General features: G+C 68.7%; 43 protein-coding genes, 1 tRNA gene and 1 riboswitch (1 of these 45 running past the window's edge). Of the genes, 30 read left to right on the plus strand and 14 right to left on the minus strand.

All coding sequences use genetic code 11. The features are described from left to right. Positions 1–282: 282 nt before the first annotated feature. The 7 genes from WAT24_RS03110 (at position 283) to WAT24_RS03140 (ending at position 9,067) form a co-directional block, all read left to right on the plus strand. A complete protein-coding gene (locus tag WAT24_RS03110) occupies positions 283–1,500 on the plus strand; it encodes a polysaccharide pyruvyl transferase family protein (protein ID WP_336806375.1) in 1,218 nt (405 codons plus the stop codon). Positions 1,501–1,601: 101 nt separating this feature from the next. Beyond that, the gene (locus WAT24_RS03115; RefSeq protein WP_336806376.1) at positions 1,602–2,426 is read left to right on the plus strand and encodes a glycosyltransferase family 2 protein; all 825 of its coding nucleotides are present in this window, start codon (positions 1,602–1,604) and stop codon (positions 2,424–2,426) included. A 2-nt stretch (positions 2,427–2,428) separates the two neighbouring features. Further along, on the plus strand, positions 2,429–3,475 hold the full coding sequence (locus WAT24_RS03120; protein WP_336806377.1) for an EpsG family protein: 1,047 nt from the start codon (positions 2,429–2,431) through the stop codon (positions 3,473–3,475). 100 nt (positions 3,476–3,575) lie between these two features. Then, positions 3,576–5,069, plus strand: a complete 1,494-nt coding sequence (locus WAT24_RS03125; protein WP_336806378.1) for an asparagine synthase-related protein — start codon at positions 3,576–3,578, stop codon at positions 5,067–5,069. Positions 5,070–5,178: 109 nt separating this feature from the next. Beyond that, the gene (locus WAT24_RS03130; protein ID WP_336806379.1) at positions 5,179–6,723 is read left to right on the plus strand and encodes an asparagine synthase-related protein; all 1,545 of its coding nucleotides are present in this window, start codon (positions 5,179–5,181) and stop codon (positions 6,721–6,723) included. Then, positions 6,720–7,856 (plus strand): right-handed parallel beta-helix repeat-containing protein, encoded by a 1,137-nt coding sequence (locus tag WAT24_RS03135; RefSeq protein WP_336806380.1) that lies wholly within the window; start codon positions 6,720–6,722, stop codon positions 7,854–7,856. The genes WAT24_RS03130 and WAT24_RS03135 overlap by 4 nt, the downstream gene beginning before the upstream one ends. A gap of 41 nt (positions 7,857–7,897) precedes the next feature. Beyond that, on the plus strand, positions 7,898–9,067 hold the full coding sequence (locus WAT24_RS03140; RefSeq protein WP_336806381.1) for a glycosyltransferase family 4 protein: 1,170 nt from the start codon (positions 7,898–7,900) through the stop codon (positions 9,065–9,067). 87 nt (positions 9,068–9,154) lie between these two features. On the opposite strand, the gene WAT24_RS03145 is transcribed toward WAT24_RS03140, so the two are convergent. After that, positions 9,155–10,231 carry a right-handed parallel beta-helix repeat-containing protein gene (locus tag WAT24_RS03145; protein ID WP_336806382.1) on the minus strand — a complete coding sequence of 359 codons (1,077 nt, stop codon included), beginning with the start codon at positions 10,229–10,231 and terminating at the stop codon, positions 9,155–9,157. 641 nt (positions 10,232–10,872) lie between these two features. On the opposite strand from WAT24_RS03145, the gene WAT24_RS03150 reads away from it, so the two are divergent. Together WAT24_RS03150 and WAT24_RS03155 are read left to right on the plus strand one after the other, a co-directional pair. Next, complete coding sequence (locus WAT24_RS03150; RefSeq protein ID WP_336806383.1) at positions 10,873–11,985, plus strand: right-handed parallel beta-helix repeat-containing protein; 1,113 nt, start codon at positions 10,873–10,875, stop codon at positions 11,983–11,985. Positions 11,986–12,192: 207 nt separating this feature from the next. Beyond that, entirely contained in the window at positions 12,193–13,185 is a 993-nt protein-coding gene (locus WAT24_RS03155) for a glycosyltransferase family 2 protein (RefSeq protein ID WP_336806384.1), read from the plus strand. 6 nt (positions 13,186–13,191) lie between these two features. On the opposite strand, the gene WAT24_RS03160 is transcribed toward WAT24_RS03155, so the two are convergent. Beyond that, positions 13,192–13,857 (minus strand): acyltransferase, encoded by a 666-nt coding sequence (locus tag WAT24_RS03160; RefSeq protein WP_336806385.1) that lies wholly within the window; start codon positions 13,855–13,857, stop codon positions 13,192–13,194. A gap of 350 nt (positions 13,858–14,207) precedes the next feature. On the opposite strand from WAT24_RS03160, the gene WAT24_RS03165 reads away from it, so the two are divergent. The 7 genes from WAT24_RS03165 (at position 14,208) to cysN (ending at position 22,653) form a co-directional block, all read left to right on the plus strand. Beyond that, complete coding sequence (locus WAT24_RS03165; protein ID WP_336806386.1) at positions 14,208–15,815, plus strand: lipopolysaccharide biosynthesis protein; 1,608 nt, start codon at positions 14,208–14,210, stop codon at positions 15,813–15,815. Positions 15,816–15,846: 31 nt separating this feature from the next. After that, complete coding sequence (locus tag WAT24_RS03170) at positions 15,847–16,554, plus strand: hypothetical protein (RefSeq protein WP_336806387.1); 708 nt, start codon at positions 15,847–15,849, stop codon at positions 16,552–16,554. A gap of 132 nt (positions 16,555–16,686) precedes the next feature. Further along, on the plus strand, positions 16,687–17,457 hold the full coding sequence (locus WAT24_RS03175; RefSeq protein ID WP_336806388.1) for a sulfotransferase family 2 domain-containing protein: 771 nt from the start codon (positions 16,687–16,689) through the stop codon (positions 17,455–17,457). Between the two features lie 134 nt (positions 17,458–17,591). After that, complete coding sequence (locus tag WAT24_RS03180) at positions 17,592–18,539, plus strand: sulfotransferase family protein (protein ID WP_336806389.1); 948 nt, start codon at positions 17,592–17,594, stop codon at positions 18,537–18,539. 28 nt (positions 18,540–18,567) lie between these two features. Continuing rightward, entirely contained in the window at positions 18,568–19,626 is a 1,059-nt protein-coding gene (locus tag WAT24_RS03185) for a sulfotransferase family protein (protein ID WP_336806390.1), read from the plus strand. Positions 19,627–19,765: 139 nt separating this feature from the next. After that, a complete protein-coding gene (cysD, locus tag WAT24_RS03190) occupies positions 19,766–20,749 on the plus strand; it encodes a sulfate adenylyltransferase subunit CysD (protein WP_336806391.1) in 984 nt (327 codons plus the stop codon). Next, a complete protein-coding gene (gene cysN / locus WAT24_RS03195; RefSeq protein ID WP_336806392.1) occupies positions 20,749–22,653 on the plus strand; it encodes a sulfate adenylyltransferase subunit CysN in 1,905 nt (634 codons plus the stop codon). Before cysD ends, cysN begins: the two co-directional genes overlap by 1 nt. Before the next feature lie 106 nt (positions 22,654–22,759). Here cysN and WAT24_RS03200 read toward each other — a convergent pair whose 3' ends face one another. The 7 genes from WAT24_RS03200 to WAT24_RS03230 form a co-directional block, all read right to left on the minus strand. Further along, positions 22,760–24,109 (minus strand): glycosyltransferase, encoded by a 1,350-nt coding sequence (locus tag WAT24_RS03200; protein ID WP_336806393.1) that lies wholly within the window; start codon positions 24,107–24,109, stop codon positions 22,760–22,762. A gap of 39 nt (positions 24,110–24,148) precedes the next feature. Continuing rightward, positions 24,149–25,105 (minus strand): ATP-grasp fold amidoligase family protein, encoded by a 957-nt coding sequence (locus WAT24_RS03205; RefSeq protein WP_336806394.1) that lies wholly within the window; start codon positions 25,103–25,105, stop codon positions 24,149–24,151. Further along, a complete protein-coding gene (locus WAT24_RS03210; protein WP_336806395.1) occupies positions 25,102–26,484 on the minus strand; it encodes a lipopolysaccharide biosynthesis protein in 1,383 nt (460 codons plus the stop codon). The genes WAT24_RS03205 and WAT24_RS03210 overlap by 4 nt, the downstream gene beginning before the upstream one ends. 192 nt (positions 26,485–26,676) lie before the next feature. Then, positions 26,677–27,870 (minus strand): undecaprenyl/decaprenyl-phosphate alpha-N-acetylglucosaminyl 1-phosphate transferase, encoded by a 1,194-nt coding sequence (locus tag WAT24_RS03215; RefSeq protein ID WP_336806396.1) that lies wholly within the window; start codon positions 27,868–27,870, stop codon positions 26,677–26,679. A gap of 218 nt (positions 27,871–28,088) precedes the next feature. Continuing rightward, positions 28,089–29,906 (minus strand): SLC13 family permease, encoded by a 1,818-nt coding sequence (locus WAT24_RS03220; protein ID WP_336806862.1) that lies wholly within the window; start codon positions 29,904–29,906, stop codon positions 28,089–28,091. Positions 29,907–30,241: 335 nt separating this feature from the next. Then, positions 30,242–30,871, minus strand: a complete 630-nt coding sequence (gene trmB / locus WAT24_RS03225; RefSeq protein ID WP_336806863.1) for a tRNA (guanosine(46)-N7)-methyltransferase TrmB — start codon at positions 30,869–30,871, stop codon at positions 30,242–30,244. 183 nt (positions 30,872–31,054) lie between these two features. Beyond that, positions 31,055–33,220: a DUF6600 domain-containing protein gene (locus tag WAT24_RS03230; RefSeq protein WP_336806397.1), complete on the minus strand. Its 2,166-nt coding sequence runs from the start codon at positions 33,218–33,220 to the stop codon at positions 31,055–31,057. Between the two features lie 241 nt (positions 33,221–33,461). Here WAT24_RS03230 and WAT24_RS03235 point away from each other — a divergent pair. The 5 genes from WAT24_RS03235 to WAT24_RS03255 all read left to right on the plus strand — a co-directional run bounded on the left by WAT24_RS03235 (position 33,462) and on the right by WAT24_RS03255 (position 37,229). Then, positions 33,462–33,535: transfer RNA gene (locus WAT24_RS03235), tRNA-Gly, on the plus strand. A gap of 70 nt (positions 33,536–33,605) precedes the next feature. Continuing rightward, complete coding sequence (locus WAT24_RS03240; RefSeq protein WP_336806398.1) at positions 33,606–34,067, plus strand: ATP-dependent zinc protease family protein; 462 nt, start codon at positions 33,606–33,608, stop codon at positions 34,065–34,067. Positions 34,068–34,083: 16 nt separating this feature from the next. Beyond that, complete coding sequence (rimK, locus tag WAT24_RS03245) at positions 34,084–34,962, plus strand: 30S ribosomal protein S6--L-glutamate ligase (protein WP_336806399.1); 879 nt, start codon at positions 34,084–34,086, stop codon at positions 34,960–34,962. A 304-nt stretch (positions 34,963–35,266) separates the two neighbouring features. After that, on the plus strand, positions 35,267–35,953 hold the full coding sequence (locus tag WAT24_RS03250; protein ID WP_336806400.1) for a response regulator transcription factor: 687 nt from the start codon (positions 35,267–35,269) through the stop codon (positions 35,951–35,953). Continuing rightward, a complete protein-coding gene (locus WAT24_RS03255) occupies positions 35,937–37,229 on the plus strand; it encodes a sensor histidine kinase (RefSeq protein WP_336806401.1) in 1,293 nt (430 codons plus the stop codon). Before WAT24_RS03250 ends, WAT24_RS03255 begins: the two co-directional genes overlap by 17 nt. A 130-nt stretch (positions 37,230–37,359) precedes the next feature. On the opposite strand, the gene WAT24_RS03260 is transcribed toward WAT24_RS03255, so the two are convergent. From WAT24_RS03260 to ahcY, 4 genes are all read right to left on the minus strand, one after another. Further along, positions 37,360–38,277, minus strand: a complete 918-nt coding sequence (locus tag WAT24_RS03260; protein ID WP_336806402.1) for a branched-chain amino acid transaminase — start codon at positions 38,275–38,277, stop codon at positions 37,360–37,362. A gap of 61 nt (positions 38,278–38,338) precedes the next feature. Beyond that, complete coding sequence (locus tag WAT24_RS03265; protein ID WP_336806403.1) at positions 38,339–38,863, minus strand: DUF4124 domain-containing protein; 525 nt, start codon at positions 38,861–38,863, stop codon at positions 38,339–38,341. A 31-nt stretch (positions 38,864–38,894) separates the two neighbouring features. Further along, positions 38,895–39,719, minus strand: coding sequence for a methylenetetrahydrofolate reductase [NAD(P)H] (metF, locus tag WAT24_RS03270; protein WP_336806404.1), 825 nt, complete (start codon positions 39,717–39,719; stop codon positions 38,895–38,897). Positions 39,720–39,978: 259 nt separating this feature from the next. After that, positions 39,979–41,418: an adenosylhomocysteinase gene (gene ahcY / locus WAT24_RS03275; RefSeq protein WP_336806405.1), complete on the minus strand. Its 1,440-nt coding sequence runs from the start codon at positions 41,416–41,418 to the stop codon at positions 39,979–39,981. A 37-nt stretch (positions 41,419–41,455) separates the two neighbouring features. After that, positions 41,456–41,571: riboswitch (S-adenosyl-L-homocysteine riboswitch) on the minus strand. Positions 41,572–41,650: 79 nt separating this feature from the next. On the opposite strand from ahcY, the gene ppc reads away from it, so the two are divergent. The 7 genes from ppc (at position 41,651) to WAT24_RS03310 (ending at position 54,522) form a co-directional block, all read left to right on the plus strand. Then, the gene (ppc, locus tag WAT24_RS03280) at positions 41,651–44,416 is read left to right on the plus strand and encodes a phosphoenolpyruvate carboxylase (protein ID WP_336806406.1); all 2,766 of its coding nucleotides are present in this window, start codon (positions 41,651–41,653) and stop codon (positions 44,414–44,416) included. A gap of 135 nt (positions 44,417–44,551) precedes the next feature. Then, positions 44,552–45,805 (plus strand): efflux RND transporter periplasmic adaptor subunit, encoded by a 1,254-nt coding sequence (locus WAT24_RS03285; RefSeq protein WP_336806407.1) that lies wholly within the window; start codon positions 44,552–44,554, stop codon positions 45,803–45,805. A 123-nt stretch (positions 45,806–45,928) separates the two neighbouring features. Beyond that, entirely contained in the window at positions 45,929–46,693 is a 765-nt protein-coding gene (locus tag WAT24_RS03290; RefSeq protein ID WP_336806408.1) for an ABC transporter ATP-binding protein, read from the plus strand. Beyond that, positions 46,690–49,131, plus strand: a complete 2,442-nt coding sequence (locus WAT24_RS03295; protein ID WP_336806409.1) for an ABC transporter permease — start codon at positions 46,690–46,692, stop codon at positions 49,129–49,131. Before WAT24_RS03290 ends, WAT24_RS03295 begins: the two co-directional genes overlap by 4 nt. Positions 49,132–49,189: 58 nt before the next feature. Beyond that, entirely contained in the window at positions 49,190–51,619 is a 2,430-nt protein-coding gene (locus WAT24_RS03300) for an ADOP family duplicated permease (RefSeq protein WP_336806410.1), read from the plus strand. A 154-nt stretch (positions 51,620–51,773) separates the two neighbouring features. Continuing rightward, positions 51,774–53,168: a sigma-54-dependent transcriptional regulator gene (locus tag WAT24_RS03305; RefSeq protein WP_336806411.1), complete on the plus strand. Its 1,395-nt coding sequence runs from the start codon at positions 51,774–51,776 to the stop codon at positions 53,166–53,168. Further along, entirely contained in the window at positions 53,152–54,522 is a 1,371-nt protein-coding gene (locus tag WAT24_RS03310) for a sensor histidine kinase (protein WP_336806412.1), read from the plus strand. Before WAT24_RS03305 ends, WAT24_RS03310 begins: the two co-directional genes overlap by 17 nt. A gap of 55 nt (positions 54,523–54,577) precedes the next feature. Here the strand turns inward: WAT24_RS03310 and WAT24_RS03315 are convergent, their stop codons facing one another. After that, positions 54,578–56,449, minus strand: a complete 1,872-nt coding sequence (locus WAT24_RS03315) for an ATP-binding cassette domain-containing protein (RefSeq protein ID WP_336806413.1) — start codon at positions 56,447–56,449, stop codon at positions 54,578–54,580. Between the two features lie 84 nt (positions 56,450–56,533). On the opposite strand from WAT24_RS03315, the gene WAT24_RS03320 reads away from it, so the two are divergent. Together WAT24_RS03320 and WAT24_RS03325 are read left to right on the plus strand one after the other, a co-directional pair. Next, positions 56,534–57,607, plus strand: a complete 1,074-nt coding sequence (locus WAT24_RS03320; RefSeq protein WP_336806414.1) for a glycosyltransferase family 4 protein — start codon at positions 56,534–56,536, stop codon at positions 57,605–57,607. After that, positions 57,607–57,671: the 5' portion of an amylo-alpha-1,6-glucosidase gene (locus WAT24_RS03325; protein ID WP_336806415.1), read on the plus strand. The gene runs 2,068 nt beyond the window's last position; the window shows 65 of its 2,133 coding nt (coding positions 1–65); its start codon is at positions 57,607–57,609; its stop codon lies off the right edge, out of view. Before WAT24_RS03320 ends, WAT24_RS03325 begins: the two co-directional genes overlap by 1 nt.

A 57,671-nucleotide genomic window follows, 5' to 3' on the forward strand; every position in this document is an offset into this window, starting at 1 on the left:
AAGGAGCCGGCGATCTTCGACGGGCGCAACCTGTACGACCCGGCGCAGGTGGAGGACGCCGGCCTGGCCTATTACGGCATCGGACGGGGGCGGTCGCTGGCGCACGCGCAGGTGGCGTCTGGAGAGAACCGGCGCACCGTCGCGATCGCTTGATCGAACGAATCGCGGGCCGTGCGTTCGCATGGCCCGCGGCAAGGGTAAATGCATGCGGCAATCCGATGCCGCCGTCGTCCCGTCCCCGGGACGGTGTCGCCATCCGCCAATCTATGCCAGGACGCACTCGTGAAACGCTTTTACCTCTCCGGCCAGCGCACGTTCCGCAATCGGGGTTGCGAAGCCATCGTGCGCAGTACCGTCGCCCTGCTGAAGGAACAATTCGGCGACATTGAAGTGTTGGTTCCCTCGGTAAACATCGCTCGCGATAGTGCGCAGTGGCCGGACGCTGCGGAACATGGCGTGCGCTTCGTCCGTGCCTACCTGCCGCCCCCCGCACGCTACTGGGTGCAGTTGCAGAGTCTGCCCCTGCCGTTGATCAAGCGCGCCGGCTGGCCGTTCCCCATGCCGCGCTGGCTACGTCGCCAGCTGGAGTCCGTGGATGCCGTGCTCGCGGTTGGCGGAGACAACTATTCGCTCGACTACCGCATCCCATCGCCGATCATGAGCGTCGATGGTTGGGCCATGGACCTGGGCAAGCCGGTAATGCTCTGGGGAGCGTCGGTCGGGCCGTTCGAACGCGAACCGGAGTTCATCGAACCGGTCACCCGCCATCTCGCGCGCATGCACTTCGTCGCGACGGGCGAGTCGATGAGCCACGATTACCTGGTCCACAAGCTCGGGCTGCGCAACGTCATCCGCATGGCCGAGCCTTCCTTCATGCTGGGCAAGGAGCCGGTTGAACTGAAACCGTTCTGGCCGGCCGGCGAAGGGCACGTGCTGGGTCTCAACGTCAGCCGCCTGGTCGAGCGCTACAAGCGGCCCGACATCGACGTGCACGCCGAAATCGCCTCGTTCATCCGCCATGCGGTGAGGCAATACCAGTTGGGCGTGCTGTTGATTCCTCACGCCGATCCACTGCGCGACGACCCGCGTGGGGGGGATGCCGGCTACATGGCACCGCTACTGGAGAAGCTCGCCGACCTGGGCGATTCGGTGAAGATGATGCCGAACGACTTCAACGCGGCGCAGACCAAGTACGTCATCAGCTATCTGCGCTTTTTCATCGGCGCCCGCGCCCACGCGGTCATCGCTGCGCTCTCCAGCGGCGTCCCTACCATGTCCATCGCCTACAGCGTCAAGGCCTGCGGCATCAATCGCGACATGTTCGGCAGTCAGGAGACGGTGCTGCAGGCCCACGACCTGTCAGCCCGTTCATTGCAGCAATCGCTGGAGCGACTGGTCGAGCGTGAGGATGCCCTGCGCGGTCTGCTCGAGCGGCGCCTGACCGAGTGGCAACTGGCCGCGCGCGCCGCCGCCGCGCGCATTTCCGACTGCCTTTATTGAGCGACAAGGGAGCACCCATGCAAGCCAGGAACGGACGGGAAAGTGCAGCCACCGCCGAAAAAGTCGCCGCGCTGACCAGGGCGTCCCCCGGGGTGGCGCCCGTGAGCGTGGTGGTTCCGTGCTACCGCTGTGTCGACACGATCGGCCCGGCGGTGGCCTCGATTGCAGGACAAAGGCTGCCGCCCGCCGAGGTGTTGCTGGTCGACGATTGCAGCTGCGACGGAACGCTGGAGCGTCTGCACGAGATCGCGCGCAGCTACCCCGACGGGTGGGTCAGGGTCCTTGCATTGCCGCGCAACGGCGGGCCCTCGGGTGCGCGCAACCTGGGCTGGTCGCATGCGCGACAGCCGTACATCGCCTTCCTGGATGCCGACGACACATGGCATCCGGAGAAGCTTTCCATCCAGATGGAGGTTCTCGAGAGCGATCCGAGCATCGCTCTGCTTGCCCATCGAATGAACGTGCAGCCGCGCAGTGCACCCGCGCCGGCGGTACGGCATCCGCCGCCGGTTACCGTGGTGCGCCCCAGCCTGCTCCAGATGCGCTCACCGTTCCCCACCGCTTCGCTGGTCCTGCGCCGGGACCTGCCGTTCCGCTTCGACGAGTCGCGGCGCCGCGCGGAGGACTACCTGCTGTGGGCGCAGATCCTGCTCAACGGTTATCGATGCGCGCGTGTGGAGCTGGTGCTGGCGTCCTGGCACAAGCCGGCCTTCGGCGCAGGTGGCCTGAGCGGCGACCTGGCCGCGATGCACGAGGCGGCCACCGAAGTGCGGCGCCAGTTGCATGCGCAGGGCCTGGTCGGCGGACTGCAGATGCGCGTCGTACAGGTGCTGAGCGAACTGCGCTACCTGCGCCGGCGCGTGATCACCTACACGCGGCGCTTCTTCCAGAACACGCAATCCCCTCGGGCCGACCAGGCGGGCTGACCATGAACCACACCCTTGCGCTGCCGGACACCCCGGACAACACCAACGCCCGCGTCATGCTCGGGTTGATGCTGATTGCCGGCGCGGTGCTTTTCGCCGACCTGCTGGTCGGCACGCGCAGCATCGACATCGGTACGGACACGTACGTGTACGCCGGTCTGTACGAGTCGCTGACCCGCCATGGCCTGGTGCAGAGCCGTTTCGAGCCGGTCTTCTATTACCTGACGGTCGCCATCGCCATGACGGGAGCGAGCCTGACCGCATACCAGGGCACCCTGTTCCTGGTGATGATCGGCACGGTGGTGGCCGCCACCCACCGCTATCACGCCTACCTGGAAAGCGATTCGCGGTACATGACCTTCCTGGCGGCGTCGCTGATGTTTCTTTTCATCTCTCCCGTGATGGCGAACGCCTCGATCAACGTGGTGCGCCAAGGGCTCGCCTCGTTGCTCGTGTTCACGGCTCTTCTGGCCTTCCACCAACGGCAATGGCGCGCGTTCTTCCTTTGGGGCCTGTTGGCCACTGGCTTTCACTATTCCTCGGTCATGTACCTGTTTTTCGCGCCGGTGCTGCTCTTGCCGCTGCGCCTGTTGCGGACAGTGGGCATCCTCGCCTTCCTCGCGTACTGCAGTGGACTGACCATGCTGCTGGTGCGCGTGCTCGCACCGAGCGTATACACGTTCGTGATGGCCTATGACCTCCATGCGAACTATCGCTCGGGCGTGCGCCTGGATTTTGCCGTGTTCTCGCTGTTCTGGTACCTGCTGCCCTATGCGCTGGCCCCGCTGGTGCACCAGCCCGTGCGCGAGAACATAAAGCGTGGCACGGCCGTCTATCTGGTGCTGATGCTGCCGTTCTTCGCGGTCGGCTGGGGCAACTTCTCCAACCGCTTTCTGCTGCCGGCCTGGCTCTCGGTCTCCCTGCTGCTGGCGGCCGTGTGCTGTGACAGCCGCGTGGCGCCCCTGCGCAACCCGTTGGTGCTGCGCATGGGGCTGGTGGCTGCCTGCGGTGTCTTCTACTTCTACGTGACGCGGGGAATCGTGGTGTGAACGGTTTCAGGGGCAAGGCCGGGCCACGTGCGACGGCCGAAGGGGCCAGGTTGGCCTGAGACGGCCGGCAGGCCGTGGAACATGCACATGGGGTGAATCCATGACCGCTACTATCGAAAAGGCTGCAACGGCGGGGGCGGGAACGCCGCGGCGCAGGATACAGATCGGCCTCTCCCCCCATGCGGGCGAGCCGGATTTCTCGGTGCTCGCAGACCACCCCGGCGGTGCTTCGGCACTGGATCTGGTATCGATCAGCGACCTGTTGCGCAATTCCTTCGTCTATCCGCCGCACACAATCTACAAGGACGTCAAGGTCGCGACCACCGGCTTCGACCCGACGCAGGATCTGCATGAAAGTCCGCGGTTCCACTTTGCGCGCCAATCGGCGGCTGCACCGGCGCGGCCACCAGCCAGCGCCGTGGACGCCGAGGCGCTGGTCGACACGTACCACCGCCTGCTGTGCGAGGCCATCGCGCGTACCACCGGGTCGATGTGCTCGCCTTGGATGTTGCAGAGCGGCGGCAAGGACTCCACTTCGATGGCGATCGCACTGGCCGAAGCCCGCCCGCAGACCACCTGCATCACGTACCTCGGGGGGTCGGAAGAGAACGAGGTCGGATCCGCGCGTCTGGTGGCACGCCGCCTCGGTCTGCGGCACGAATCGCTGGTGTGCGATCCGGCCCGCGCATACGACCGCTATCTGGCGATGGTGCCGCGAATGCCTCTGCTCACCGCGGACTTCGCGGTTCTGTCCTATGCCGATCTCGCCACGGAGATCGCCGCGTGCGGTGGCGACGGGGTCATAGATGCGCTCGGATCCGACCCCTATTTTGGGGTGCCGGCGCACTGGCAGCAGCGCATGCTCGGCCTGCTCGCACTCGGACTGCGGTTGCCGCCCGGCGTGTTCCGCTCGAGCCTCGTCGGTCGCAACTTCAAGCTCTGCTATGCGTTGGGAACCCTGCAGATGGATGCGTTCGAGCGCTTCTATGCCGGGTCGCGGTTCACCGATGCCGAGGTCGACGAACTGTTCGGACAGCCGATCGCCGATCGGTCGCGTCAACGCCTGGAGCTGTTCCGCGCGGACATTGCGGCCGCGCAGACGTTGGAGGCTCGTCGGCGCGTCTCGGCCACCATCGTCGAGGCGGCGATTTTCGGCAAAGGGATGTACGCCGCAAGCGCACTGGGACTGCGCGTGGTTTATCCCTACTGCGAACCGACGCTGTGCGATTGGGTGTTCCACCAAGTGCCGGACGAGTACCTCATGGCACCGGACGGCACCAACAAGGTGCTGGTGCGTCGCCATATCGCCCGCCATTTCGATCAATTGCCTTACGTCATCGCCAAGGGCTCTTTCCGTTTCGACCTGTGTGGCTTGGCGCGTCAGCGCTTCGATCAGGTGCTTGATTTCGCCCGCCGGGCGCAGGCACTGCTGCCTGGGGCCCCGCGGTGGCTGGAGGCGCACCGCCACCGCATGGGCAACAAGTATTTCGCCTCGAAGTTCTACCTTCTCGCGATCGTGTTGCCCTGGTTGCTCAGCCGCATGAAGGCGACGCAGGTTGCTGCGGGCAACGCTTCGGACGAGGTGAAAGAGTGACCGTGCGCAAAACGTGGCGACGTGCTCTTCGCGAGCGAACCGGATTTCACCCGACCACCGCATTGCGGCTGCTATCTGGATGGCGAACGGTGACCGAGGTGCGCAGGTCATGAACGCCTATCCGGAAGGCCTGTCCGGGATGCCGGCATCTCCCTCTTCCGTCTCGATGAACACTGCGAACGAAGCCAACGCCATGCCCGATCCCGCAGTTGCCACGCAGGACGCCGCGAACCGCATCAAGCTGAGCGCCTCGCCTTATCGAGGCAATGCCGACTTCACGCCGCTGGTCGGGATCACCGGCGGGCTGAAGCTCGATCCGGTCTCTATTGCGGATCTGCTGCGCAACGCGTTCGTCTATCCGCCGCACTCGATCTATCGGGACGTGAAAGTGGCAAGCCTGGGCTTCGATCCCGAACGCGACCTGCACTCGGCGCCGGAGTACCGCTTTTCCTATCGTTCCTCACCTGCGCCCGCCCGACCGGGCGAGGAGTCGGTGGACGAAGAGGCGCTCCTGCAGACCTACCACCGCCTGCTGTGCGAGGCGGTCTCGCGATCCACCACCGGTATGCACGCTCCGTGGCTGTTGCAGAGTGGCGGCAAGGACTCGACCTCGCTGGCCATCGCGGTGGCCGAGACCCGGCCGGACGCGCGATGCCTGACCTATCTGGGTGGGCGCGAGGAGGACGAGGTCGCATCCGCGCGCTCGGTGGCACGGCAGCTCGGCCTACGCCACGAGGCGCTGGTATGCAAGCCGGCGCGCGCCTACGACCGCTATCTTGCGATGGTGCCGAGGATGCCGTTGCTTTCGGCCGATTTCGCCCTGCTGTCGTATGCCGACCTGGCTACCGAGATCGCCCAGAGTGGCGGCGACGGCGTGATCGATGGTTTGGGCTCGGACATCTATTTCGGCACCCCGGTCGACTTGCGGCGGCAGGTGCTGGTCCGGATGGCGAGAGGCATCCGGCTGCCCTCGGGTTTGCTGGAGGCCAGCCCGCTCGGGCGCAGTTTCGTCGCCTGCTTCGTTCTGGCCACGTTGGGGATGGATTCATTCGAGCGATATTTTCCCGGCTCGCGCTTCAGCGACCAGGAAGTGGATCGCTTGCTGGGGCGGCCGGTCGCTGCCCAATCGCGCCAGCGCCTGCAGGTGTTCAAGGACGAGCTGGCGGCCACCGTGTCCGATGAAGGGCGACGGCGCGTGTCGCTGGCCATCGCCGAGGCGGCGGCCGCTTTTCCGAAAGGGCAGTACACCACCAGTGCGCTGGGCCTGCGCCAGGCGTATCCGTTCTGTGATGCGCAGCTGAGCGAGTGGGTCTATCGCCATGTGCCCGACACCCACCTGATCGACCGTGAAGGGCACAACAAGCCGCTGGTGCGCAAGCACATCACCCGCCGTTTCGGCGAGTTGCCGTACGTGAAGGCCAAGGGCTGCTTCCGCTTCGACCTGTGCGGCTTGGCCGCCGCGCGTTTCGATCAGGTGCATGCCTTTGCGGTACAGGCGTCCGAATTGATGCCTGGAGCCGTCGGCTGGCTGGAAGCCCATCGCGGCCGCATGGGAAACAAGTTCTTCGCGTCCAAGTTCTACCTGCTGGCGATCATCCTGCCCTGGCTGCTCAGCCGGGCCGGTGCCTCGCGCTCGCTGGAGCCACTCGAATGACTGCATATCGGCCGTCCACCCGCCGCGACTTCCTGCGCCATGCGTTGGCATGGGCGGCCCTCCCGCTGCTGGCACCGCTGACGCGCCGCACCTGCGCGGCCGGCTGGCCGGCGGACGCCGCGGGATCGGGCACGATCATCGACGTGCGCACCAAAGGAGCGCGCGGCGACGGCAGCCACGACGATACCGCAGCGATCCAGGCGGCCATCGACGCCTTGCCGGCGGCGGGGGGCGTCGTGAGGATCCCGTCCGGCAACTACATGGTCGATGCGACGCGTGCCATCAATCTGCGTTCCAACATGCGCCTGGAGATGGCTCCGGACGCGCAGCTGACCGCGCTGCCGAATGCGCGCAAGCGCTACCACGTGATCAAGGTATGGCGCGCCGAAAACGTCGAGATCGTTGGCGGGCGTGTGGTAGGCGAGCGTGACCGGCATCAGGGCGAAGGAGGGGAGTGGGGCTATGGCATCAACATCCAGGCGTCACGGCACGTAAAGGTATCGGGAACCCACCTGTCCGACTGTTGGGGCGATGGCATGTGGATCGGTGCGCTGGGCAAGGGACCGGGCGCCGATGTATCGGTCGACGTGACGGTGGAAAACGTGGTTTCCACCAACAATCGGCGCCAAGGCCTCTCGATCGGGCCTTGCCAGCACGTGCGCATCATCAATTGCACCTTCAGCGGGACGCACGGCACCGCGCCTGAGTCGGGCATCGACCTGGAGCCGATGGACCAGGGAGACGTACGCGACGTACTGATCCAGGGCTGCGTGTTGACCGGCAACAAGGGCAGCGGTATCGAGGTGCACCACCATGTCTCCGGTCTGGTGATCCGCCAGTGCACGATCCGGGACAACAAGGGGTACGGCGTGCTCGCCGTGCACGCGAGCGACCTCTGGATCGACGGCAACACCATTACAGGCAACGGGTTGGCTGGTGTGGCGCTGGCCAAGCGCACCAGTGACGTGAAGATCACCGAGAACACCCTATCGTCGAACAGTGCGCGCCGCCTGCGGCATGCGTTGAAGGCGCTGACCTCGGAACGGGGTGGCGGTGGAGAGCACGCCGGAGAGCTGCGCATCGACCCGACCGCTACCAACGTTCACGTTTCGGGCAACACGTTCTCGTCCTGACGGACACCCGGGGGCAGGAGCAGGCACAACAAGGACCCGCGATGAAAGTCATTTTCTACGCCAACACCGACTGGTACCTCTACAACTTCCGTCTGTCCACCGCGCAGCGCCTGCAGGCGGATGGGCACGAGGTCGTGATGCTGTCGCCACCCGGGCCGTTTGGCGGTCGCTTCGCCGCACGCGGTTTCCGCTGGATCACGTTGCCGATGGATCGCGCAAGCCTGAACCCGCTGCGCGAGGCAGTGACGTTCAGGCATCTGGTGCGGGTCCTGCGCCGCGAGCAGCCGGACCTGCTGCACAACTTTACGGTCAAGTGCGCGGTTTACGGTGGCGCGGCCGCCCGGCTGGCCGGAGTGCCGGCCACGGTCAATGCGGTCGCCGGCCTCGGCTACGTGTTCACCAGCAACGGGCTCAAGGCCCGCTGCCTGCGGCCACTGGTGCAGACGTTGATGCGCGCCACGCTGGACCACCGCCGCTCGCTGCTGGTCCTGCAGAATCCGGACGATGCCGACATCTTCCGCCGTGCACGCCTTGTTGCGCGGGACCGCATCCACGTCATCCGCAGCTCGGGCGTGGATACCTCCCGCTTCAGGCCGAGTTCGATGTCCGGATCGGAGGGGCGGTTGCGCGTGCTGCTGGCAGCGCGGCTGCTGTGGGAGAAAGGCATCGGCGAGTACGTGGAGGCAGCCCGCCTGCTCAGGAAGCAGGGTCGCGACATCGAGTTCGTGCTCGCGGGTGCCCCCGATCCCGGCAATCCGCGCTCGGTCGACGAAGCGCAGGTCGAGCGCTGGGCAGCCGAAGGAGTGATCACCTGGCTGGGGCATGTCGAGGACATGCCGGCCCTGCTGTCGACGATCGATGTAATGACCCTGCCGAGCTACTACCGCGAAGGCGTACCCAAGAGCCTGATCGAGGGGGCAGCGGCCGGCCTGGCGCTGATCACCACGGATCAGCCGGGATGCCGCGAGGTGGTGACCCGGCATGGCATCGATGGCCTGGTCGTGCCGCCGCGCAACGCCGCGGCGCTGGCGCAGCTGGTCGCCCGGCTGGACGACGACCGCACGCTGCTGCGGCGGCTCGGCGAGCGGGCGCGTGAAAAGGCGATTGCCGAGTTCGACGAGCGCATGGTCATCCAGCGGACCATCGACGTGTACGAGCGCCTGCTCGGTACCGACATGCCCGGTGGCTCGCTCGCCGGCACGGCTTCCTGAGGCCGTTCTGAAAGAACAACGCCGGGGCATCACTGCCCCGGCGTCGCGGGTTGCCGGCTCGGGCCTCACGGGCCCTTGCGCCACCGCTCACTTCGGCGTCAGCGTGTTGTTGTACTGCGAGATGCTGTAGGTGCTGGTGCCGATCTGGATGTCGCGCGTCTGGCCGCCGCCCGAGCGGGTCGGCGAGATGTAGCGCGTGCTGTTGTACTGCAGCGTGTTGCCGTGGATCTTCGCATCATGCGTCTTGCCACTCATGCCTACGCCAGCCAGGCCGTTGCGGGTGGCCTTGTTCTTGGCCACGTTCAGGTGCGGGGCGCTCACCGCCAGCACGCCGAAGCCGTGGTTGTCGGTCAGGTTGTTGGACTTGATCGTGATGTCAGAGATGTTGTAGTGCAGTTCGATGCCGTTGCCGCGGTTGCCCGACATCGTGTTGTTCTCCAGCCGCACGGTGTTGGCCGGGCCCTGGTCCTGCGGCTCGATGTCCACACCGGCCTCGGGCAGGGTGCCCCGAGTGTCCTTGAAGGTGCTGTTGACGATGTAGACGTGCTGGGCCGGGCCGATCGACAGGCCCTGGCGGCGGTTGTGCTGCGAAACGATGTTGTTGACCGTCACGTAGTTGGAGCGGCGCAGGCTGCTGCCCCAACCGGTCGCGCCGATCCACATGCCGTCGCCCCAGAATTCGGACAGCTTGACGTTGTGCACGAAAATGTTCTTCGCGCCCTGGATGTTGATGCCGTAGCCCCATTCGCCGCCGGAGCCCTGGTGGCGGGAACGGTCACCGGTCATGCGGCCGCCGACGATCTCGACGTTGTTGACGTTCCAGACCTTGACCACGTGGTAGCGGCCGGCGTCATTCGGGATGACCATCAGCTCGGCATCGGGATCGAGCTTCAGGCGCTGATGGGAGTGCAGACGCAGGGCCTTCTTGGCGTTGATCATGTAGCGGCCGGCCGGCACGTAGACGGTACCGCCGGTGTCCGGCAGCGAGTCGATGGCGGCCTGGATGGCAGCCGTGTCGTCGTGCGTACCGTTACCGCGTGCGCCCTTGTCCTTGACGTTGACGCTGGCCTTGCCGATCGAGATGTAGGGGTTGGCGTTCCACCAGGAAGCAGCAGCAGCAGGAAGTGCCACGGCAGACAGAGCCAGCGAAGCGGCTGCGATCATCAAGGGCTTCGTGCTGAACTTCCGCTTGGTGTGGGCCGGCTTTGCCGAGAACTGGGTGTCGTGTGGATTCATCATCAGGGGTTGACCCTCTCGTCACGTGAAAGTGACGCGAACCATGCATGACCTTCACGGAGCCTAACAAGCTCAGCCATTCGGGTCTGTTCATGTAGATCGGACAGCAGAGCGCCCGCACAGGCAGGCGTGTGCACGCTTGCGCGCGGCGCGCGCAAGCGCTGGCGAATGCACCTTCCGGATCCGGCTCAAGTGCCGCCGGCGGTGGCCGTTACCGATTCGGTCGCCGCGTGGCAGCGAGGGTGTGTGGCGCACGTTCACAGGGTGGCGAGCCACCGTGCCACACGCCTGTCTGTGTGCCCGGCCGGGTTTGTGTGACGGCTGTCGCGCGGTCTCGGCGAGCGCCCGGAGCGCTACCGGGCCTTTTTGCCAACGTGGTCATAAATCCACCAACCGGGGTCTCCTGTCGAGCTTGCTTGGGTGCGTGAAGATCGCGCATTTTTTGCGTCAGCTTCGCGTGACGAAGCCCATACCCGACAAAACTCGAGACCTCGCTACACATGAACATTCGCCTTCATAATCAGAAGCTTGCTGCTTCCTCTCGCCAGCCCGTCACCGCGAAGACCTCTGTGAAGAAGCCGTTGCTGGCCCTTGCCGCACTGGCCCTTTCCGCGACCGCCGCACCCTCGTTTGCCGCCGATTGGTGGAACGCCACCCCGTCCATCGCCATCGGCAAGAGCGCTTCGGTAGACGTGCGCAGCTTCGGTGCGCTGGGCAACGGCGTGCACGACGATACCGCCGCCATCCAGGCGGCCATCAACTCGCTGCCGTCCGACGGTGGCACAGTCACCGTCCCGGCCGGCCACTACATGATCAACGCGCTCAAGCCGATCAAGATGCGCTCGCACACCCGCCTGCTGATGGACAGCATGGCGACCCTCGAGGTGATCCCGAACAGCGCGAGCCGCTACTGGGTGATCAAGGTGTGGGACGTCACCGACGTGCGCATCGTCGGCGGCAACCTGGTCGGCGATCGCGCCAAGCACATCGGCACCAGCGGCGAGTGGGGCTATGGCATCAACATCCAGGGTTCCAAGAACGTGATGGTCAAGGGCGTGAGCCTTTCCAACTTCTGGGGCGACGGCATCTGGATCGGTGCGACCGGCTGGGGCTCGAGCGCCTCGCGCTCGGACTACGTCACGATCAACGGCGTGGTGTCCAGCAACAACCGTCGCCAGGGCCTGTCGATCGGCCCGGCCCAGCACGTCTACATCGTCAACAGCACCTTCAAGGACACCAACGGCACGCTGCCCGAGGCCGGTATCGACATCGAGCCGCAGGACCAGGGTCCGGCGAACACCATCCGCCTGGAGAAGAACACCTTCTCGGGTAACCGCGGCAACGGCATCGAGCTGCACTCCAACATCTCCGACGTCGCGATCGTCGGCAATACCATGACCGGCAACCGTGGCTTCGGCGTACTCGGCATTACCGCCCCGTACATCACCGTCTCCGCCAATACCATGACCAAGAATGGCTTGGCCGCGGTGGGCGCGAGTGGCAAGTCGCACAACTGGTCGATCGTCGGCAACACGCTGCAGTACAACAGCACCCGTTACATTTCGCCGACCAACACCGGCGGCGGGCTCGACCGCGACCTGCAGATCGGCACCAACACCTACGGCATCTCGGTGTCCGGCAACATCTTCTCCAACTCGAAGTACAACAACTACACCCGGTAAGCATCGCCGGCGTGTTTCTCCCCGGGGCAGCCAGGCGGCTGCCCCTTTTTTATTGGCTGAACCAAAGTTCGGGGGTGCCATCACGTTTCCGATCCCTGAACGGTGGATTCACGTCTCCACCGCAATCATCGCCCGGTAGGTCCGTTTGCGAAGCATGATCCGGCGGCGGGCCGGTCGCCGACGACAAGCTGGAAGGATTCAACCCCGATGGATGCGATCGACCGTGTGAGCGACAGCCGGCAGGGCACGCGCGAGAAACTCAGTGTGGTCATCCCCGCATACCGATCCGAGCAGTGGGTCGTGCGGGCAATCCGCTCGGTGCTCGCCGAGGGAGCCGCCCCCGAGAATGTCATTGTGGTCGAAGACGGCGTCTTCGACGGTACCGCAGAAGTGGTACGGGCCGAGGGTGTCCGGTTGTTGTCGACGCCGCAGAACCGCGGGGCGCCGCGCGCACGCAACCTCGGCCTGGCCGAGGTGCGTACCGATTACGTGATGTTCCTGGACGCCGACGACTACGTCGAGGACGGGTTGCTGGACGGACTGGTCCGTGCACTCGACAACGAGGGCGCTGACGTGGCCATCGGCCCGTGGGTGTTCGACGGCGAGGGACGCGACCGTGGCATGCTCCGGCGTCCACCCCACCTGGACAATGGCGACCGCATCTTCCATTGGCTCATCCACGCGTTTTTCCCGCCCTGCTGCATCGCATGGCGGGCAGAGGCCGTGCGCGCCATCGGCGGCTGGGACGAGCGGCTGAGGAAAGACCAGGACGGCGAGTTGATGATCCGGGCCCTGACCGGCGGTCTCAAGGTAGCGGTGTGCGAGCAGGGCAACGGCGTGTACTGGCAGCACGACTCGCCGCATCGCGTCACCCGCGCGCACATCCAGGACGTCATGTACGCAGCCGACATCGTGTTCGACCGGATCGAACGCTGGGTCGCCACGCAAACCGACCCGGCGGCGATCAGCCGCTACCGGCACGCGCTCGGGCGGGTCTGCTGCAAGACCGCCTGGGTGGCCTTCGCACATGGCGAGAATGCGCTGGGCGCGCGCTGGAGCGCCAAGGCGCGTGCCTTCGGCTTCGACGGCAAGGGGTACAACGCGCGCAGCTCGCTGCTCGCAGCCTTCCTCGGCATGCGGATCTCCTCGCGCCTGAAGGCGCGCACCAGTACGATGTACCGGCGCGTGGCGCAACGCTGAGCCGCCCTAAGTCACCGGCTCGACCCGCCTCACGACCCGTGCGGGGTTGCCAGCGACCACCGCCCTGGGCGGTACGTTCCGGGTCACCACGCTGCCGGCGGCGACTACGCTGCCGCGTCCGATCCGCACGCCCGGGAGCACGATGGCATTCGCGCCGATCCAGACCGCGTCCTCGATCACTACCGGCTGGCCTTCGTCTACCGTGTCCACACGTCGGTCGACGTCGTCGAAACAGAGTTCGTGGCCGTTGCAATCTATGATCTGGCAGTTCGCTGCGATGAGGCACCTGCGTCCGATGCTCACGGAGCGGTAGGCATGGATGCAGCTACCGTGGATCCGGGTCTGCTCGCCGATATGAATGCGTGCACCCGGTCGGTCGGCCATCAGCTTGACCGGGCTGTGCATGTTGAGGTGATAGCCGGCATTCGACGAGTTGAGCACCGCGCTACGACCGACGTGGATGCTCGCGCCGCGCGCGATGGCGATGTGCGGTTTGCCCTTGATCAGCACGTGGTCTCCCAGGTGCAGGCCCCGGATCCGGGACAGGCGCAACGTGTAGTACGAACGGTACGCGTGCTTGGCCAGCGCCCTGGCCGTCCTGTGCAGGGACCCCGTGCTGCTGGTGAATCGGTCGGCTGGCGAATGCGGGCGGTCGTCGGGCGGTGGGTTCATCGTTCACCTCCTTGAGTCGTCACGCACGCCTGTGGGCGCACGTCATTCCGTTCGCCCTCAGGCGGGCCGGAGGAGCCGCGTGAAGGGCGATCACATTCCTAACTGGGTATCGAACGCAGGGTGAAGCCGCGGTAAAGGCCCGGCACCGCTGCGGTGGCCGTGAAATGCGCGGTTGTGCCGATCCTGCTCGGCGCCAGCGGAGGCCCGGTCACGTCGTGCGCAAGGCCCGCTATACGGACGTTTCACGGTCGTACAGCCAACGTTTGCGGTCTCGACAATACCGCTCGAGCCCGCTTGTGCTGCGCCCCCGATTCCCCATGACAGAACCCCGCGTACGCGGTGCTCATCGCATGTTCGACATGCATCACATCCACCGCGACTTGCGCCGCCACAGCGTGCGCGGGGCCGTCGCCACCCTGATCAGCCAGGTTGGGCTCTTCTGCATCCAGCTCGCCGGCATGGCGGTGCTGGCGCGCCTGTTGATGCCTGCCGACTTCGGCGTATTCGGCAAGACCATCGCATTGACCGGGTTCATTACGGTGCTGCGATCGGGCGGACTTTCCCTGGCGACGGTACAGCGGGCCGAGATCACCCACGCACAGGTAAGCACGCTGTTCTGGCTGAACATCGCGGTAGGGCTCGCGGCTGCAGGCACATTGGCTGCGTTGAGTCCCGCAATGGCTTGGTTCTACAAGGATCCGCGCGTCCTCTGGCTGGTGGTCGCGCTGGCAGGCTCGATCATCATCGACAGTCTGAGCATCCAGCACGCCGCATTGATGCAGCGACAGATGCGCTTCGGCGCCATAGGCTCGATTGCCGTCGCCGCGCGCATCGTGGGCTTCCTGATCGCGATCTACAGCGCATGGCTGGGTGCCGGGTACTGGGCGCTTATCATCCAGCAGTACGGCAACAGCGTGGCGATGCTCGTGCTCACCGTATGGAGTTGTCGCTGGCTGCCGGACCTGCCGCGACGCGGCAGTGGGGTGCGGCCGATGGTGGCGATCGGGGCGCACCAGAGCCTTTCCAACGTCCTCAATTTCGCCAACCGCAACGCGGACAACATCCTGATCGGCCGTTTCGTGTCCGACGTGGCGCTCGGCTTCTACAGTCAGGCCTACCGCCTGCTGCTGATGCCCGTGCAGCAGATCAACGCTCCGATATCGTCCGTGGTGGTCCCGGCGCTGAGCCGCCTGCAGGACCAGCCCGAGCGTTTCGCGCGCTTCTACTACCGTGCGCTGGGCGGCATGACCTTCCTCGGCATGCCCGTGATCTGCTTTCTGCTTGCCGATGCCCACGCGGTCATCCTCGTGATGCTCGGCCATCGCTGGCTGCCGGTGGTGCCGCTGTTCCAAACGCTCGGGGTGGCCGCCTTCATGGGGACCTTCAACGTCGCTCCGGGCTGGGTCTACAGCGCTCTCGGCCAGACCGCACGCCGGCTGCGCCAGCAGCTGTTCTCCTGCCCGGTCACCGTGGGGGCGTTCTTCGCGGGCCTGCCTTGGGGGGCGATGGGAGTTGCCGCTTCCTTCAGCATCACCCGGGTGCTGCTCGTGTGGCCTGCACTGGCATACAGCTATCGCGGTTCGCCCATCACCACGGGTGGAACCTTCGCGACGCTTGCGCGCCCGGCGATTGCCTCGATCACCGCCGGCCTGCTGCTCTGGGGGCTGCATCAGGCTGTTGCCTGGCCCGGCCACCTGCTGCTGATTCTCGTCGATGCCTTGTTCTACGGGCTGGCGTATCTGGGCATCTGGATGCTACTGCCTGGCGGGCGGGCCCATCTGCGCGAGATGAAGATTCTTCTGGACGACCTCAAGCCCAAACGGAACCAAGGTGCCCGCAATGAACCTACCGTCGAGATGGATACCCGAAAGCCTGCGTCGGAGCGGACGGAACGTCCGCCAGTTCTGCAGGCACAAGAGCGCGCGGATCTGCCGGCGTCCGGTACTCGTCGGCGGTAACCAGAAATCCGGTACCACGGTCATTGCGGCGTTGCTGGCCAAGGCCGCTGGCCTGCGCTTCAGCAACGACCCGTTCTGGCACATCGCGCATTTCGATGAGCAGGCTACGATCGTCGATGATCTGCTCGCCGGGCGCCGGAGCATCGACGAGGTCGTGCGCCGCTACCCTGCATACTTCTCGGCGCAGATCATCAAGGATCCGAACTTCTCCTTCATCTATCCGGAACTCGAGCACAGGTTCCCGGACTCGCCGCGTCTGTTCATCGTGCGCGACCCACGCCAGAACATCCGCAGTATCCTCAATCGTCTTCGCATCGACGGGCGGCTCGAGGCGCTCGGGCCGCAGCAGGAACGCGCGTTGGACCATGCAAGGGGATGGCAGGCCATTCTTGCCGGCGATGGGCTCGGCATCAGCCACGGCAGCCACATCGCGCGGCTCGCCCAGCGGTGGAATCTGGCGATCGAGCGCTACTGGGAGCGACGTTCCTCGATCCGGCTGGTGCGCTACGAGGACTTTCTCGCCGACAAGAGCGGTTGCATAGCGGATCTCGCCGAGGATCTTGGTCTGCAGGTGGTCCGTGACATCCACGACGAGCAGGACCGGCAGTTCCAGCCGCGCGGCAACCGCTCGGTCACGCCGGAGCAGTTCTTCGGCAGGCACAACCTGGCCCTGATCGAATCGATCTGCGCCGAGGGCATGGCGCGGTTCGGCTATGAACCCAGCCTGGCGCATGCCTGACGCGCAGGAAAATACGTTTCGTCGACGTTAAGCCGAGGACGATGCTCAAGCTGTGCCGTGCGCGTCGGCCGATGCCTGTCGCCCCCGACGCGCGGCGAGCATCTCCTTCGCGGGCAAGTTAGGACGACTGCCATGATCATCTCGCACAAGCACCGGTTCATCTTCCTCAAGACCAACAAGACGGCCGGAACGTCGATCGAGATCGCGCTTTCCAAGTTCTGCGGTCCCGAAGACGTCATCACGCCGATATCTCCAGCGGACGAAGAGATCCGTCGCGGGCTGGGTTATCCGGGTCCGCAGAACTACATGGCGCCCTGGCGCGACTACGGCTTGCGCGACCTGGCCCTGCTGGTTCTGAAGGGGCATCGAAAGATGCGCTACTTCAACCACATCAGCGGGCGCGAGGTGCGCGAGCTCGTCGGTGCAAAGGTGTGGAACAGCTATTACAAGTTCTGCTTCGAGCGCAATCCGTACGACCGGGTCATCTCGCATTACTACTGGTGCAACCGCACCGAACCGCGCCCGCCGCTGTCGAGTTTCATTCATTCGCCCAAGGCCCTGGCGCTCAAGCGCCGCGGCTACGGCGTCTACACCATCGACGGCGAGGTGGCTGTCGACCGCATATGCCGCTACGAGGCGATCGCGGAGGAGCTGGAGGAGGTAAGGAAGGTCATTGGCCTGCCCGAGCCGCTCGAGCTGCCTCGGGCGAAGTCCAAGACGCGTGCCGACAACCGCAGCTACCGGGAGGTGCTGGGGGAGGAGGAGCGGAGCTGGATCGCGCGTACGTTCGGCGAGGAGATGCGACTGATGGGCTACCGCTTCCTCTTGCCGATCTGGTGCTGCGTGAGCGTGAGCCTGCCCTGGTTGCAGGACATGCTCTCGGATTTGCTCACAGATGCCTGAATCTCTTCCGCGCGCGCCGACGCTAAATCGACGATCGCGCTGGAAAGATCCGTGTATGCCCCAGGCGAGGAAGCCGCAAAATGGATGTAAAGCCGCCCCATAGGCGTGGATCGGAGAGGTCAGCCGTCCGGCACGTGCTGGTGGTCGGTTGCGCCCGCTCAGGGACCACGTTGCTGCAGTCGGCGCTGGCAGCCCACCCGTCCGTGTTTTCTTCGCCGGAGACGCACTTTTTCATCGACACGGTGGGTCAGCGTGGTGAGCGTCTGTTCGCGCTGCCACCGTCAACCCCGGGCGAGACTATCCGACGTCTGCTCCACCGCGCCCGCGTCAGGCTGGGCATTGCCCATCCGAGGGCTTGCCGGCACAGGCTGGCAAGCTTCGTGACGGACGCGGGGCGCGCGGACCTGGTCAAGTACGTGCCGCGCTACCCGCTGTCGATCGACTCGGCGGCGCGCCGGTACGTGGAGCTTGGCGATCGGATCGCCCGGGAATACGGCAAGAGCGTCTGGCTGGAGAAGACACCCGGACATCTCCATTACTTGGAGACCATCGAACGCTACGTGCCCGATCTCAAGGTGGTGTGCATCGTACGCTCCGCCCAGGACACCATCGCTTCGATGTACGACGTAGCCAATCGCTATCCGGATCGCTGGCTCGCCCCTTACCGGACGGTCGAGGGTTGCGTGGCCCGCTGGCTCGCCTCCGCCCGCGCGGCCTACCGCCAAGCCGGTGTCCCGAACCGGATGTTCGTGGCCTACGAGAAGCTGGTCGCGGAGCCGGCGCCGGCTCTGGTCGCAGTATGCGAATTCGCCGGCATCAATTATCACCCGCAGATGCTCGCAGAACGCCGCGGGGTCTACCGGGCCATCGTCCGTGACCGCGAGCCGCACAAGCGCAACGTCCAGGAACAGATCCGCTCGCGTAACGGTACCAAGTTCCAGGAACTGTTCGACGAGCGGCAACGGGCTTCCATCCTGGCCGCGCTCGGTGATTGGCCCGAGCGCATGCAGGCCCTGTGCGAAGGCCGCCTGCAGGCCGAGACGCCCCTCCAACCATCGGCGGCACGCATGGCATCCGCGTGAGCATTCGTTCAGCAAGAGTCGATTGACGATGATCGCATCCCCCAGCGCAGCCTGCCGCACCCCCTCCCTCGCCGGAATCCATCCCGCGCTGCCGGCGGCCGCGGCGGTGGTCGATCCGCCACCCGTGTTCCTGCTCGGTTCGCACAAGAGTGGGAGCAGCCTGTTGCGCAGCCTGCTGGACGGTCATCCGCAACTGGCGGTGCTACCCAAGGAGACGCACCTGTTCCAGTTCACCAACCATTGGGTGGACTACCGGCGCAGGCGCAACCTGCCGCGCACGCTCGATCGCCAGCAGTTCCTGGACGGGCTGGTGCGGCATATCCGCGAGGACACGCGCGGCGACGATCCGTACGCGGACGCACCCGGCTTCAGCTACCGCATGGACGTGCTCGAACCACGGCTGCGCGCGCTGGATCCGAGCGACATGCCGGCGTTCTTCCTCGGCTACATGCGCGCCGCCTATGAGGCATCCGCAGGAGCGGCGCCATCGGCCGGGCAGGCACTGGTAGAGAAGTCGGTCGAGCACGCCGAGTTCGCCTACGTGCTTGCCAGCTACTACCCGGGGGCGCGCTTCATCCACATCGTTCGCAACCCCTATGCAACGCTGGTGGCGGTGCGTCGCATGCTGCAACGCAAGAGCCGACGGTTCCCTTACCTCTGGCCGATGGCGTGCTCCCTGCACAACTCCTATCACCATCTGTTCACCAACCGCCTGGCGGTGCCGAACTACCTGTGTGTCCGCTTCGAGGACCTCGTGGCCGATACAGCGACGACCATGCGCGCGGTCGCCGGCTTCCTGGGTATCGAGTACCACGATCAGCTGACCCGTCCAACCTCGGTGGGCCAGCACTGGAACGGCAACAGCACCAGCAACGAGTCCTTCGGCGGGGTTTCCCGCCGGCCGTTGCAGGCATGGCGCGAACAGATCACCGATTACGAGATCGCACTCGCCAACGCGGTCGCGGAACCCGTGTTCGAGGCCTTCGGTTACGAGCGCATGCATGCGCGCCACCCCTACCGCTGGATCCCCTGGGAGCGCCCGCGCGCGTATGTCGCCAATCGCATGGCGCTGTCGCTGGGAGCCTGAACGCAAGGCTGCCCACGGCCCGGGGCGCCGCCTTGCACTAACGCGCGCATAGCGATTTCTTTCACGATTCGTGACCTAGAGTCCGCCTGTTCGCGCCGTCGTTTCCTGGCGCGCCTTGACGAAAAGAGGATGGAAGCCCATGGCCGTAGCCGTCATGCCGGAAGAGAGCAACGCCCCCCGCACACCGGAGTCCGGGAGCAAACCACCCAGGGTCGAGGCCCTGGCCCAGGCCTCGCACCTGAAGCGCCTGGAAGCGGAGAGCATCCACATCCTGCGCGAGGTTGCCGCCGAATTCGCCAATCCGGTGATGCTCTACTCGGTCGGCAAGGATTCCTCGGTGCTGCTGCATCTCATGCAGAAGGCCTTCTACCCGGCACCGCCGCCAATCCCGCTGCTGCACGTGGACACCACCTGGAAGTTCCGCGAGATGATCGCCTTCCGCGACCGGCGAGCGAAGGAAACCGGCTGCCGGCTCCTGGTGCACATCAACCAGGAAGGCGTGGCGCAGGGCGTGGGACCGTTCACCCACGGTGCCACGGTGCACACCGACATCATGAAGACGCAGGCGCTCAAGCAGGCGCTCAACCAGCACAAGTTCGACGCGGCCATCGGCGGCGCGCGGCGCGACGAGGAGAAGTCGCGCGCCAAGGAGCGGGTGTTCTCCTTCCGCAACGCGCAGCAGCGCTGGGACCCGAAGAACCAGCGCCCGGAGCTGTGGAACCTCTACAACGCGCGCATCCACAAGGGCGAGAGCGTGCGCGTGTTCCCGCTGTCCAACTGGACCGAGCTGGACATCTGGCTCTACATCTACCGCGAGAAGATCGAGGTGCCGTCGCTGTACCTGGCCAAGGAGCGGCCGGTGGTCGAGCGGGAGGGGCAGTTGATCATGGTGGACGACGAGCGCATGCCGCTGGAACCCGGCGAGGTGCCGCAGATGCGCAAGGTGCGCTTCCGCACCCTCGGCTGCTATCCGCTCACCGCGGCGATCGAGTCCGAGGCCGACACGCTGCCGAAGGTGATCCAGGAAATGCTGGTGGCGCGCACCTCCGAACGGCAGGGCCGCATCATCGACCACGACACCAGCGCCTCGATGGAAAAGAAGAAGCAGGAGGGTTACTTCTGATGGACATGGAAGCGATGGACCAGGGCACGGCCGGCGCGGTCACCGCGATCGACGACTACCTGCAGCGGCACGAGAGCAAGAGCCTGCTGCGCTTCATTACCTGCGGCAGCGTGGACGACGGCAAGAGCACGCTGCTCGGCCGCCTGCTGTACGACACCAAGCTGCTGTTCGACGACCAGCTGGCCGCCCTCGAGGGCGAGAGCCTGCGCCATGGCACGCAGAACGGCGAGCTGGATTTCGCCCTGCTGGTGGACGGCCTGTCGGCCGAGCGCGAGCAGGGCATCACCATCGACGTCGCCTACCGCTTCTTCAGCACCGACCGGCGCAAGTTCATCGTGGCCGACTGCCCGGGCCACGAGCAGTACACGCGCAACATGGCCACCGGCGCCTCGACCGCGGACCTGGCCGTGGTGCTGGTCGACGCGCGCAAGGGCCTGCTCACGCAGACCCGCAGGCACACCTACATCTGCAGCCTGCTGGGTATCCGCCACGTGCTGCTGGCGGTGAACAAGATGGACCTGGTCGGCTACGCGCAGAGCACTTTCAAGCGCATCGAGAGCGACTACCGGCTGGTCGCCGCCCAGATGGGCATCGAGCAGGTCACTGCGATTCCGCTGTCCGCGTTGCGCGGCGAGAACGTCTCCAGCCGCTCGCAGGCGATGGGCTGGTACGGCGGGCCCAGCCTGCTCGAGCACCTGGAAACCGTGCAGGTGGAGCGTGCCACCAGCAAGCTCGGCTTCCGCATGCCGGTGCAGTGGGTGTGCCGTCCCAACCAGAACTTCCGCGGCTACGCGGGCCAGGTAGTGGCCGGCTCGATCGCCCCCGGCGACGAGGTGGTGGCGTTGCCGAGCGGCGTGCGCTCGCGCGTGGCGCGCATCGTCACCGCCGACGGCGACCTGCCGCGCGCCAGCGCCGGCGACGCGGTGGCGATCCAGCTCGAAGACGAACGCGACATCAGCCGTGGCGACGTGCTCGCCGCGACCGCGTCGCCGCCGCAGGTGGCCGACCAGTTCGCCGCCCACGTGCTGTGGATGGACCAGGCCGCGCTGCTGCCGGGCCGCCCGTACTGGATGAAGATCGGCGCGCGCCTGGTCACCGCCCAGGTCACCGAGATCAAGCACCGCGTCGACGTGAACACGCAGGAGAAGCGCCCGGCCAAGCGCCTGGAGCTCAACGAGGTCGGCTACTGCAACCTGGGCCTCGACCACGCGATCGCGTTCGAGTCGTACGAGGACTGCCGCGAACTGGGCGGCTTCATCCTGATCGACCGCCAGACCAACGCCACGGTGGCCGCCGGCACGCTCGCCTTCGCGCTGCGCCGCGCCGACAACATCCACTGGCAGCACACCGACGTCGACCGCGCGGCCCGCGCGCGCATCAAGGGCCAGGCGCCGGCCTGCCTGTGGTTCACCGGCCTGTCCGGCTCGGGCAAGTCGACCATCGCCAACGCGGTGGAGCGGCGTCTGCACGCGATGGGTTATCACACCTACATGCTGGACGGCGACAACGTGCGCCACGGCCTCAATCGCGACCTGGGCTTCACCGAGGAGGACCGTGTCGAGAACATCCGCCGCGTGGCGGAGGTCGCGCGGCTGATGGTCGATGCGGGCCTGATCGTGCTGGTGTCGTTCATCAGTCCGTTCCGCAGCGAGCGCAACATGGCGCGTACGTTGTTCGGCGAGGGCGAGTTCCGCGAGGTGTTCGTCGATACTCCACTGGAGGTTTGCGCACAGCGCGACCCCAAGGGTCTGTATGCCAAGGCGCGCGCCGGCCAGATCAAGAACTTCACCGGTATCGACTCGCCGTACGAAAGGCCCGAGCGGCCGGAGCTGCACCTGCAGACCCAGGGAGTCTCGGTTGACGAGTTGGCCCAGCGGGTGATCGATACCTTGCTGGCGAACTGAGTGCTTGCAGCGCCGCCGTCGCCCGCGAAGGGGGCGGCGGCGCTCCGTCATCAGAAAGCTGCAGTTCCGGTCCGGCGTGCGCCGCCTGGATTCACCCACCACCCGATCAGATGCACTGCCGCTCGCTTCGGGGGAACAGTTTCGCGGTGCCCGTTCCGCGCTGGCTCGCGCGGCCGAAGGCGTGCAGCTCGTAGAGTTCTTCCAGACGCCGGTTGCAACTGGCGATATCCATCGTGGCCACCACGTGCTCGCGCCCGCGTCGACCGAAACGTTCCGCCAGGTCGTCGTCCTGCAGCAATGCCACGAGCCCCTCGCGGATGGCTTCGACATCCTTTTCGGCATGTGCGAATCCGGTTTGCCCGTGCACGATGCCCTCCTGTGCCCCGCCGCGGGCGGAGGTGATGACTGGCACACCGCAGGCCTGGGCCTCCAGGATCACGATACCCAGCCCTTCGGCATCACCGTTGTCGGCCGTGATGCTGGGCAGACAGAACACGCGCGTGTCATCCAGGCAACGTCGCACCTGCTCGGCCGGGATCGCGCCGAGGAACGCCGCCCGCACTCCATGCTGCTGGGCGTAAGACTTCAATTCGGCCTCGAGCGGTCCGTCGCCCACGATCACCAGGCGGTACTCGGGAAAGTCGTCCTGGATCTGTTCGAATGCCTGCAGCAGGTAGCGGCATCCCTTCTTTTCCACCAGGCGTCCCACGTACAGGATGTCGCGGCGGGAGGCGATCGGCTTCGGGCCCGGAGTGAAGGCTGTGGTATCCACGCCGATGTGACTCACCGTGATCTTTTCCTCGGGCAGGCCGAAGGCCATGGCGGACTGGCGGATCGCTTCGGATACGGCGATGAAGTGGACGCGCCGGTCCTGCGCGAGCTTCAGCAGGCCGGCCGGGAATCCGCGCATCAGGCGACCCCCGTGGCCGGCCTCCCACCAGCTGCGATAGGTGTTGATGTCGTAGCCGTGCAGGGTCACCAGCGTGGGCAGGTTGAGCTGGCGCGCAAGCGGCCAGATCCGGTATGCGTCGGTGGCGAAGTGGATGTGCAGAAGATCCGCGCGCTCGCCCTTCAGTGCCCTGAGCTTGGGCCATGACCAGATCAGGTAGGGCGAGGCCAGATTGGCCAGATGCTGTGCCAGGCGGCGCCGGTAGCCGAGAAGCCGTACATCCAGCCCGTCCAGCGCCAGGCCCCGGCGGGCAAGCCCGTCGCCGACCAAAATGCCACGCCAGCTGGAGAGCATGCGCACCTGCTCGCGGATGAAGGTTTCCGAGTAGGGCAGCAGGCGTGACTTGTACACGAGCACGGTTGGCTGCCTGCCCCGACGGGTGTGTGGCTGGGTGTCCGTGGATGCCCCGCTGTGGTCTGCCGCGGAGCGCGTGCGCACCCGTTCGCGTTGCCGCTCACCTGGATCGTGCGTGATGGCCGGTGATGGGCGATGGCTTTGCAGGATCATGGGCGTTCCTGTGTCGTAGCAGTGGCGTGGGCCTTGGGTTCAGTCGAGCGTGCTGGCGACGCGCGGTGCGACAGCTGCCGCATCGTTCTCGCCTGGAGGGAGGCCCTCGCGGGGGGCGGGCTCGGGCCATCCGAACCTGGCGCCGAGAGTCTCGTCCCATTCCCTTGGTTCGAATACGTAGCGGCCTGCACCCGGGGTAAGGGTGAGTTCCCCTACGTAGACCCGCCCCTGATGGAGGTAGAAATCGACCCGCATGTAGCCCAGCGGTTCGGCCAGTCGCGTGGCCACGTGGAGCATTTCCTCGAGCGGCTTCGGCCGGGGTGCCGTGCTACCGCTGGTCTTCTGGTGCAGCAGCTTGAACGGGGCCGGGCTCCAGTCCTCCAGGTAGAGATCCTGGGTCAGGTACTCGAAACGGCCCTGCATGTGCTGGATGAACACGAAAGGTTTCTGGCCCGGGCCCGGGTTGAACACATTGAACTTGTAGTCGGCCGGCGGCTTCCCGTCGGTGAGCAGGGCCTGCTCGAAAAGGATGCGCGGGGGGATGGCGCGATAATGCTTCTCGCGCATGCGGATGGGAAACTCGGAGGTCAGCCAGAGGTTCGCCAGACGGGCGAGCTCCGCCGGGTCCTCCGCCTGTTTGTTGCGCACGATCCGCAGTTGCCCGCAGCTGTGGTTCGCCTTCATGACGAAGCATTCCGGCAGGGCATCGAACGTGCCTGGCACCACCTGGTCGCAGATCAGGTACGCCGGCACCAGGTATTGCGTGCCGACCGTGGCGGAAATGTAGCTGCGCACCTCCACCTTGTCGGCCAGCCGTGAAAACAGCGGCGAGGGATAGCGCATCCGGTGGAAGATCTTTTCCGAGAACCTGCGGGGTTGCGCGAAGTTGCAGAGTGTGCCGTGGGCAAGCAGGTACTTGTACTGGTAGAACACGCAGTCCGGCAGGGCCATGACCACGGGTGACATGCGATCGCGCAGTGCCTTCAGGATGGTCATGGCGACGCCTGCTGCGTGATGGAGCCGTCCTGGCTTCCGCTGTCGTTCGCAAGCCTGTCGGGTGCCGCTGGCGCGATCCTGCGGCACGCCAGAAGTGTGGCGGCAACCAGGAAAGCATTGAGCAACGCACCGCTCACGCAGAACGCGGCGACCGCGATCAGGTCGCTATGCAGCCAGGCGAAGGCCAGCCAGATGACCGCAGCGCGCAGCATCAGGCTGACGATCTCGTAGCCAAGGAAAAAGCGCTGCATGCCCAACGTCGCGATGGCTGCGACGCTGGGACGGTTGAGAAAGCCGAAGTACAGCCAGACCGCCAGCCAGCGCGCATATTCGCCGGCCATGCGCCACTGGTCACCGAACACCAGGTGGAACAGCCAGGGGCCGGCGGCGACCACCAGCCCGAAGGGCACGAGGCCGGCGGCCGCCAGGAAGACGGTGGCACGGGAAATGAGAGGCCCCAAGGGCTGGCGCTGATGGGCTGCCTCGGTGAAGCGGGGGTAGAACACGTCGCCCACCGATTTGCCGACCAGCCGGATCGGCATCGACATCACGGTTCGGCCCAGCGAGTAGAAGCCGGCGGCGGAGGGTCCGAAGAAGCCCGCCAACATCAGCACCGGCAGGCTCTGCGATGCGGCGTTGATGCAGACCTGTGGCGCGCGATAGAGCGGGAAGTCATGGTGCTCGCGCGCGAGTGCGGACATCGGCCGCTTCGGCCCCGGGCCGTCGTCCCCGGCGGCGAAGGTGCCACGCATGCCCAGGCCGAGCATGAAGGCATACAGCCCGTTGCCGAGCGTGGCGATGACGATCAACACCGCGGCTACCGGATGGAACCAGCCCACCCCGACCTTGGCGGCGTTCTGGATCAGCGATTGCAATACGGCCACGCGGGCGGTGGCCCGGAACTGCTTCTTGCGGATGCGCCATTGCTCCATCACCTGCATCCAGGCCGACAGCAGCACCGCCAGCGGCAGCAGCATCAGGTAGTCGCGGATGGTCGAGAGCCCGAGCAACCGGGCCAGCGGGTCGCCGGCAAGACCGAACGCCAGGGCGAGCAGCACCGAGACCCCGAACCCGATCAGCATGGACAGCTTGGCGATGGCCCTGGCATCGGCATCCGACCGCGGCAGCACCATGGCGATCGGATAGGTCAGCGAGGCCACCGGCGCCAGCACGCCGAGCACCGCCGTGAACGCGCCCAGTGCACCGAACGCCGCCGGGCCGTACTGGCGCGCGACGAGCGGCGCGAAGATCACCGTCACGACCTGGGCTGCCGCCGTGCCGGTGGTCACTGCCACGACGTTGCGCACGAACGGTCGACGCGCAAGCTCACGCAGCCGTCCGCGCAGACTGTCGTGCTTCGGGTAGACGATCGAATTCACTCGCTTGAGGTTCTCGCGGGGGGGAGCAGGGCCGGATTGTCGGGCGCCGGTGTGTGGAGGGTCCGTGCAGTGCCCATGGGCGGCGGCCTCCGTCCGGGACCGTCATTCCGGCGGAAGAGGCGTCACCCGATGGGTGGCGGGATCCCGGCACCCCAGCGGTCGAGCGACCGCTGGGGCGACGTGCGGCCCTGCCTACTTGGCGGCCGAGCCGCGCTTGGGACCGTGCACGTTCTTGCCGTAGGGGGAGAGCAGGCTGACCGACGATCGCAACCGGATCACGTTGCTAGGCAGCGCACCGGCCTTGTGCCCGATAGCGGGGCGCACGCCGTCCGCCTGGTAGGCCGCCTGCGCCTGCAGCTTCTGCCAGATGCGCCCCATCAGCGTCACGTAGATCACCGTGAGCGCGCCAAAGGCGAGCAGGTTGCTGCCGGGGGCCAGCGAATGGGTCAGCATGCCGGTCAGCGCCAGTCCGATCGCCAGCACCACCAGCGCGACCAGCGTGGTGCGCGGGCCCAGCCCGGCCTGCATCATCATGTGGTGGATGTGCCCGCGGTCGGGCTTGAACGGGCTCTTGCCCTCGCGGATGCGGCGCACCATCACCGCCAGCGTGTCCAGCACCGGCAGCGCCACGCACCAGAGCACGTCGATGGTGGACAGTTCCTGGGTCTTCGGGTCCTGGCTCAGGTGGATCAGTGTCCAGGCCAGGATGTAGCCGATCACCATGCTGCCGGCGTCGCCGAGGAAGATCTTGCGCCCGACCAGCCCCAGGTTCGCCGCCAGGTAGGGCACCAGCGCGCCCGCCAGCAGCACCAGCACCACCACGCCCGGCCACTGCGGCTGGCCCTGGTACATGATGATGGCGCCGATGCTGACCAGCGCCAGCGTGCCGGCCAGACCGTCGATGCCGTCCATCATGTTGAAAGCGTTGAGCAGGCCGATCACGGCGACCACCGTGAGCGGGATGCCGAACACGCCCAGCTCGAACTCCTGGCCGAACAGGTGGCCCAGGGTATGGATCTGCACCCCGGTCACCGCGACCATGGTCAACACCGCGGCGGTCTGCACCAGCAGGCGGGTGCGTACGCTGAGGTCGAAGCGGTCGTCCAGGGCGCCGACCAGGGCGAGTACCGCCGCCGTGGCGAGCAGGCTATTGGTGAACAGGTGCGCCTCGCCGTCGACGAGGGTGCCGGCAAGCACGCCGGCAAAGGCGGCCAGGCCGCCGATCAAGGGAACGTGACCGACGTGGTGCTTGCGCTCGTTCGGCCGGTCCACCAACCCCCAGGACTCGGCAAAGCGGTAGAGAATGGCGATCGCCAGGCCGGAAACGCAGGCGGCCGTCAGACAAGCGATTAGTATCCGGGAGTACTGCATAGTGGCTAGTCCCATCGTCCTGATCGGGCCATGCCGGCAGACGGTCGCGCTCGTCGTCCGGACACAGCACCACCTGCGTTCGCAGGCAAAACCGGATATCCCCGTTCCCTAGCCCCTGCAAGGAGCTTCCGGCTAGGGTAGGCAGCCGCCAGTGCAATTCTCGTCAACGGTAGACAGGCGCCAAAGCGCCTGCAAAGAAGGCGCCCGTGGGGCTGTCCGGCCCGCTTTCCGGTTCAGTGGAACATCAGGTTGATGACCACCAGCGTGGTCACCAGCATCGCCAGCGTCAGGGGGGCGCCGACGCGCAGGAAGTCCTTGCCGCGGTAGCCGCCGGGGCCGGCCACCATCATCAGCGCCGGGTGGCCGGAGCTGAGCAGGAAGGTGTTGGACGAGGACACCGCCACGATCAGCGCGTAGGCCGAGGGGTTGCCGCCAGTGGCCACCGCCACGCTGATCGCGATCGGCACCATCATCACGGTGGCGCCCACGTTGGACATCACCTGCGAGAACAGCAGGGTAAGCACCGCCAGCGAGACCTGCAGGATCCAGGGCGAGGCGTCGCCCAGGTGCAGCAGCACCTGCTGGGCCAGCCAGGCGGCCGTGCCGGTGGCATCCATCGACCAGCCCAGCGGGATCAGGCAGGCGGTCACGAAAATCGTCTTCCAGTTGACCGCCTTGTAGGCCTCGTCCATGTTCAGCACGCCGGTCAGCAGCATGCCGATCGCGCCGGTCATCATGGCCACCGACAGGTCCAGGTGGGTGAACAGGGCCAGGCACTTGGCCAGCAGGAAGAAGCCCACCGCCTGCCAGATCTTGCCGGGGCGCTGTTCCTCCTTGGGGATGTCGGTGACGACGACCAGGTCCTTGTCCTCGGCGGCGAGCGCGAGGTCGCGCCAGCTCGAGTGCAGCACCAGCGTATCGCCGGCGCGCAGGTTCACCCCGCGCACGTCGTCGCGGAACACCTGGTCGCCGCGGTTCACCGCCAGCACCGAGATGCCGTAGCGCTTGCGCAGGCGCAGCTCGCCGACGCTCTGCTTGAGGAAGCGCGAGGAGGGCGGCAGCACCGCCTCGGAGATGCCGGCGCGGGTGGGGTTGAACAGCTCGCCCAGCTGGCGCATGCGCGGCGAGACCTTGCACAGCTGGTTGTTGGCGAAGCGGTTGACCTCCTCGCGCGGCGCCAGCACGCCGAGCACCGAACCGACCCAGATCACGTAGTCCACCGGGGGCGCCATGCGCGCGTCGTTGCCGCTCTTGATCGCCAGGATCAGCGGCGCGCCGTGCAGTTGCTCGACCTCGCCGATGCTCATGCCGACCAGCGGGCTCTCGGCGGTGACCGTGAGTTCGGCGGTCTCGCCGCCGATGCCGTAGGTCTCGGCGAAGTAGCTCTCGGTGCGCCCGGGGGTGACCTTCAGCCGCTCGTCCTCGCGCTCGGGCAGCAGCCGGCGGGTGAACAGCCAGAAATAGGTGATGCCCAGCAGTGCCAGCACCAGGCCCACCGGCGTGACGCTGAACAGGCCGAACTTGGGGATGGTGTGCGCGCCCGGCGGCAGGTTGGCGTTCGCACTGGCGATCAGGTCGTTCAGCACGATCAGCGGCGAATTGGCGATCAGCGTGGTGTTGGTCGCCGTCAGGATGCAGAAGCCCATCGGCAGCAGCAGCCGCGAGATCGGCACGCCGGTGCGCGCGGACAGGCGGCTGGTCACCGGGATCATCAGCGCGGCCAGCGCCTGGCTCGGGATCACCGCGCTGAACAGGCTGGTGACCGAGTTGATCACCACGCCCAGGCGCGATTCCTTGCCGCGCGCCATGCGCATCACGAAGCTGGCGGTCAGCGAGAGCACGCCGGCGCGGTCCAGCCCGGCGCCCATGATCATGATCGCGATGATCGCGATCACCGCGTTGCCGGCGAAGCCGTTGAACACGCGGTCGGATGGAATCAGTCCGGTCAGGCCGATCACCACCACTACCAGCAGCGCCACCATGTCGGCGCGGATCCACTCCAGCACCAGCATCAGCATGGTGAAGCCCACCAGCCCGAGCACCAGGATCATTTCGGGGGTGAGCGTGAGGGCCACTAGCGAGCGTCCAGGAAGGGCTGGGGGTGGAAGCGGATGGGATTGTGCAGTGGATGCCTCACGTGGCCGGGTCCGTCCCTGTTTGTGCGCCAGTATAAGCGGCGCATTGCAGTGGCTGGTGAACCTCGGGCCTGCGTGGTTGAACCCGCGCCCCTGCGGGGAGAGGGCAGGGTGAGGGGCCGGGGCTGGCGGGAAAGCGGATCGGCCAGGGGCTTTGAGAATCGCGCCGACGAACACACCCGGGGCTGGCGCGAGCCCTCATTCCAACCCTCCGCCCCGTCCTCGATGACGGACGGGGAGAGGGGGCAGAGCTACGTCCTGCGATAGAGCAGATCCCACACGCCGTGTCCCAGCTTGAGGCCGCGCCGCTCGAAGTGCGTCTCGATGCGCCAGTCCGGCTTCTCGGCGTACTGCCCCGGCGCCACCGCGTTGCGCCACCCGGGCGCGGCTTCCATCACCTCCAGCATGTGCTCGGCGTAGGGCTGCCAGTCGGTGGCCAGGTGCAGCAGGCCGCCGGGCGCCATGCGCGAGGCGAGCAGGGCGACGAACGCCGGCTGCACGATGCGCCGCTTGTTGTGGCGCTTCTTGTGCCAGGGGTCGGGGAACCAGATGCGGGCCTCGGCCAGGGTGGCGGGGGCGATCTCGTGCTCGAGCACCTCGACCGCGTCGTGCCGGTAGACGCGCACGTTGCGCGCGTCGCGCGCGGCCAGTGCGTTCATCAGCCGGCCCACGCCGGGACCGTGCACCTCCACCCCGATGTAGTCGCGCGCCGGGTCGTGCTCGCTGGCCCAGGCCAGCGCCTCGCCGTTGCCGAAGCCGATTTCCAGCACGCGCGGCGCGCGGCGCCCGAAGCGCGTGTCGAAATCCTGCGTCGTCGCGCTGTAGTCGATGCCGAAGCGGGCCCAGTGCGCGTCGAAGGCGCGCTGCTGGGCGGGCGTCATGCGGCCCTCGCGCAGCACGAAGCTGCGGATGCGGCGAAGGTGTGGGGGAAGGTCCGGAGTGGGAGGCTGGTCGGTCACGTCGGCATGCGCCTGCAGGGGAGCGTGGCGCCGGCGCGATGTCGTGCGCTGGGCCGCGGGACCGCGCATTGTAGCGGCGGCGCCCGGCGGGCGCCGCCCGGTCGGTCAGTGCTGCGCGTCGAAGCGGCGCGGCGGTTCGCGATGGCCGCGCGACTGTGCGCCGCCCTGCGAGCCGTTGGCCGGCGCGGCCCGTGGGGCGGGAGCGGCCTGCGGCACCGGACGGAAGGCGTCCGCTTGCGGCACCCGCGGCGGCATCGCACGGGCACGCATCGCCGCATCCGGTTCCCTCAACTGCATCGGCGGCACGGGGCGGGCGCTTTCGCCACGCGGCATCGGCCGTTCCTGCATCGCCGCCTGCCGGCGTGCCGCCTCGATGCGGGCCGCCCGTTGCTGCGCGGCGAAATCGGGTGCCCGCAGGTCCCGCGGCGGCGCCACGTCCGGCCGGCGCCAGGCCGGCGCCGGCGCGCCGGCGCGCTCGATACGCGGCACCTGGGGCAGGCCCGGGGCCGCCCGGGCCGCCCGTTCGCGGTCGGCCTGGGCGCTGGAGACGAAGCTCACGCCCGGGCGTGGCCGGCCCGCGGGCTGCGCCGGCTCGGGCCGGCGCACGAAGCGCGCCGAAGGCAGTTCGCCCGGGCGCAGCGGTGCCGCGCGCAACTCCCGCGTCGCCGGACGCGCCGGCACGGCGCGCGGTCCGGCGCCCTCTGCACGCGGTGCCGGCGCGAAGTGTGCGACCGCCGGCAAGGTGTCGGGTCGCGGACGCAGCACCCGCACGCGCTGGTCGGCCGCTCCGCGCACCGGCCCCCGGGCCGGCCGGCCGGCATCGATCGCTTCGCGCGGCGCGTGGCGTGCCACCACCTCGCGGCGGAAGCCCTGCGCCGGGAGCGGGCGCGCCTGCGCCGGGCGCGGCGGCACGAAGCTGCGCGCGGTCGGCTTGGGCGTGGCGGCGCGGGTCAGCACGGCGGCGCCGCGCAGCTCGCGCGGGTCGATCCGCAGGCGGTGCGGCTGCACGCGGTCGGCGTCGGCGAAGGCGCGCGCCGGGACGGCGGTGAAGCCGCGCGGCGTGCCGTGGCCGAGCGCGCGCACCGGCGGCGCGATGCCGCGGCGCCAGCCGTCGTAGCGGCGGTCGATGCGGTTGACGATCACGGTGCGGTTGCGCACGTAGATGTTGGTCACGTTGACCTGGGTGTAGTAGCGGCGGCTGCTGCGGTACCACGGGTCGTAGATCTCGCCCGGGCCCAGCGGGAACCAACCCACCGGCGCGCTGCCCACCGAAACGCTCCAGTGGCTGCCGCCGACGAAGGCGACCAGCGCCGGGGCGTACACCGGGCGCCAGCCGATCGGGCCGGGCACCCAGCACCAGCCGTCGCGGCGCCAGGCCCAGCGCCCGTAGTGGTAGGGCGCGAAGCCCCAGGGCGCGTCGTCCACCCAGGTCCAGCCCCACGGGGCCACCCAGGCCCAGTGGCCGTCGCGGTAGGGCGCCCAGTCGGCATCGACGTCGGCCGGATACCAGACGGTGCCGTAGTCCGGGTCGCTGCGCCATTGCCCGTAGCGGTCGAGGTCCTGGTAGCCGATCACGTCCTCGGAGACGTAGCGGCGCGACACCGAGCCGGCGTAGCGGCGATCGCGCTCCTGGCACCAGGCGTCGAAGTCGTCGCCGCCGCCGACATCCTCCAGCACCACGTCGTCCAGCGAGGCGTCGGCGAAGCGGTAGCTGCGCCCGGCGATCACCGGACGCTGCGCGCCGTTCTCGCCGTACACCGTGGCGCTGCCGTCGAAGGCGGTGACGCGGGTGCCCCGGCCGTCGCGGTCGACGTCCACGCGGAACGTGCCCGGGTGGTCGACCACCAGTGCGACGGTCGGCGTGTCGATCTCGTAGCTCTCGCCGTCGTCGAGCCGGCGCACGGTGAGATTGAGCGTGCCCTGGGTGAGTTCGAGCTGGGCGATCGAGTCGTCCAGCGCGAGGAAGCCCACGTCGGTGCCGCCGTCCAGGCGCAGGGCGGCGCCGTCGAGCTCGAGCTCGGCACGGGAGCCGTCGCTGCTGGACAGCCGGTCGCCGCGGGTGAGCGGGCGGTTGATGCTGGCCTCGCCCCAGTCCTGCGCGCCGGAGGGCAGCAGGCCGACGTCGCCCTGCAGCCAGGAGAGCCGGGCCACGCGGTCGGGCGGATCGCCGCCCCCGTCGTCGCTCTGCGCCTGCACCGCGCCGACGGCACACAACAGCAGGGCCGCGGCGCACAGACGCCAGGCCCAACGGAACATCGGACGAGCTCGCATGATTTTTCCTCCGCCGTCTCCCTTCCTGGAACGGCCCACGCCACCGGGCGCTGACCGATTATGGAGCGGCCGTCCGGCGCGCACCGTCCTGCGCCATCTGCGGTTCAGCCGGCCGCCATGTGCGGTTCATCTGCCGTGCGGGCTGCAAACGTTTTCCAGCGAGGCGGATGCCTGGGCGCTTGTCGCGCGGGGCGCTCCCCGTTCCACAACGGTCGCTCCCGGGTTACCATCCGCGGCGAACGCGGGTGTAGCTCAATGGTAGAGCTGTAGCTTCCCAAGCTACTGACGAGGGTTCGATTCCCTTCACCCGCTCCAGTCTTTCGCTCCAACCCGGCAGCCCGATCCCCATCGGGCCATCCTCCCTCCCGGACTGCGGCGTGTGCGGATGAGTGCAGGCGTGATCACCCTCGGATGGCGGGAGCGGCTGGCCTTGCCGCAGCTGGGCATCGGCCAGCTCAAGGCCAAGCTGGATACCGGCGCGCGTTCCAGCGCGCTGCACGTGGACACGCTGGAGACCTTCCGTCGCGGCGACGCCCTGTGGCTGCGCTTCTCGGTCTCGCCCGGGCGCCGTCACCCCCATGCCGTGCTGTGCGAGGCGCCGGCGCTGGACCGGCGCGTGGTCGTCGACACCGGCGGGCACGGCACCGAGCGCTGGTTCGTGCGCAGCGAGGTGGTGCTGGCCGGCGAGCGCTTCGAGATCGACATCAGCCTCACCGATCGGCGGCATATGCTGTTCCCCATGCTGCTCGGGCGCAGTGCATTGCACGGGCGTTTCGCCGTGGATCCCGCCCTTTCCTACACCCAGCCGCGCCCCCGGTCCGCGTTCGCGCGACCGGGCCTGTCCTGATCCGCACGGAAACCCCATGAAAATCGCGATCCTGTCGCGCAACACGCGGCTGTATTCGACCCGCCGGCTGGTCGAGGCCGCCCGCGAGCGCAACCACGTGGTGCGCGTGCTGGATCCGCTGCGCTGCTACGTGCGCATCACGCCGCGCGACGTGGCCATGCGCTACAAGGGCAAGGCGCTGCGCGACATCGACGCGGTGATCCCGCGCATCGGCACCACCACCACCTTCTACGGCACTGCGGTGCTGCGCCAGTTCGAGATGATGGGCGTGTACACGCCCAACACCTCGGACGCGGTGCTGCGCGCGCGCGACAAGCTGCGCTGCCTGCAGATCCTGGCCGCGCATGGGCTGGACATGCCGGTCACCGTGTTCGGCGACAACCCCGACGACACCAACGACCTGCTGGCGATGCTGGGCGAGCCGCCGCACGTGATCAAGCTCAACGAGGGCAGCCAGGGCACCGGGGTGGTGCTGGCCGAGAAGCGCAGCGCCTCGCAGAGCGTGATCGAGGCCTTCCGCGGCCTGTACGCCAACTTCCTGGTGCAGGAGTTCATCGCCGAAGCCAACGGCAGCGACCTGCGCTGCTTCGTGGTCGGCAAGAAGGTGATCGCCGCCATGCAGCGCGAGGCCAGCCCGGGCGACTTCCGCGCCAACCTGCACCGCGGCGGCAGCGCGGTGAAGGCGACGCTGAGCGCGGAGGAGAAGCGCATCGCGGTGCGCGCGGCCGGTGCGCTGGGCCTGGGCATCGCCGGGGTCGACCTGCTGCGTTCGCGGCGCGGCCCGCTGATCCTGGAGGTCAACGCCTCGCCGGGCCTGGAAGGCATCGAGACCGCCACCGGCGTGGACGTCTCCGGCCACATCATCCGCCACCTGGAGGAGCACGCCGGCGCATGACGCCTTCACGCCGGTACGACGTGCGTCGAGCGCAATTAACGGGCCGGTGAGCCGGCATTAACCGCGCTGTAACCGGGCCCGTCCTATAAAGACCCCACTGCAATGTGCTCGGCACTCAACCGCAAGGTCTGGTGGCAGCAGATTCGGTATCGGGGCAGTAAGCTTCGGCCCAGGTGCGGCGACGCGAGTCGGCATCTGGGCCTTTTTATTGGCCGAGGCCCCAGGTGCGCCGGCTTTCCCCACCGCAAGCTTGTTAAGCTTGCTCCCCCAAGCGGCCCTGGCCGATGGCCTGACGGAGTGGCGCATGCGTGTCCTAGTGATCGAAGACAACAGCGATCTGGCGACCAATATCGGGGACTACCTGGAGGACCGCGGCCACGTGGTCGATTTCGCCGGCGACGGCGTCACCGGCCTGCACCTGGCCGTGGTGCACGACTTCGACGTGATCGTGCTCGACCTCACCCTGCCGGGCATGGACGGCCTGGACGTGGCCAAGAAGCTGCGCCACGAGGCGCACAAGCAGACGCCGGTGCTGATGCTCACCGCACGCGATGCGCTGGAACAGAAGCTCACCGGGTTCGAGTCCGGCGCCGACGACTACATGACCAAGCCGTTCGCGCTGCAGGAACTGGCCGCGCGGCTGGAGGTGCTGGCGCGCCGCGGCAAGGGCCCGCAGAGCCGCGTGCTCAAGGTCGCCGACCTCACCTACAACCTGGACACGCTCACCGTCACCCGCGACGGCAAGTCGATCCAGCTGAACCCGATCGGCCTCAAGCTCCTGCAGGCGCTGATGGAAGCGAGCCCCTCGGTGGTCACCCGCCAGGATCTGGAACAGCGCGTGTGGGGCGAGGAACTGCCCGACAGCGATTCGCTGCGCGTGCACATCCACGGCCTGCGCGCGGCGATCGACAAGCCGTTCGACAAGCCGCTGATCCACACGCGCCACGGCATCGGTTACCGCATGGTCGAGCCGGATGCTGTCCAGACGTAAGCTGCGTTTCCGCCTGATCGTCTCCTTCGCGCTGTTCGGCTTCGGCCTCAGCGCGTTGTTCGCATTTGCGGCGCTGAACATCCGCACGCGCGTGGAGGACCAGCTGGTCAACGCCAGCCTGCTCGACGACGCCAAGTGGGCCAACCAGCAGGCGCGCGAGCATCCCGGAGAGGCCGGGCCCGGCTCGCGGCTGCTCACCGGCATGATCAAGAGCGAGCGCACGCTCTACAAGGCGCCGCTGGCCTGGCAGAACCTGCCCAACGGCGTGCACGACATCTACGAGCCGGACGAGACCGGCAAGACGCACCACTACAAGCTGGCCGTGTGGCGCGAAGGCGGCATCATCAGCTTCCTGCGCTACGACGTCTCGCGCGAGGAGCTGGGCAAGCAGCAACTGCTGATCAGCGTGATCGGCGCGGTGTTCGTGTTCGGCCTGCTCTCGCTGGTGCTGGGGCTGTGGCTGTCGCGCAAGGTGCTCAAGCCGGTCAGCGAGCTGGCACGGCGGCTGCGCGACTTCCGCAAGGCGGGCAAGGCCGAGCCGCTGGCGCCGTACTTTGCCGACGACGAGGTGGGCGAGCTGGCACAGGCGCTGGACGAGTACGCCGCGCGGCTCACCGCGATGGTCGAGCGCGACCGCGAGTTCAATTCGGACGTCAGCCACGAGCTGCGCACGCCGCTGGCGGTGATCGCCAGCACCACCGAGCTGCTGCAGGGCTCGCCCGACCTCACCGACAAGCTGCGCGAGCGCCTGAAGCGCATCGAGCGCGCCTCGCGCCAGGCCAACGAGCTGATCGAGGCGCTGCTGCTGCTCTCGCGCGCCGAGCGCCGCGGCCCGACGCGCGGCGAGACCACCGAGGTGGCGCGCGTGGCCGCCGACGTGATCGAGAGCCAGCGTCCGCAGATGCGCGACAAGCCGCTGGACATCGAGCTCTCCGTCGCCGAGCCGGTCAGCGTCAACGCGCCCGCCTCGGTGCTGTCGGTCGCGCTCACCAACCTGATCGGCAACGCCATCAAGTACACGCTGGAAGGGCTGGTGCGGGTGGAGATCGGCGCCGGTCGCGTGGAGGTCATCGACACCGGGCCCGGCATCAAGCCGGAGGATGCCGAGCGGCTGTTCCAGCGTGGCGTGCGCGGCGAAGGCGCCGGCGGCAGCGGTGCCGGCCTGGGCCTGGCGATCGTGCGCCGGTTGTGCGACCTCTACGGCTGGCAGGTGTCGATGCGCCCGCGCAGCGACACCAACGGCGCGATCGCGAGCCTGGTGTTCGAGCCCGCCTGATCGCTGCACCCGCTCCCGCTCCGGGCTCGGGCCGCCAGTGCATCGCCAGAAAGAAGGCCGCATCGCTGCGGCCTTTCGTTTCCGTCCCGGCTCGACCGGGAGCGCGGGAGCAGCTGCCGGCGAAGTGCGCTCAGACCGGCTCCAGCCAGCCCCACTGGTCGTTGGTGCGCCCGTCGAACAGGCCGAAGTACAGCTCCTGCAGACGGCGCGTCACGCGCCCGGCGGTGCCGTTGCCGACCTGCTTGCCGTCGATCGCGCGGATCGGCGTCACCTCGGCGGCGGTGCCGCACATCAGCACTTCGTCGGCCAGGTACAGGTACTCGCGCGGCAGGTCGCGCTCGATGACCTCGATGCCGTCCTCGCGCGCCAGCGTCTTGAGCGTGTCGCGGGTGATGCCGGTGAGGATCGAGGCGCTGGCCGGCGTGGTGTGCAGCACGCCGTCGAACACCAGGAACAGGTTCTCGCCGGCGCCCTCGCTGAGCAGGCCGGTGTTGGCCAGCGCGATGCCCTCGCCGAAGCCGAGCCGGCGCGCCTCGCGCGCGATCAGCTGGCCGGAGAGGTAGTTGCCGCCGGCCTTGGCGCCCGCCGGGATGGTGTTCGGTGCGAAGCGCTGCCAGCTCGACACGCAGGCGGTGATGCCCTGTTCCAGCGCCTCCGGCCCGAGGTAGGGGCCCATCGGCCAGGCCGCCACCGCCACGTCGATCGGCGTCTCGGCGGAAAGGCCGAAGCCGCCGAGGCCGCGGTAGGCCACCGGGCGCAGGTAGGCGGCAGTCAGGCCGTTCTTCCTGATCACCTCGCGACAGGCCGTAGCCAGCTCGTCCAGCGAGTACGGCAGCACCATGTCGTAGATCTTCGCCGACTGGTACAGGCGCTTGAGGTGGTCGGTGAGGCGGAAGATCGCCGCGCCGTCCGGCGTGGCGTAGCTGCGGATGCCCTCGAAGACGGAAGAACCGTAATGCAGCGCATGCGACATCACGTGGGTGGTGGCCTCGCGCCACGGCTTGATCGCGCCGTTCTGCCAGATCCACTCGGGGTATTGCTGCGCCATGGCGGTTCTCCGTGCAGGGGACCGCCCATGATACCCGCTGCGTACCCTCCGCCGCGCGTGCCTACTCCTGCCGCAGCCACAGGCAACCGGCATGGCGCTCGATGGCGAAGCGGGTCTGCTCGGTGTCGCCGCTGCCGTCGGCCGCCACCGTGCGCACGACCAGCTCGCCGGAGGGAGCCGGCTCCGCCGCAGCGTCCGAAGCGCCCTGGTCCGTGCCGATGTCCAGCAGCGGCCGGCGCATCAGCGCGGCCAGCGCGCGGATGTCCGCGACCGCGGCATGCTCGCCGTAGCCGTGCCAGAGCATGAGCCCGGCCAGCCGGTTGGCATCCCGGTTGGCGAAGGCATCGATCGCTGCCTGGCGCAGTTCGTCGGCATCGGCCGCGCAGGTCACCGCCGGCGGTCGCAGCGAGGGCACGACAGCCGTCGAGCCCGCCGGCGCGGGCGTGGCCTGCAGCGCGGCGCAGGGCTGGTCGGTGTAGACCGGGTGGCCGTCCGCGCCGACGCAACGGCGGATCGCCGTCTGCGCGCGCGCCGACCCGGCGGTCAGGAACAGGAACAGCAGCAGGGTCAGGCGCAGCGCGGGCATGGGCCGAGCATAGCCACCCCGCCCGCAGGCTTCAGTGCAATTGCGCAAGCACCGCCCGGGTGGCGCGGGCGCGGTTCAGCGTATAGAAATGCAGCCCCGGCGCGCCGCCCTCGAGCAGGCGCCGGCACAACTGCGCCACCACCTCGGCGCCGAGCGCGCGGATCGCCTCGGCGTCGTCGCCGTGCGCCTGCATGCGTTTGGCGATCCAGCGCGGGATCTCCGCGCCGCAGGCGTCGGAGAAGCGCTTGAGCTGGCTGAAGTTGGTGATCGGCATGATGCCCGGCACGATCGGCACGCCGACGCCCAGCCGGCGCACGTCGTCGACGAAGCGGAAGTACGCATCCGGATTGAAGAAGTACTGCGTGATGGCGCCGTTCGCGCCGGCGTCCACCTTCGCCTTGAAGTGCTGCAGGTCGCGCAGCGCGTCTTCCGCCTGTGGGTGCGTCTCCGGGTACGCGGCCACCTCGATGTGGAAGTGATCGCCGGTGCGCTCGCGGATGAAGGCCACCAGCTCGGCCGCGTAGCGGAAGTCGCCCGGCGAGGCCATGCCGGAGGGCAGATCGCCACGCAGCGCCACGATGCGCCGGTAGCCGGCGGCGCGGTAGCCATCCAGCAATTCGGCGATCTCCGCCCTGGTGCCGCCCATGCAGGACAGGTGCGGCGCCACCTCCAGGCCGTGCGTGCGATGCAGCCGGGCGACCGTGTCGCCGGTGTAGCTGAGCGTGGAGCCGCCGGCGCCGAAGGTCACCGAGACGTAGTCCGGCGCGTACGCCTTGAGGGCCTGCGCGGCCCGGTCGAGCTGCGTGCGCTGCTCGTCGGTCTTGGGCGGGAAGAATTCGAAGCTGATCGCCGGCATGCGTGGTCCCCGGAGTGGTTGCACGCATTTTATGCATTCATCGCGATAAAGCGATATCGCGGTCGGAGCGAGCTGGCTCGCGAGGCCTTTTCTGCGAGCAGAGGAAGAGCATCGCGAGCGAGCTCGCTCCTGCAGGGGTCGGGGGGCCATAGGGCATGGCATGGAAAAAGGGCCGCATCGCTGCGGCCCTTTGCCGGCGGGAGACGGGCGTCTCCCGGCCAACCGGATCGTCTCCCCGGCGTACCGGGACGGCGCCGGCTCAGTAGCGGTAATGGTCCGGCTTGTACGGGCCTTCCACCGGCACGCCGAGGTACTTGGCCTGCTCGGGCGTGAGGGTGGTGAGCTTCACGCCGATCTTCTCCAGATGCAGGCGCGCCACCTCCTCGTCCAACTTCTTGGGCAGGATGTAGACCTTCGGCTCGTAGAAATCCTTGTTCGCCCACAGGTCCATCTGCGCCAGCGTCTGGTTGGAGAACGAGTTGGACATGACGAAGCTGGGATGGCCGGTGGCGCAGCCCAGGTTCACCAGACGGCCCTCGGCGAGCAGGAAGATCGAGCGGCCGTCCTTGAAGGTGTACTTGTCCACCTGCGGCTTGATGTTGGTGCGCTCGGCGCCCGAGGCGTTCAGCGCATCGACCTGGATCTCGTTGTCGAAGTGGCCGATGTTGCAGACGATCGCCTGGTCCTTCATCGCCTGCATGTGCTCCAGGCGGATCACGTCCTTGTTGCCGGTGGTGGTGACGTAGATGTCGCCGCGGCCCAGCGTGCTCTCGACCGTGTTCACCTCGAAGCCTTCCATCGCCGCCTGCAGCGCATTGATCGGGTCGATCTCGGTGACCACCACGCGCGCGCCGTAGGCGCGCAGGCTGTGTGCGCAGCCCTTGCCGACGTCGCCGTAGCCGCACACCACCGCGACCTTGCCGGCCAGCATCACGTCCATCGCACGCTTGAGGCCATCGGCCAGCGATTCGCGGCAGCCGTACAGGTTGTCGAACTTGCTCTTGGTGACCGAATCGTTGACGTTGATCGCCGGCACCAGCAGCTTGCCCTCCTGGGCGAGCTGGTAGAGGCGGTGCACGCCGGTGGTGGTCTCCTCGGAGACGCCCTTCCAGTCTCGCACGACGGTGTGCCAGTAGCCCGGACGCTCCTTGTGCACGCGCTTGAGCAGGTTCTTGATCACCTGCTCCTCGTGGCTGGACGAGGGCGTGTCGACCCAGTCGCTGCCGTTCTCGAGCTCGTAGCCCTTGTGGATCAGCAGCGTGACGTCGCCGCCGTCGTCCACCACCAGCTGCGGACCCAGGAAGCCGCCCTTGCCGTCGGGGAAGGAGAGCGCATCGAGCGTGCAGTCCCAGTATTCCTCCAGCGTCTCGCCCTTCCAGGCGAACACCGGCGTGCCGGTGGCGGCGATCGCCGCGGCGGCGTGGTCCTGCGTCGAGAAGATGTTGCACGAGGCCCAGCGCACGTCGGCGCCGATGTCCTTGAGCGTCTCGATCAGCACCGCGGTCTGGATCGTCATGTGCAGCGAGCCGGTCACGCGCACGCCCTTGAGCGGTTGCTGCGGCGCGTACTTGCGGCGGATCGACATCAGGCCGGGCATCTCGTGCTCGGCGATGTCGATTTCCTTGCGGCCGAAGTCGGCCAGGGCGATGTCGCGGATCTTGTAGTCCGGGCGAGTGGTTTCTTTGCTGACAGCGTTCATGGTTTCTCCGGTTCGAGGCGGCAAGCAGCCGCGTCGCGTTCACCGGGCGCCGTTGTGGAACGGGCCGCGCCGAGCCTGGCCGCAGATCGCGGGCGTGGCCTGCGGGATGCAGGTACCGTCCGCGCGACAACGGTCGCAGCGCCCCTCGGCGGGCCGGGGAAGCGTGCATTGTAACCGCAACCGTGACGCCGGTTGCGGCTAGGCTAGTCCGATCCCCGCGACGGAGCCCGCCATGCCGCACACGCCCGAGGAGGAGTACCTGCCGCACGACGGCCCGCTGCGCGAGGACGTCGGTCGCCTGGGCGCGCTGGTCGGGCGCATGCTCGCCGAGCAGGAAGGCGAGGGCTTCTTCCGGAAGGTGGAGGCGGTGCGCCAGGCGGCGATCCGGCGCCGTCGCGAGGGCGCGCCGCCGGACGCCCTCGCCGGCGCGCTGGCCGGGCTCGAGGCGGGCCAGGCCGAGGCGCTGGCCCGCGCCTTCGCCACCTATTTCCAGGCGGTGAACACCGCCGAACGGGTGCACCGCATCCGGCGCCGCCGCGACTACCAGCGCGAGGGCAGCGCGCCGCAGCCCGAGTCGCTGCTCGACGTGCTGGCCCGGCTCCGGGCCGAGGGCGTGGACACAGAGGAGCTGCTGGGCTGGCTCGGGCGCCTGTGGATCGAGCCGGTGTTCACCGCCCACCCCACCGAGGCGGTGCGCCGCTCGCTGCTGGAAAAGGAGCAGGCGATCGTGCGCGCGCTGGTCGACGACTTCGATGCCGGCCGTACCCCGCAGGAGCGCGCCGAGGACGAAGACCGCATCTTCATGGCGCTGTCCACCGCCTGGCAGACCGCCGAGGCCTCGCCGGTGCGCCCTTCCGTGCAGGACGAGCACGACCATGTCGGCTTCTACCTGGCCAACCCGGTCTACCGCATCGTGCCGGCGCTGTACGAGACGCTGGACGACGCGCTGCAGGCGGTCTACGGCGTGGCGGTGCCGCTGCCGCGCCTGCTCGGCTTCGCCAGTTGGGTCGGCGGCGACATGGACGGCAACCCCAACGTCGGCGCCGACACCATCGCCGCCGCGCTGGCCACCCAGCGCGCGCACGTGCTGGAGCGCTACCTCGCCGACGTCGTCGCACTGGCACGGCTGCTCAGCCAGACCGAAGGGCGGGTGGCGGTCGACCCGGCGCTGGGCGCGCGCCTGGCCGATTACCGCGCGCGCCTGCCGCAGGCAGCCGCGCGCATCCGTCCGCGCCATGCCGACATGCCTTATCGCTGCCTGCTCACCCTGGTCGGCGCGCGGCTGGAGGCGACCGGGGAACAGGGCGCCGAGGGCTACGCCTCGCCGGCCGGGCTGCTCGACGACCTGGCGCTGATCGAGCGCAGCCTGCTCGCCCACCGCGGCCTGCACGCCGGCGCCTATGCCGTGCGGCGGCTGATCCGGCGCGTGCGTACTTTCGGCTTCCACCTCGCACGACTGGACGTGCGACAGGATTCGCGGGTGCACGACGAGGCACTGGCGGCGTTGCTCGAGGACCCGCGGTGGCCGCAGCGCGGCGCCGCGGAGCGTGCGGCACGCCTGCGACCCTACGCCGGAGGCGGGACGGCCTTCGCAGGCTGCGACGATGCCGGCGCCGCCGCGCTGCGCGATGTTTTCGCCACCCTGGGCCAGGCACGCGAACGCTATGGTGCAGACGCCATCGGCCTGTACGTCATCAGCATGGCCCGTTCCGCCGCCGACGTGCTGGCGGTGCTGGCGCTGGCCCGGTACGGCGGTTTCACGCACTCCGCTGGCGCCACCGGCAACGACGCCCACGGCTTCGCTTCCAGCCCCGGACGGGACGGCCAGGCTCGGAGCGTGCCCCTCGACATCGCGCCCCTGTTCGAGACCATCGACGACCTCGAGCACGCGCCCGCCACCTTGCGCGCGCTGCTGGACGATCCGGTCTACCGCGCGCACCTGCGCACGCGCGGCGAGCGCCAGTGGGTCATGCTCGGCTACTCCGACAGCGGCAAGGACGGCGGCACCCTGGCTTCGCGCTGGGCGTTGCAGCGCGCGCAGGTGGAGTTGCTGCAGGTGGCGAAGGAGGCCGGCATCGCGCTGGCCTTCTTCCACGGTCGCGGCGGTTCGGCCAGCCGCGGTGGCGCGCGCATGGCGCCGGCGCTGATGTCCTCGCCGCGCGGCTCGGTGGCCGGCGTGTTGCGGGTGACCGAACAGGGCGAGGTGATCCACCGCAAGTACGGCATCCGCGCGCTGGCACTGCGCAACCTGGAACAGACCGTGAGCGCGGTACTGCGCGCCTCGCTGCGTCCGCGCGCGGAGGAGCGGCGCGAAGCAGCCTGGCGCGAGCGCATGGCGACGCTGGCCGCGCACAGCCGGCGGCACTACCGCGCGCTGGTCGAGCGCGAGGGCTTCGTCGAGTACTTCCGCAGCGCCACGCCGATCGATGTCGTCGAGCGCATGACCCTGGGCTCGCGGCCGGCGCGACGTCGCAGCATGCGCGGCGTGGAAGACCTGCGCGCGATCCCGTGGGTGTTCGCCTGGACCCAGTGCCGTTCGATCATCACCGGCTGGTACGGCCTGGGCAGCGCACTGGAACAGGGGGCCGCCGACTTCGGCGAGGCGGCGCTGGCCGAGATGGCCCGGGACTGGCCGTTCCTCGCCAACGCCCTCGATGACGTGGCGATGGTGCTGGCCAAGTGCGACCTCGACATCGCCGAGGCCTTCTCGCGCCTGGCCGGCGAGCTGCACGCGCCGTTCTTCGCGCCGATCCGCGAGGAGTTCGAGCGCACCCGCGCATGGATGCTGCGCCTGCGCGGCAGCGACGCGCTGCTCGCCGACAACCCTCGCCTGGCGGTCTCGATCCGGCTGCGCAACCCCTACGTCGATCCCATGAGCCTGCTCACCGTGGACCTGCTCGCCCGCTGGCGGGCCGGCGAGCGGGAGGACGACGCGTTGCTGCGGGCGCTGGTCGCCTGCGTCAACGGCGTCGCCCAGGGCCTGCAGAACACCGGCTGAGCGCGCTCCGGCAGGGTGCGTCCGCCTGCGGATGACGGCCATCCGAAAGCGGACGGCCGGGGCGCACCTGGCCAGGGGCGACCTACGGCGTGGCGCGGTTCTCGCCGTTGGCACGCCTGTTGCCAACGATGCGCCATGGACATCACCAACACCACGTACAAGCTTCGCAAGCGCCGGCGGCTGCGCTGGGGCGCCGCCATCGCCGCGCTCGTCGTGGCGGTGCTCGCCGTCGTGCTGTTGCGCCTGGGCCCCGCGCTGCCGACCGCCGAGCGCGCCAGCCTGTGGATCGATACCGTGCAGCGCGGCGACATGCTGCAGGAGGTGCGCGCCACCGGCACGCTGGTGCCGCGCTCGAGCCGCTGGCTTGCCGCGGCCACCGCGGCGCAGGTGCAGCAGATCCTGGTCTGGCCGGGCGCCACGGTGAAGCCCGACACGGTGCTGATGCGCCTGGGCAACCCGGAGGTCGAGGACAACCTGCGCAATGCGCAGGCGCAGCTCGCCGCCGCCGAGGCGGACGTGGCCGCCAAGCGCGCCGAACTGCACTCGCAGTTGCTGGACCAGCGCGTCGCCCTCGCCCAGGCGCGCTCGGACTACGCCTCGGCCAAGGTCAAGGCCGAGGCGGACGCCAAGGCGGTGAAGAAGGACCTGATCCCCCGCGTGCAGTACGAGCAGGGCCTGATCGCGCTCGGGCAGCTGAAGTCGCGGATGGCCATCGAGCAGGAGCGGGTGGACAACTTCGCCGCCAGCATGAAGGCGCAGATGAATGCGATCGAGGCGCGCGCGCAACAGCAGCGCAGCAACCTGTTGCTGCGTCAGCGCCAGGCCGACGCGCTGCAGGTCACCGCCGGCATCGACGGCGTGCTGCAGGAGGTCGCGGTACAGGAAGGCGCGCGCGTCGCCGAGGGCGCCAGCCTCGCGCGCGTGGCGCGGCCGGACGTGCTGATCGCCCGGCTGCAGGTGCCGGAGGTGCAGGCCAAGGACGTCGCCATGGGCATGCCGGTCGGCGTGGATACCCACAACGGCGTGGTGGCGGGGCGCGTCGAACGCATCGACCCGGCCGTGCGCAACGGCAGCGTGCAGGTGGACGTGGCACTGCAGGGACGCCTGCCGCCGGGGGCGCGCCCGGATCTCTCCGTCGACGGCCGCATCCGCATCGCGCGGCTCGATGGCGTGCTGTCGGTGGGACGCCCGGCGCTGGCCAAGGCCGACGGTGACCTGAGCCTGTTCCGCCTGGATGCCGGTGGCGACACGGCCACGCGGGTGCCGGTGCGCATCGGCGCCGCCTCGGTCGATCGCGTGCAGGTGCTGCGCGGCCTTAAGGCGGGTGACCGCGTGATCCTCTCCGACACGAGCCAGTGGGACGGTTATGACCGTATCCGCATCCGCTGAGTTCGCCATGCCCGTGGCGGCGCCCCCTGTGCGCGGGCCCGCGGCCACTGCACCATCGCGGCAGCCCGCTGTCGCCTACATAGCGCCCTTCCGCCGGGGCGACGCGTGTTTCCAGGAGAACCCATGAACCCGACCAGCAACGTCATCACCCTCGAAGGCATCCGCAAGGTCTTCCAGACCGACGAGGTGGAAACCCATGCACTCTCGGACGTGCACCTGAGCGTCGCGCACGGCGAGTACGTGTCGATCTCCGGGCCGTCCGGCTGCGGCAAGACCACCTTGCTGTCGATCCTGGGCCTGCTCGATACCGCCAGCGCCGGACGCTACGTGTTGAACGGGCACGACGTGGCCGCGCTCAACGCGGCGCAGCGCGCGCGCATCCGCAACGCTGAGATCGGCTTCATCTTCCAGGCGTTCAACCTGATCGGCGACCTGTCGGTGCAGGAGAACGTGGAACTGCCGCTCACCTACCGCAGCGGCATCGGCGCCACGGAGCGGCGCGCGCGGGTGCAGGAGGCGCTGGAGCGCGTGGGCATGTCCCACCGCATGCGCCACTACCCGGCGCAGCTGTCCGGCGGCCAGCAGCAGCGCGTGGCGGTGGCGCGCGCGCTGGTCGGCAAGCCGGCCATCCTGCTCGCCGACGAGCCGACCGGCAATCTCGACTCGCGCAACGGCGAGGCCGTGATGGCGCTGCTCGACGAGTTGCACAAGGGCGGCGCGACCATCTGCATGGTGACCCACGACGCGCGCTACGCAGAGCTCGCCCAGCGCAAGATCCGCCTGTTCGACGGCCGCGTCGTGGACGAGGAAACCTTCGAGCGCCTGCGTCGCGAGGACGAGCAGCGCCTCGATGCGCTGATCGGCAGCCGCATCGAGGTCGGCGCGTGAACGTCTGGGTCGGCGAGGTCTGGCGCGCATGGCGGGCGAGCCTTCGGCGGCCTGGGTTCCTGCTGCTGGCCTCCGGCGTACTGGCGCTGGGGATCGGTGCGAGCGTGGCGGTGTTCGCGCTGATCCAGAACACCGTGTTGCGGCCGCTGCCGTTGCCGCAGGCCGACCGGCTGGTCGTGCTGGGGCCGTGGTGGGACAACGGCCATGTCGGCGGTCTTTCCCCGCACGAATACCAGTACCTAGGGCCGCCGAAAGCATTGCAGTCGATGGGATTGGCCCATTTCGGCGCCGCGGTGAACATGGCCGGCGCGGGCGCACCGGCCCAGGTGCCGGCGATCCGCCTGGACCGCAACCTGTTGCCGACGCTCGGCCTGAGGCCGCTCCTCGGACGCAACTTCACGGCGCGCGAAGACGGCCCCGGCGGCCCCAAGGCCGTGATGCTCGGCGAAGGACTGTGGCTGCGAGCCTATGGCGGCGATCCCAAGGTGATCGGGCGCAGCCTCGAGATCGAAGGGACGCCGCATACGATCGTCGGGGTGTTGCCGGCCGCCTTCAACACATTGCTTGGTCCGGGCGACGTGATGCTGCCGACCGCCTTGCCGACCGCGAGCCGCGACTACAACCACAACGGCGCCATCGCGATCGGTCGCCTGGTGGACGGCGCCGATATCGCGACCGTCTCGGCACAGGCCGACGCGCACGAGCGCGCGATGTTTCGCGACATGGGCATGGGTGGCGACTGGAAACGCCCGCGCTTCGGGGCCGAGCGCCTCGCCGACGCTTTCCAGCAACAGACCCGGCCGGTGCTGATGCTCTTCCTGGCGAGCGCCGCGGCCGTGCTGCTGATTTCCCTGGTCAACCTGGCCAACCTGATGCTGCTGCGCGCGCTGTCACGCAGCCACGATGCGGCCGTGCGTGCGGCATTGGGCGCCCCGCGGCTCAGGCTGCTGCTTCCGGCGCTGAGCGAGGGACTGCTCGTTGGTGGTTGCGGCGCGTTGTTGGGCATGGCGCTGGCTGGCTGCGGGCTGAGTCTGCTGCAGGGGTTCATTCCCGCGCCATGGATGTGGGGCGGCCGCATCCACATTGGTCTGGGCGCGTGGCTGATGGCCACCGGCATCGGCTTGCTCGGCGCGTGGCTGGCTGCCGCGCTGGGCCTGTGGCGCAGTCGCGACACGGTCACGGTGGAAGAGCTGCGCGAAGGCGGACGTCACGGCATCGGCCTCCGCAATGGCCGTCTGAGCCGAACGCTGGTGGTCGCGCAGGTCGCACTGGCGGCGGTCCTGCTGTGCACCGCGGGCGCGTTGCTGCATGCGCTGTACGACGCCTCGCGCTTGCCGTTGGGGTACGACCCGGAGCATGTGCTGACCTTCGATCTGGCACCGCTGAAGAGCGACAACCCGGACCTGGCATCCATGGAGCGGTTCTCGCGCGGACTGTTGCAGCGGCTGCGCACGATCCCCGGCGTGACCGGGGCAGCCGTGGCGACCAACCTGCCCACCAGCGACGACAACTACGGCTCGTTCAACAACGGCATGCGCACGCCGGCTGGCGATCACTTGCAGGCACAGCTCCACGGCGTCGACCGGGAGTTCCTCGATCTGTTCGCGATACCGCTGCGCAGCGGACGGCAATTCACCAAGGACGACGTGCGTGGCGGCGAGCCGGTGGCGATCGTCAGTCAGGACCTGGCCGACAGGTACTACGGCGGGCGCGCGCTCGGCCAGACGATCGGCATAGAGGTCGCAACGGGAACGCCGATTCAGGCCCGCATCGTGGGGGTGGCGGGCATCACCTATCAGCGGGGGCCGCTGCAACCCCACCAGCCGGTGGTGTACGTGCCGCTGGGGCAGATGCCCGAGTCCACGATGGCGATCTTCCGCGAACTGGAGTCGCTTCGCTTCGTGCTTCGCGGACACGGCAACCCGGACGGCTGGCGCGCAGGCGTGCGTGCAGCCATGGCCGAGATGGCGCCCAGGCAACCGATCGCCAGGCTGCGCACGATGCGCAGCATCGTGGGTGCAACCACGGCCGATGCCCGCCTGAACCTGTTGCTCATCGGGGTGTTCGCCGCATTGGCATTGTTGCTGGCGGTCGCGGGCCTTTACGCGGTGATGGCCGTGGCCGTTGCCGCGCGCGAGCGCGAGTTCGGCGCGCGCCTGGCCCTGGGCGCGTCACCGGGACGGCTCGCGCGGCTGGTGCTGGGTGGTGGGTTGTTGCAGATCGCGCTCGGCCTTGCGCTGGGCGTGGCCGCCACGTTGGGGCTTTCGCGCATCCTGTCGGTTCTTCCCGTCGCTTCGTTCAATGCGATCCGCGGACTGGACGTGGCGGTAGCGAGCAGCACGTGCCTGGCATTGGTCCTGGCGGGCCTGCTCGCGTGCCTGCGGCCGGCGCTGCGGGCGGCGCGGGTGCCGCCGATGCGCGCGTTGCGGGGGGAATAGGCATGAGTCGCGGGTTGGCACACATCGACGGCCGGTGGCCGGCAAGAAGGCACACGACATGAACATCTGGCTCAATGAAATCGCGCGCGCCTGGCGCGCCAGCCTGCGGCGTCCCGCCTTCCTGCTGCTGGCCTCCGGCGTGCTGGCGCTGGGCATCGGCGCCAGCGTGGCGGTATTCGCGCTGATCCAGAACACGCTGCTGAAGCCCTCGCCGCTGCCGGACGTCGAGCGCCTGGCGATCGTGGGCAACGTTCACGGCGGCGAGGTATGGGCGATCTCCAAACAGGCCTACCAGCATCTGGGGAAGATCGAGGGCGTGCGCTCGATCGGGCTGCTCGGTGGAGGTACGGTGGCGAACATCGCCGGAGCGGGCGAGCCCGAGCAGGTGACGGTGGCGTACTTCGACCGCACCCTGCTGCCCACCCTGGGCCTGCGCCCGGTGCTGGGACGCAACTTCGACGCCCAGGAAGACCAGCCCAACGGGCCCAAGGCGGTGATGCTGAGCCATGGCCTGTGGCTGCGCCGCTTCGGTGGCGACCCGCAGGTGATCGGACGGCGCATGCAGGTGGAAGGCGTGCCGCATACGATCGTCGGCGTGCTGCCGGCCGCGTTCGCCGACCTCATGAACGACGGTGCCATCGCGCTGCCGATGGCGCTGCCGCCCAACAGCACGGACAGCGGCACGAACTACGCGGCGATCGCCCGGCTGGCCGCGGGCACGTCCATCCGGCAGGTCGGCGCGCAGGTCGACGCGCGCCTGCGCGCCACGTATCGCGACCTGGGCGAACCCCAGTGGGAGCAGGCGCGTGGCGGCGCCGAACGCCTGCTCGACTGGCAACACCGGGATGCCCGTTCGCTGCTGACGGTGTTCCTGGGCAGTGCGCTGCTGGTGCTAGCCATCGCCCTGGTGAACCTGGTCAACCTGATGTTCATGCGCATGCTCTCCCGCGGGCACGACGTGGCGGTGCGCGCCGCGCTGGGTGCACCGGCCATGCGCCTGATGCTGCCGGCCATGAGCGAAGGCGCACTGGTCGGGTTGTGCGGCGCCTTGCTCGGCCTGGCGCTGGCCAAGTTGGGGCTCGGGCTGCTGCAAGGCGTGATTCCGGCCGAATGGCTGTCGGCAGGGCAGGTGCGCCTGGGTGGGTTCGCCTGGGGGCTGGCGCTTGCAGTGGGGTTGTGCGGGGCGCTGGTCGCGGCAGTGCTGGGGTTGTGGCGCAGTCGCGCCGCCGTGGCCGTGGACGAGTTGCGAGAAGGAGGACGCAGCGGGCTGGGCGTGCGCAGCGGCCGGCTCGGCCGAGCCCTGGTGATCGCCCAGGTGGCGCTCGCGGCCATCCTGTTGTGCGTCGCGGGTACCATCGCGCGCACGCTGTACGACGCCTCGCAACGCTCGCTGGGTTTCGAAGCCGAGCACATACTCACCTTCGAAGTGGCGCCCGTGCAGGCGCGCTACCCCGACGCGGCCGCGGTGCGGGATCTTTCCGAGCGCCTGCAGGAGCGCCTGCGCGCCCTGCCCGGCGTCACCGAGGTCAGCGCCGCCACGAACCTGCCCAGTGGTGGGGCCAGGGACCAGTTCAACATGGGCGACCTGCATCTCCCGGGCGGGCCGCAGTTCTATGTCCAATACCACGGCGTGGCGCCGGGGTATTTCGAGCTGTTCGGCATCCGCCTGTTGCGGGGGCGCACTTTCCAGCGCGACGACCGGCAGGGCGCCGAGCCGGTGGCGATCGTGAGCCGCAACCTCGCCGACGCGAAGTTCGCGGGCCACGCGCTCGGCAAGACGATCCAGCAGGGCGAGGGCGAGCATGCCTGGTCGGCGCGCATCGTGGGTGTCGTGGAGGACACCTATCAGCGCGGTCCCTTGCATGCGCCCGAGCCGATGCTCTACGTGCCCCTGGCGCAGATGCCCGAGGACACGCTGGCGATCTTCCGTGGCTACGAACCGCTGCGCTTCGTGCTTCGCGGCCACGGCGAGCCGATGCAGTGGCGCGAGGGCGTGCGTGCCGCGATGGGCGAGGTCGCCCCGGAGCAGCCGTTCGCCAACCTGCGCGCGATGCGGGATGTCGTGCGCGGGACGACGATGCGGCTGCGGCTCGAACTGCTGCTGGTAGGCCTGTTCTCCGGGCTCGCCCTGCTGCTCGCCGCGGCGGGACTGTACGCGGTGATGGCGGTGGCCGTCGCCGCGCGCGAGCGGGAGTTCGGCGTGCGCACGGCCCTGGGCGCGCCACCGGTGAGGCTGGTGCGGCTGGTGTTGCGCGGCGGGATGGTGCAGATCGCCTGGGGGCTGCTGATCGGCCTGGCCGTGGCCCTGGTGGCGACCCGGCTGCTGTCCGAGGCCCTGATGCGGCTGCTCAACCGCGCCAGCGGGCTCGATCCGGTCGCGCTGCTGGGCGTGTGCCTGCTGCTGGCAACGGCCGGGATGCTGGCCTGCGTGTGGCCGGCGGTGCGTGCGTCCCGCGTGCATCCCATGCGGGCCCTGCGCGGCGACTGAAGCCGATGGCGAGGCGCACCCGCCGTGCGGTCCGGTCCCGATGCGGCCGCATGCACCGATCCGCCGTCCCGCGTGGCGTCGGGTGCTTTGCGCCGCGGGGACAGTGGAGTCGGTGTGCCGGCGCTATGCTTCACCCCGAGTCACGGGCGAGCGCATGAACACCAAACCCGAACCAACCGTATTGCTGGCCGACGACCAGGCCGACGTGCGCGAGGCCTTGCGCCTGTTGCTGAAGTCCGACGGGCTGGCCAGCGTGGCCGCCGAAAGCCCGGCTGCCGCGCTGGACGCGCTGCGCAAGCGCGAGTTCGCCTGTGCACTGATCGACCTCAACTACGCCCGCGACACCACCTCCGGCGACGAGGGGCTGCAACTGCTGGCGCGGCTGCGCGAGCAGGCGCCGGAGTTGCCGGTGGTGGTGATGACCGCCTGGGGCAGCGTGCCGCTGGCGGTGGAGGCGATGCGCCGCGGCGCCGTCGACTTCGTCGAGAAGCCCTGGGACAACGTACGCCTGCTGCGCGTGCTGCGTGCGCAGATCGCGCTCTGCGAGGGCGCCCGCCGCCAGCGCCGGCTGGAGGCGGAGAACGCGCTGCTGCGCGGCGCCGGCGCCACCGAGCTGGTGGCCGAGTCGGCGCCGATGCGCCGCGTGCTGGAGATGCTCGAGCGGATCGCCCCGAGCGACGCCAACGTGCTGGTGCTGGGCGAGAACGGCACCGGCAAGGGCGTGATCGCGCAGCGCCTGCACGAGCGCTCGGCGCGCGCCGGGCGCTCGCTGGTCAAGGTCAACATGGGCGGCATCGCTGAGAGCGTGTTCGAGTCGGAGATGTTCGGCCACGTACGCGGCGCCTTCACCGATGCCAAGGGCGAACGCATCGGCCGCTTCGAACTGGCCGACGGCGGCACGCTGTTCCTGGACGAGGTCGGCAACGTGCCGGCGTCGCAGCAGCCCAAACTGCTGCGCGTGCTGGAGGACGGCGAGTTCGAGCGGCTCGGTTCCTCGCGCACCCAACGCGTCGACGTGCGGCTGATCTCGGCCACCAATGCCGACCTTGCCGAGGAGGTGGCGGCGGGGCGGTTCCGCCGCGATCTGCTCTACCGGCTCAACACCCTGGAGCTGCGCCTGCCGCCGCTGCGCGAGCGCGCCGAGGACATCCTGCCGTTGGCGCGCGCCTTCCTCGCTCGCAGTGCCCAGCGCTACGGTCGCCACGGCCTGCGACTGGCACCCTCGGCCGAGCGGGCCCTGCTCGACTGGCGCTGGCCGGGCAACGTGCGCGAGCTGCAGCACCTCATGGAGCGCGCCGCGTTGCTGGCCGACCGTGACCAGGTCGAGGCGGCGGCGCTCAACTTCGGCGCGTCCGCGCAGCCCACGCAGGATCTGGATGGCATGACCCTGGAGCAGGCCGAGGCCTGGCTGGTGGCGCGCGCCATGGAACGGCACGCGGGCAACCTGCAGCACGCCGCCGATGCGCTCGGCATCACCCGCCAGTCGCTGTACCGGCGGCTGGAGAAGCACGAGCTGCGCCCGGCCGGCACCCATGTCGACACGGACTGAGTCCGGCGCCGCGCATGCCGGGCGCATGCCGCGCTTCGAGCGCCGTGTGCTCGGCGGCAGCCTGCTGGTGGCCGCGCCCGGCTTGCTGGGTGCGCTGGCGCTCGCGTGGTGGCCGCCGTCCGAGACCACCCTGCGCTGGGCGTGGCTGGTGGCGATGGCAGCGGCCACCGCCGGACTCGCGCGTTGGCAATACCGGCGCGTGGTGTTTCCGCTGTACACCCTGGCCGGCCTGCTCGAGGCGTTGCGCGAGGGCGACTACAGCCTGCGCGGGGTGGCGGGCGGCGTGCTCGGCGACGTGGTGTACGACCTCAACGCGCTGGCCGAGCGGCTGCAGCAGGAGCGGCTGGACTTCGAGGAATCCTCCCATCTGCTGGGCAAGACGCTCGCAGCGCTGGACAGCGCTGTGATGGTGTTCGACGAGCGCTCGCGCCTGCGTCTGCTCAACCCGGCTGCGCAGCGGCTGCTCGACGGCGAGCGCCACAAGCTGTTCGGCCTGACCGCCGCCGAGCTGGGCTTGGCCGGGCTGCTGGAAGGCCCTGCCGACAGGGTCGCGGTGCACGCTTTCCCCGGACGCAGCGGACGCTTCCAGTTGCGCCACGCCGCGCTGCGCGCGGGCGGACGCGGCGGCCGGCTGCTGGTGGTCAACGACGTCGGGCGCGTGTTGCGCGAAGAGGAGCGCGCCGCCTGGCAGCGCCTGCTGCGCGTGCTCGGGCACGAGGTGAACAATTCGCTGGCGCCGATCCAGTCGATGGCCGGCACGCTGGCGACATTGGTGGCGCGCGAGCCCCTGCCGGAGGACTGGCGCGAGGATTTCCGCGGCGGGCTGGACCTGATCGGCAACCGCGCCGGTGCGCTGGCTCGTTTCCTCGCCGGTTACAGCAGGCTGGCGCGCCTGCCGCCGCCGCAGCGCGTCGCGTTCGATCTGGGAGAGCTCATCGGCAAGGTCGCGCGACTGGTCCCCGCCGCCGGGCCGGCACGGTTGCAGATCACGGTGGAGGCGGGCGAGCCACTGGCCGTCGTGGCCGATGCCGACCAGCTGGAGCAGGCCCTGATCAACCTGATCGGCAACGCGGTCGAGGCCGCTAGGGCGGAAGTGCGGGTGCGCTGGCGCCGCGACGGCGAGTGCGCCTGCATCGAGATCGAGGACGACGGCGAAGGGCCGCCGCCCAGCGACAACCTATTCGTGCCGTTCTTCACGACCAAGCCGGGCGGCTCCGGCATCGGCCTCGCGCTGGCGCGGCAGATCGCGGAGGGGCACGACGGCGGCGTGTCGCTCGCGCCGCGCGAGGACGGCCACTGCGGTGCGCGGGCCCGGCTGTGGCTGCCGCTCACTCCGGTGGCGTCGCCCGGGTGACACCCCGCGCCTTCGCACCGGCGCCTGGACGGGCATGCCGCGGTGGTCGGCCGGGTCAGCCTTCCAGCTCGGACCAGCGGGTGTAGGCCGCGTCGAGTTCGGTCTGCAGCTTCGCGAGGGCGTCGTTGGCCTGCACGATGGCCGTGCTGTCCTGCTGGAAGAACGCCGGCTCGTTCATGGCCGCGGTGCGCTGCGCGATGTCCGTTTCCAGCTTCTCGATGCGCGCGGGCAACTGTTCCAGCTCGCGCTGGTCCTTGAAGCTCAGCTTGCGCTTGGCTGCCTGCGGTGCCGGTGCGGGTGCCGGAGGTGCCGGCGCGGACGAGGGCGCCGCTGCGCTCGCGGGCGCAGGCGGCGTCGGGCGCTGGCGCAGCCAGTCGCTGTAGCCGCCGACGTATTCGCCGACCTTGCCGTCACCCTCCAGCACCAGCGTGCTGGTGACCACCGCGTCGAGGAAGGCGCGGTCGTGCGACACCAGCAGCAGCGTGCCCGGGTAATCGGCCAGCAGCTCTTCCAGCAGCTCCAGCGTCTCGATGTCCAGGTCGTTGGTCGGCTCGTCCATCACCAGCAGGTTGGAGGGCTGGGAGAACAGCTTGGCCAGCAGCAGCCGGTTGCGCTCGCCGCCGGACAGGCGGGTGATCGGTGCGCGCGCCCGCTCGGGCGAGAACAGGAAGTCCTGCAGGTAGCCGACGATGTGCTTGCGCTGGCCGCCGAGCTCGATGGTCTCGCGGCCCTGCGCCACGTTGTCCAGGGCGTTGAGGTTCTCGTCCAGCTGCACGCGGTGCTGGTCGAAGTAGGCGATCTGCAGGCCGGTGCCGCGTTCGACCCGACCGTGCTCCGGCGTCATCTCGCCGAGCATGATCCGCAGCAGCGTGCTCTTGCCCGCGCCGTTGGGGCCGATGATGCCCACCCGGTCGCCGCGCATCACGGTGGTGGAGAGATCGTCGATCAGCACGCGTCCGCCGTAGCTCTGGTGCACGTGATCGAGCTCGATCACCTTCTTGCCGGAGGCTTGCGCGCCGGCCAGCGTCATCCGGGCCGTGCCGGCCAGCTCGCGCCGCTCGGCGCGTTCGCGGCGCATCACCTTGAGCGCCCGCACGCGGCCTTCGTTGCGCGTGCGCCGCGCCTTGATGCCCTGGCGGATCCAGGCTTCCTCCTGCGCCAGCTTGCGGTCGAACAGCGCATTGGCCTGCGCCTCGGCATGCAGGCGCTCCTCGCGCCGGCGCAGGTAGTTGTCGTAGTCGCCGGGCCAGTCGGTGAGCCGGCCGCGGTCGATCTCCACGATCCGTGTGGCCAGCGCGCGCAGGAAGCTGCGGTCGTGGGTGATGAAGACGATCGAGCCGTCGAAGCTCTTGAGGAAGCCCTCGAGCCAGCCGATCGCCTCGATGTCCAGGTGATTGGTCGGTTCGTCCAGCAGCAGCACGTCCGGCTTCCGTACCAGTGCCTGCGCCAGCAGCACGCGCCGTTTCATGCCGCCGGACAGCGCGGCGAAGTCGGTCTCGCCAGGCAGCTCCAGCCGCGCGAGCACCTCGTTCACGCGCCGGTCAAGATCCCAGCCCTGCCGCGTCTCGATCTGCGCCTGCACCTGGCCCAGCGCGTCGAGATCCCCGGTGCCCAGCAGATGGTGGTAGCGCGCCAGCAGGCGGCCGAGGTCTCCGAGGCCCTCGGCCACCACGTCGAACACCGGCCCATGCGTGGACTGCGGCACTTCCTGCGCCATTCGCGCCACGGTCACGCCGTTCTGCACCCTCACTTCACCGTCGTCGGGTTGCAATTCACCGGCGATCAGCTTCATCAGGGTGGACTTCCCCTCGCCGTTGCGGCCGACGACGCAGACGCGTTCGCCGCGCTCGATCGACAGGTCGACACCGGCCAGCAGAAGGGGACCGCCGATGCTGAAATCGACGCGCTGCAATTGGATCAGGGACATCCGCGAAGTCTAGCGGAATGCGGCGCGCACAAGGCCCTTGAGAACGCGCGCCGCTTGCCGGAGGCGGCGGCGCGGAGGATATCCATGCGCATTGCCCAGATCCCACCTCTTTGCGAATCCACGCCCCCGCGCCTCTACGGCGGCACCGAGCGCATCGTCGCCTACCTCACGGACGCGCTGGTCGATCTCGGCCACGAGGTCACGCTGTTCTCCACCGCCGACGCGCGCACCCGGGCCCGGCTGGTCGCGGTACGCGACCAGGCGATCCGGCTCGACCCCAATCCTCTGAAATCCGAACTCGCCGCGCACCTGTCCATGCTGCAGGAGGTGCGCCGGCGTGCGGACGAATTCGACGTGCTGCATTTCCACGTCGACATGCTGCACTTTCCCCTGTTCGAGGACTGCGCCGGGCGCACGATCACCACGCTGCACGGGCGGCTGGATCTCAAGGACCTGCCCGAGGTGTACCGCCGCTGGCCGCAGTACCCGCTGGTGTCGATCTCGCACCAGCAGCGCGAGCCGCTGCGCTTCGCCCACTGGGCCGGCACCGTGGCGCACGGACTGCCGGCCGACCTCTACCGCCCGCATCCGCGTCCGAAGGGGCACTATCTGGCCTTCCTGGGCCGGATGTCGCCCGAGAAGCGCCCCGATCGCGCGATCGCGATCGCCCTGGCCAGCGGGATGCCGCTGAAGATCGCCGCGAAGGTGGACGTCGCCGACCGCGCCTACTTCCATGAAGTGGTCCGGCCGCTGCTGGACAGTCCCCTGGTCGAGTTCATCGGCGAGATCGACGACGGTGCCAAGGAGACCTTCCTCGGCAACGCGGCCGCCCTGCTGTTCCCGATCGACTGGCCCGAGCCGTTCGGCCTGGTGATGATCGAGGCGATGGCCTGCGGCACGCCGGTGATCGCGTGGAACTGTGGCTCGGTGCCCGAGGTCGTCGACGACGGCGTCAACGGCTTCATCGTCGACAGCGAGGCCGAGGCCGTGCAGGCCGTGCGCCGCCTCGGCACGATCGACCGACGCCAGGTCCGGGCCGTCTTCGAACGCCGCTTTTCCGCAGAGATCATGGCCAGCAACTACGTGGACCTGTACGAGCGCCGCTGCCGCGTCGCGCCCGCGTTGCCTGCGTGGCCGCTTGCATACGAGGCAGGATGATGAGTGAAGCCACCCGAGACGACGAAACCCCTTCGGCTGGCACCGCGCGCGGGCAGTACTCGCT

Origin of the sequence: Fulvimonas yonginensis (genome assembly GCF_037137055.1) — a bacterium.
GTDB lineage: Bacteria > Pseudomonadota > Gammaproteobacteria > Xanthomonadales > Rhodanobacteraceae > Frateuria_A > Frateuria_A yonginensis.

What these genes read in the sequence shown, in the direction of transcription:
- WAT24_RS03120 (WP_336806377.1), top strand. Translation starts at nt 2,429, where the DNA reads ATGAACCACACCCTTGCGCTGCCGGACACCCCGGACAACACCAACGCC.
- WAT24_RS03125 (WP_336806378.1), top strand. Translation starts at nt 3,576, where the DNA reads ATGACCGCTACTATCGAAAAGGCTGCAACGGCGGGGGCGGGAACGCCG.
- WAT24_RS03130 (WP_336806379.1), top strand. Translation starts at nt 5,179, where the DNA reads ATGAACGCCTATCCGGAAGGCCTGTCCGGGATGCCGGCATCTCCCTCT.
- WAT24_RS03135 (WP_336806380.1), top strand. Translation starts at nt 6,720, where the DNA reads ATGACTGCATATCGGCCGTCCACCCGCCGCGACTTCCTGCGCCATGCG.
- WAT24_RS03140 (WP_336806381.1), top strand. Translation starts at nt 7,898, where the DNA reads ATGAAAGTCATTTTCTACGCCAACACCGACTGGTACCTCTACAACTTC.
- WAT24_RS03145 (WP_336806382.1), bottom strand. Translation starts at nt 10,231, where the DNA reads ATGATCGCAGCCGCTTCGCTGGCTCTGTCTGCCGTGGCACTTCCTGCT.
- WAT24_RS03155 (WP_336806384.1), top strand. Translation starts at nt 12,193, where the DNA reads ATGGATGCGATCGACCGTGTGAGCGACAGCCGGCAGGGCACGCGCGAG.
- WAT24_RS03160 (WP_336806385.1), bottom strand. Translation starts at nt 13,857, where the DNA reads ATGAACCCACCGCCCGACGACCGCCCGCATTCGCCAGCCGACCGATTC.
- WAT24_RS03165 (WP_336806386.1), top strand. Translation starts at nt 14,208, where the DNA reads ATGTTCGACATGCATCACATCCACCGCGACTTGCGCCGCCACAGCGTG.
- WAT24_RS03175 (WP_336806388.1), top strand. Translation starts at nt 16,687, where the DNA reads ATGATCATCTCGCACAAGCACCGGTTCATCTTCCTCAAGACCAACAAG.
- WAT24_RS03185 (WP_336806390.1), top strand. Translation starts at nt 18,568, where the DNA reads ATGATCGCATCCCCCAGCGCAGCCTGCCGCACCCCCTCCCTCGCCGGA.
- cysD (WP_336806391.1), top strand. Translation starts at nt 19,766, where the DNA reads ATGGCCGTAGCCGTCATGCCGGAAGAGAGCAACGCCCCCCGCACACCG.
- cysN (WP_336806392.1), top strand. Translation starts at nt 20,749, where the DNA reads ATGGACATGGAAGCGATGGACCAGGGCACGGCCGGCGCGGTCACCGCG.
- WAT24_RS03200 (WP_336806393.1), bottom strand. Translation starts at nt 24,109, where the DNA reads ATGATCCTGCAAAGCCATCGCCCATCACCGGCCATCACGCACGATCCA.
- WAT24_RS03205 (WP_336806394.1), bottom strand. Translation starts at nt 25,105, where the DNA reads ATGACCATCCTGAAGGCACTGCGCGATCGCATGTCACCCGTGGTCATG.
- WAT24_RS03215 (WP_336806396.1), bottom strand. Translation starts at nt 27,870, where the DNA reads ATGGGACTAGCCACTATGCAGTACTCCCGGATACTAATCGCTTGTCTG.
- WAT24_RS03220 (WP_336806862.1), bottom strand. Translation starts at nt 29,906, where the DNA reads ATGATCCTGGTGCTCGGGCTGGTGGGCTTCACCATGCTGATGCTGGTG.
- trmB (WP_336806863.1), bottom strand. Translation starts at nt 30,871, where the DNA reads ATGACGCCCGCCCAGCAGCGCGCCTTCGACGCGCACTGGGCCCGCTTC.
- WAT24_RS03230 (WP_336806397.1), bottom strand. Translation starts at nt 33,220, where the DNA reads ATGCGAGCTCGTCCGATGTTCCGTTGGGCCTGGCGTCTGTGCGCCGCG.
- WAT24_RS03240 (WP_336806398.1), top strand. Translation starts at nt 33,606, where the DNA reads ATGAGTGCAGGCGTGATCACCCTCGGATGGCGGGAGCGGCTGGCCTTG.
- rimK (WP_336806399.1), top strand. Translation starts at nt 34,084, where the DNA reads ATGAAAATCGCGATCCTGTCGCGCAACACGCGGCTGTATTCGACCCGC.
- WAT24_RS03250 (WP_336806400.1), top strand. Translation starts at nt 35,267, where the DNA reads ATGCGTGTCCTAGTGATCGAAGACAACAGCGATCTGGCGACCAATATC.
- WAT24_RS03255 (WP_336806401.1), top strand. Translation starts at nt 35,937, where the DNA reads ATGCTGTCCAGACGTAAGCTGCGTTTCCGCCTGATCGTCTCCTTCGCG.
- WAT24_RS03260 (WP_336806402.1), bottom strand. Translation starts at nt 38,277, where the DNA reads ATGGCGCAGCAATACCCCGAGTGGATCTGGCAGAACGGCGCGATCAAG.
- WAT24_RS03265 (WP_336806403.1), bottom strand. Translation starts at nt 38,863, where the DNA reads ATGCCCGCGCTGCGCCTGACCCTGCTGCTGTTCCTGTTCCTGACCGCC.
- metF (WP_336806404.1), bottom strand. Translation starts at nt 39,719, where the DNA reads ATGCCGGCGATCAGCTTCGAATTCTTCCCGCCCAAGACCGACGAGCAG.
- ahcY (WP_336806405.1), bottom strand. Translation starts at nt 41,418, where the DNA reads ATGAACGCTGTCAGCAAAGAAACCACTCGCCCGGACTACAAGATCCGC.
- ppc (WP_336806406.1), top strand. Translation starts at nt 41,651, where the DNA reads ATGCCGCACACGCCCGAGGAGGAGTACCTGCCGCACGACGGCCCGCTG.
- WAT24_RS03285 (WP_336806407.1), top strand. Translation starts at nt 44,552, where the DNA reads ATGGACATCACCAACACCACGTACAAGCTTCGCAAGCGCCGGCGGCTG.
- WAT24_RS03290 (WP_336806408.1), top strand. Translation starts at nt 45,929, where the DNA reads ATGAACCCGACCAGCAACGTCATCACCCTCGAAGGCATCCGCAAGGTC.
- WAT24_RS03300 (WP_336806410.1), top strand. Translation starts at nt 49,190, where the DNA reads ATGAACATCTGGCTCAATGAAATCGCGCGCGCCTGGCGCGCCAGCCTG.
- WAT24_RS03305 (WP_336806411.1), top strand. Translation starts at nt 51,774, where the DNA reads ATGAACACCAAACCCGAACCAACCGTATTGCTGGCCGACGACCAGGCC.
- WAT24_RS03310 (WP_336806412.1), top strand. Translation starts at nt 53,152, where the DNA reads ATGTCGACACGGACTGAGTCCGGCGCCGCGCATGCCGGGCGCATGCCG.
- WAT24_RS03315 (WP_336806413.1), bottom strand. Translation starts at nt 56,449, where the DNA reads ATGTCCCTGATCCAATTGCAGCGCGTCGATTTCAGCATCGGCGGTCCC.
- WAT24_RS03320 (WP_336806414.1), top strand. Translation starts at nt 56,534, where the DNA reads ATGCGCATTGCCCAGATCCCACCTCTTTGCGAATCCACGCCCCCGCGC.